Origin of the sequence: Nocardia sp. NPDC050697, assembly GCF_040654395.1 — a bacterium.
In the GTDB taxonomy this organism is placed as follows: Bacteria; Actinomycetota; Actinomycetes; order Mycobacteriales; family Mycobacteriaceae; genus Nocardia.
Window position 1 is genome coordinate 112645 of record NZ_JBFAHY010000011.1, and the last position, 55031, is coordinate 167675.

The 55031-nt window shown below is 72.3% G+C and carries 59 protein-coding genes and 2 tRNA genes (2 of these 61 only partly in view); 38 read left to right on the plus strand and 23 right to left on the minus strand.

The window, feature by feature from the left end:
* The 5 genes from AB0H71_RS30385 to AB0H71_RS30405 all read left to right on the plus strand — a co-directional run.
* On the plus strand, positions 1–390 hold the 3' end of the coding sequence (locus AB0H71_RS30385) for a biotin--[acetyl-CoA-carboxylase] ligase (RefSeq protein WP_357027713.1). Its footprint begins 396 nt before the window's first position; only the last 390 of its 786 coding nucleotides appear in the window; its start codon lies beyond the left edge, outside the window; its stop codon occupies positions 388–390.
* A 126-nt stretch (positions 391–516) separates the two neighbouring features.
* Positions 517–2070 carry an alkyl sulfatase C-terminal domain-containing protein gene (locus tag AB0H71_RS30390; protein WP_357027716.1) on the plus strand — a complete coding sequence of 518 codons (1554 nt, stop codon included), beginning with the start codon at positions 517–519 and terminating at the stop codon, positions 2068–2070.
* A gap of 53 nt (positions 2071–2123) precedes the next feature.
* Entirely contained in the window at positions 2124–2645 is a 522-nt protein-coding gene (locus tag AB0H71_RS30395; protein WP_357027718.1) for a PH domain-containing protein, read from the plus strand.
* A 20-nt stretch (positions 2646–2665) separates the two neighbouring features.
* Entirely contained in the window at positions 2666–3343 is a 678-nt protein-coding gene (locus AB0H71_RS30400; protein WP_357027721.1) for a response regulator transcription factor, read from the plus strand.
* A 1-nt stretch (position 3344) separates the two neighbouring features.
* The gene (locus AB0H71_RS30405; protein WP_357027724.1) at positions 3345–4655 is read left to right on the plus strand and encodes a HAMP domain-containing sensor histidine kinase; all 1311 of its coding nucleotides are present in this window, start codon (positions 3345–3347) and stop codon (positions 4653–4655) included.
* A 3-nt stretch (positions 4656–4658) separates the two neighbouring features.
* Here AB0H71_RS30405 and AB0H71_RS30410 read toward each other — a convergent pair whose 3' ends face one another.
* Positions 4659–5219, minus strand: coding sequence for a GtrA family protein (locus AB0H71_RS30410; RefSeq protein ID WP_357027911.1), 561 nt, complete (start codon positions 5217–5219; stop codon positions 4659–4661).
* 46 nt (positions 5220–5265) lie between these two features.
* Here AB0H71_RS30410 and AB0H71_RS30415 point away from each other — a divergent pair, with 46 nt between their 5' ends.
* Positions 5266–6486, plus strand: coding sequence for a 5-(carboxyamino)imidazole ribonucleotide synthase (locus AB0H71_RS30415; RefSeq protein WP_357027727.1), 1221 nt, complete (start codon positions 5266–5268; stop codon positions 6484–6486).
* Complete coding sequence (purE, locus tag AB0H71_RS30420; protein ID WP_357027730.1) at positions 6479–6979, plus strand: 5-(carboxyamino)imidazole ribonucleotide mutase; 501 nt, start codon at positions 6479–6481, stop codon at positions 6977–6979. Before AB0H71_RS30415 ends, purE begins: the two co-directional genes overlap by 8 nt.
* Positions 6980–6983: 4 nt before the next feature.
* Here purE and AB0H71_RS30425 read toward each other — a convergent pair whose 3' ends face one another.
* Together AB0H71_RS30425 and AB0H71_RS30430 are read right to left on the minus strand one after the other, a co-directional pair.
* Positions 6984–7547, minus strand: a complete 564-nt coding sequence (locus AB0H71_RS30425; protein ID WP_357027733.1) for a PIN domain-containing protein — start codon at positions 7545–7547, stop codon at positions 6984–6986.
* 2 nt (positions 7548–7549) lie between these two features.
* Complete coding sequence (locus AB0H71_RS30430; protein WP_357027735.1) at positions 7550–8005, minus strand: excisionase family DNA-binding protein; 456 nt, start codon at positions 8003–8005, stop codon at positions 7550–7552.
* Between the two features lie 89 nt (positions 8006–8094).
* On the opposite strand from AB0H71_RS30430, the gene AB0H71_RS30435 reads away from it, so the two are divergent.
* The 3 genes from AB0H71_RS30435 (at position 8095) to AB0H71_RS30445 (ending at position 10488) form a co-directional block, all read left to right on the plus strand.
* Positions 8095–8769, plus strand: a complete 675-nt coding sequence (locus AB0H71_RS30435) for a TetR family transcriptional regulator (RefSeq protein WP_357027738.1) — start codon at positions 8095–8097, stop codon at positions 8767–8769.
* Positions 8770–8903: 134 nt separating this feature from the next.
* Positions 8904–10061, plus strand: coding sequence for an acyl-CoA dehydrogenase (locus AB0H71_RS30440; RefSeq protein WP_357027741.1), 1158 nt, complete (start codon positions 8904–8906; stop codon positions 10059–10061).
* 184 nt (positions 10062–10245) lie between these two features.
* Positions 10246–10488, plus strand: coding sequence for a hypothetical protein (locus AB0H71_RS30445; protein ID WP_357027744.1), 243 nt, complete (start codon positions 10246–10248; stop codon positions 10486–10488).
* A gap of 1 nt (position 10489) precedes the next feature.
* Here AB0H71_RS30445 and AB0H71_RS30450 read toward each other — a convergent pair whose 3' ends face one another.
* Positions 10490–10771 carry a GNAT family N-acetyltransferase gene (locus tag AB0H71_RS30450; protein WP_357027914.1) on the minus strand — a complete coding sequence of 94 codons (282 nt, stop codon included), beginning with the start codon at positions 10769–10771 and terminating at the stop codon, positions 10490–10492.
* Positions 10772–10811: 40 nt separating this feature from the next.
* Positions 10812–12212, minus strand: a complete 1401-nt coding sequence (locus AB0H71_RS30455; protein ID WP_357027747.1) for an FAD-linked oxidase C-terminal domain-containing protein — start codon at positions 12210–12212, stop codon at positions 10812–10814.
* Positions 12213–12320: 108 nt separating this feature from the next.
* On the opposite strand from AB0H71_RS30455, the gene AB0H71_RS30460 reads away from it, so the two are divergent.
* Both AB0H71_RS30460 and AB0H71_RS30465 read left to right on the plus strand, forming a co-directional pair.
* Complete coding sequence (locus tag AB0H71_RS30460) at positions 12321–12623, plus strand: hypothetical protein (RefSeq protein WP_357027750.1); 303 nt, start codon at positions 12321–12323, stop codon at positions 12621–12623.
* A 98-nt stretch (positions 12624–12721) separates the two neighbouring features.
* Complete coding sequence (locus AB0H71_RS30465) at positions 12722–13186, plus strand: GtrA family protein (protein WP_357027918.1); 465 nt, start codon at positions 12722–12724, stop codon at positions 13184–13186.
* A gap of 22 nt (positions 13187–13208) precedes the next feature.
* Here the strand turns inward: AB0H71_RS30465 and AB0H71_RS30470 are convergent, their stop codons facing one another.
* The 3 genes from AB0H71_RS30470 to AB0H71_RS30480 are packed head-to-tail and all read right to left on the minus strand — an operon-like array spanning position 13209 to position 15153.
* Entirely contained in the window at positions 13209–13847 is a 639-nt protein-coding gene (locus AB0H71_RS30470) for a Type 1 glutamine amidotransferase-like domain-containing protein (RefSeq protein WP_357027752.1), read from the minus strand.
* Positions 13847–14680: a maleylpyruvate isomerase N-terminal domain-containing protein gene (locus AB0H71_RS30475; RefSeq protein ID WP_357027755.1), complete on the minus strand. Its 834-nt coding sequence runs from the start codon at positions 14678–14680 to the stop codon at positions 13847–13849. Before AB0H71_RS30475 ends, AB0H71_RS30470 begins: the two co-directional genes overlap by 1 nt.
* Before the next feature lie 29 nt (positions 14681–14709).
* A complete protein-coding gene (locus AB0H71_RS30480; RefSeq protein WP_357027758.1) occupies positions 14710–15153 on the minus strand; it encodes an HIT family protein in 444 nt (147 codons plus the stop codon).
* A 375-nt stretch (positions 15154–15528) separates the two neighbouring features.
* Between AB0H71_RS30480 and AB0H71_RS30485 the strand changes: the two genes are divergently transcribed.
* The 3 genes from AB0H71_RS30485 to AB0H71_RS30495 are packed head-to-tail and all read left to right on the plus strand — an operon-like array spanning position 15529 to position 18382.
* Positions 15529–16644, plus strand: coding sequence for a Re/Si-specific NAD(P)(+) transhydrogenase subunit alpha (locus AB0H71_RS30485; protein ID WP_357027761.1), 1116 nt, complete (start codon positions 15529–15531; stop codon positions 16642–16644).
* On the plus strand, positions 16644–16955 hold the full coding sequence (locus tag AB0H71_RS30490; RefSeq protein ID WP_357027764.1) for an NAD(P) transhydrogenase subunit alpha: 312 nt from the start codon (positions 16644–16646) through the stop codon (positions 16953–16955). The genes AB0H71_RS30485 and AB0H71_RS30490 overlap by 1 nt, the downstream gene beginning before the upstream one ends.
* A gap of 5 nt (positions 16956–16960) precedes the next feature.
* A complete protein-coding gene (locus AB0H71_RS30495; protein WP_357027921.1) occupies positions 16961–18382 on the plus strand; it encodes an NAD(P)(+) transhydrogenase (Re/Si-specific) subunit beta in 1422 nt (473 codons plus the stop codon).
* A gap of 24 nt (positions 18383–18406) precedes the next feature.
* Here AB0H71_RS30495 and AB0H71_RS30500 read toward each other — a convergent pair whose 3' ends face one another.
* The gene (locus AB0H71_RS30500; RefSeq protein ID WP_357027766.1) at positions 18407–19594 is read right to left on the minus strand and encodes an MFS transporter; all 1188 of its coding nucleotides are present in this window, start codon (positions 19592–19594) and stop codon (positions 18407–18409) included.
* Positions 19595–19705: 111 nt separating this feature from the next.
* Here AB0H71_RS30500 and AB0H71_RS30505 point away from each other — a divergent pair, with 111 nt between their 5' ends.
* Together AB0H71_RS30505 and AB0H71_RS30510 are read left to right on the plus strand one after the other, a co-directional pair.
* A complete protein-coding gene (locus AB0H71_RS30505; RefSeq protein WP_357027769.1) occupies positions 19706–20659 on the plus strand; it encodes an AraC family transcriptional regulator in 954 nt (317 codons plus the stop codon).
* Between the two features lie 26 nt (positions 20660–20685).
* Positions 20686–21090, plus strand: coding sequence for a thioesterase family protein (locus tag AB0H71_RS30510; RefSeq protein ID WP_357027924.1), 405 nt, complete (start codon positions 20686–20688; stop codon positions 21088–21090).
* Here AB0H71_RS30510 and AB0H71_RS30515 read toward each other — a convergent pair.
* Positions 21079–21879, minus strand: a complete 801-nt coding sequence (locus tag AB0H71_RS30515) for an SDR family oxidoreductase (RefSeq protein ID WP_357027772.1) — start codon at positions 21877–21879, stop codon at positions 21079–21081. The genes AB0H71_RS30510 and AB0H71_RS30515 overlap by 12 nt on opposite strands.
* 10 nt (positions 21880–21889) lie before the next feature.
* Complete coding sequence (locus tag AB0H71_RS30520; RefSeq protein WP_357027775.1) at positions 21890–22378, minus strand: Lrp/AsnC family transcriptional regulator; 489 nt, start codon at positions 22376–22378, stop codon at positions 21890–21892.
* 136 nt (positions 22379–22514) lie between these two features.
* Here AB0H71_RS30520 and pdhA point away from each other — a divergent pair, with 136 nt between their 5' ends.
* The 3 genes from pdhA to AB0H71_RS30535 are packed head-to-tail and all read left to right on the plus strand — an operon-like array spanning position 22515 to position 26286.
* The gene (gene pdhA, locus AB0H71_RS30525; protein ID WP_357027778.1) at positions 22515–23627 is read left to right on the plus strand and encodes a pyruvate dehydrogenase (acetyl-transferring) E1 component subunit alpha; all 1113 of its coding nucleotides are present in this window, start codon (positions 22515–22517) and stop codon (positions 23625–23627) included.
* A complete protein-coding gene (locus AB0H71_RS30530; protein WP_357027781.1) occupies positions 23624–24598 on the plus strand; it encodes an alpha-ketoacid dehydrogenase subunit beta in 975 nt (324 codons plus the stop codon). Before pdhA ends, AB0H71_RS30530 begins: the two co-directional genes overlap by 4 nt.
* Positions 24599–24621: 23 nt before the next feature.
* Entirely contained in the window at positions 24622–26286 is a 1665-nt protein-coding gene (locus AB0H71_RS30535) for a dihydrolipoamide acetyltransferase family protein (RefSeq protein WP_357027784.1), read from the plus strand.
* Here AB0H71_RS30535 and AB0H71_RS30540 read toward each other — a convergent pair.
* Complete coding sequence (locus tag AB0H71_RS30540) at positions 26264–27463, minus strand: benzoate/H(+) symporter BenE family transporter (RefSeq protein ID WP_357027787.1); 1200 nt, start codon at positions 27461–27463, stop codon at positions 26264–26266. The genes AB0H71_RS30535 and AB0H71_RS30540 overlap by 23 nt on opposite strands.
* A gap of 150 nt (positions 27464–27613) precedes the next feature.
* On the opposite strand from AB0H71_RS30540, the gene AB0H71_RS30545 reads away from it, so the two are divergent.
* On the plus strand, positions 27614–28417 hold the full coding sequence (locus tag AB0H71_RS30545; protein ID WP_357027927.1) for a sulfurtransferase: 804 nt from the start codon (positions 27614–27616) through the stop codon (positions 28415–28417).
* Between the two features lie 3 nt (positions 28418–28420).
* Here AB0H71_RS30545 and AB0H71_RS30550 read toward each other — a convergent pair whose 3' ends face one another.
* A complete protein-coding gene (locus AB0H71_RS30550; protein ID WP_357027790.1) occupies positions 28421–29125 on the minus strand; it encodes an HNH endonuclease family protein in 705 nt (234 codons plus the stop codon).
* A 195-nt stretch (positions 29126–29320) separates the two neighbouring features.
* Here AB0H71_RS30550 and AB0H71_RS30555 point away from each other — a divergent pair, with 195 nt between their 5' ends.
* Both AB0H71_RS30555 and AB0H71_RS30560 read left to right on the plus strand, forming a co-directional pair.
* The gene (locus AB0H71_RS30555; protein WP_357027793.1) at positions 29321–32083 is read left to right on the plus strand and encodes a DEAD/DEAH box helicase; all 2763 of its coding nucleotides are present in this window, start codon (positions 29321–29323) and stop codon (positions 32081–32083) included.
* Complete coding sequence (locus AB0H71_RS30560) at positions 32080–32796, plus strand: SWIM zinc finger family protein (RefSeq protein ID WP_357027796.1); 717 nt, start codon at positions 32080–32082, stop codon at positions 32794–32796. Before AB0H71_RS30555 ends, AB0H71_RS30560 begins: the two co-directional genes overlap by 4 nt.
* Positions 32797–32964: 168 nt before the next feature.
* On the opposite strand, the gene AB0H71_RS30565 is transcribed toward AB0H71_RS30560, so the two are convergent.
* Together AB0H71_RS30565 and AB0H71_RS30570 are read right to left on the minus strand one after the other, a co-directional pair.
* Positions 32965–34452, minus strand: a complete 1488-nt coding sequence (locus tag AB0H71_RS30565; protein WP_357027799.1) for an NAD(P)/FAD-dependent oxidoreductase — start codon at positions 34450–34452, stop codon at positions 32965–32967.
* Entirely contained in the window at positions 34449–35285 is an 837-nt protein-coding gene (locus AB0H71_RS30570; protein ID WP_357027802.1) for an SDR family NAD(P)-dependent oxidoreductase, read from the minus strand. Before AB0H71_RS30570 ends, AB0H71_RS30565 begins: the two co-directional genes overlap by 4 nt.
* Positions 35286–35387: 102 nt before the next feature.
* On the opposite strand from AB0H71_RS30570, the gene AB0H71_RS30575 reads away from it, so the two are divergent.
* Positions 35388–36020 (plus strand): TetR/AcrR family transcriptional regulator, encoded by a 633-nt coding sequence (locus AB0H71_RS30575; protein WP_357027804.1) that lies wholly within the window; start codon positions 35388–35390, stop codon positions 36018–36020.
* A gap of 3 nt (positions 36021–36023) precedes the next feature.
* On the opposite strand, the gene AB0H71_RS30580 is transcribed toward AB0H71_RS30575, so the two are convergent.
* Both AB0H71_RS30580 and AB0H71_RS30585 read right to left on the minus strand, forming a co-directional pair.
* Positions 36024–37112 carry an amidohydrolase family protein gene (locus AB0H71_RS30580; protein WP_357027807.1) on the minus strand — a complete coding sequence of 363 codons (1089 nt, stop codon included), beginning with the start codon at positions 37110–37112 and terminating at the stop codon, positions 36024–36026.
* Positions 37113–37146: 34 nt separating this feature from the next.
* Positions 37147–37797 (minus strand): TetR/AcrR family transcriptional regulator, encoded by a 651-nt coding sequence (locus AB0H71_RS30585; protein WP_357027810.1) that lies wholly within the window; start codon positions 37795–37797, stop codon positions 37147–37149.
* 87 nt (positions 37798–37884) lie between these two features.
* Here AB0H71_RS30585 and AB0H71_RS30590 point away from each other — a divergent pair, with 87 nt between their 5' ends.
* From AB0H71_RS30590 to AB0H71_RS30625, 8 genes are all read left to right on the plus strand, one after another.
* Complete coding sequence (locus AB0H71_RS30590; protein WP_357027813.1) at positions 37885–38283, plus strand: Dabb family protein; 399 nt, start codon at positions 37885–37887, stop codon at positions 38281–38283.
* Positions 38284–38395: 112 nt separating this feature from the next.
* The gene (locus AB0H71_RS30595; RefSeq protein ID WP_357027816.1) at positions 38396–38572 is read left to right on the plus strand and encodes a hypothetical protein; all 177 of its coding nucleotides are present in this window, start codon (positions 38396–38398) and stop codon (positions 38570–38572) included.
* 126 nt (positions 38573–38698) lie between these two features.
* Complete coding sequence (locus AB0H71_RS30600; protein ID WP_357027819.1) at positions 38699–39541, plus strand: alpha/beta hydrolase; 843 nt, start codon at positions 38699–38701, stop codon at positions 39539–39541.
* Positions 39542–39647: 106 nt separating this feature from the next.
* On the plus strand, positions 39648–41147 hold the full coding sequence (locus tag AB0H71_RS30605; RefSeq protein WP_357027822.1) for a CoA-acylating methylmalonate-semialdehyde dehydrogenase: 1500 nt from the start codon (positions 39648–39650) through the stop codon (positions 41145–41147).
* 2 nt (positions 41148–41149) lie between these two features.
* Complete coding sequence (locus AB0H71_RS30610; RefSeq protein ID WP_357027930.1) at positions 41150–42289, plus strand: acyl-CoA dehydrogenase family protein; 1140 nt, start codon at positions 41150–41152, stop codon at positions 42287–42289.
* Positions 42286–43362, plus strand: coding sequence for an enoyl-CoA hydratase/isomerase family protein (locus tag AB0H71_RS30615; RefSeq protein WP_357027825.1), 1077 nt, complete (start codon positions 42286–42288; stop codon positions 43360–43362). Before AB0H71_RS30610 ends, AB0H71_RS30615 begins: the two co-directional genes overlap by 4 nt.
* Positions 43359–44252, plus strand: a complete 894-nt coding sequence (mmsB, locus tag AB0H71_RS30620; RefSeq protein ID WP_357027828.1) for a 3-hydroxyisobutyrate dehydrogenase — start codon at positions 43359–43361, stop codon at positions 44250–44252. The genes AB0H71_RS30615 and mmsB overlap by 4 nt, the downstream gene beginning before the upstream one ends.
* Positions 44249–45040: an enoyl-CoA hydratase gene (locus AB0H71_RS30625; protein ID WP_357027831.1), complete on the plus strand. Its 792-nt coding sequence runs from the start codon at positions 44249–44251 to the stop codon at positions 45038–45040. The genes mmsB and AB0H71_RS30625 overlap by 4 nt, the downstream gene beginning before the upstream one ends.
* 153 nt (positions 45041–45193) lie before the next feature.
* Here AB0H71_RS30625 and AB0H71_RS30630 read toward each other — a convergent pair whose 3' ends face one another.
* Both AB0H71_RS30630 and AB0H71_RS30635 read right to left on the minus strand, forming a co-directional pair.
* A complete protein-coding gene (locus tag AB0H71_RS30630; RefSeq protein ID WP_357027834.1) occupies positions 45194–46294 on the minus strand; it encodes a hypothetical protein in 1101 nt (366 codons plus the stop codon).
* Between the two features lie 60 nt (positions 46295–46354).
* Positions 46355–46921, minus strand: coding sequence for a MarR family transcriptional regulator (locus AB0H71_RS30635; protein WP_357027836.1), 567 nt, complete (start codon positions 46919–46921; stop codon positions 46355–46357).
* Between the two features lie 90 nt (positions 46922–47011).
* Between AB0H71_RS30635 and AB0H71_RS30640 the strand changes: the two genes are divergently transcribed.
* Positions 47012–47083, plus strand: a tRNA-Cys gene (locus AB0H71_RS30640).
* Between the two features lie 34 nt (positions 47084–47117).
* On the opposite strand, the gene AB0H71_RS30645 is transcribed toward AB0H71_RS30640, so the two are convergent.
* Positions 47118–47924: a hypothetical protein gene (locus tag AB0H71_RS30645; RefSeq protein ID WP_357027839.1), complete on the minus strand. Its 807-nt coding sequence runs from the start codon at positions 47922–47924 to the stop codon at positions 47118–47120.
* 197 nt (positions 47925–48121) lie between these two features.
* On the opposite strand from AB0H71_RS30645, the gene AB0H71_RS30650 reads away from it, so the two are divergent.
* A complete protein-coding gene (locus AB0H71_RS30650; RefSeq protein ID WP_357027842.1) occupies positions 48122–48346 on the plus strand; it encodes a hypothetical protein in 225 nt (74 codons plus the stop codon).
* Positions 48343–48735, plus strand: a complete 393-nt coding sequence (locus AB0H71_RS30655) for a type II toxin-antitoxin system VapC family toxin (RefSeq protein WP_357027845.1) — start codon at positions 48343–48345, stop codon at positions 48733–48735. Before AB0H71_RS30650 ends, AB0H71_RS30655 begins: the two co-directional genes overlap by 4 nt.
* Before the next feature lie 96 nt (positions 48736–48831).
* Here AB0H71_RS30655 and AB0H71_RS30660 read toward each other — a convergent pair.
* From AB0H71_RS30660 to AB0H71_RS30670, 3 genes are all read right to left on the minus strand, one after another.
* Positions 48832–48904 (minus strand) — tRNA-Arg (locus tag AB0H71_RS30660).
* 49 nt (positions 48905–48953) lie between these two features.
* Positions 48954–49649 carry a DUF305 domain-containing protein gene (locus AB0H71_RS30665; protein ID WP_357027933.1) on the minus strand — a complete coding sequence of 232 codons (696 nt, stop codon included), beginning with the start codon at positions 49647–49649 and terminating at the stop codon, positions 48954–48956.
* A gap of 2 nt (positions 49650–49651) precedes the next feature.
* Positions 49652–50551 carry a DUF3105 domain-containing protein gene (locus tag AB0H71_RS30670; RefSeq protein ID WP_357027848.1) on the minus strand — a complete coding sequence of 300 codons (900 nt, stop codon included), beginning with the start codon at positions 50549–50551 and terminating at the stop codon, positions 49652–49654.
* A 94-nt stretch (positions 50552–50645) separates the two neighbouring features.
* Between AB0H71_RS30670 and argS the strand changes: the two genes are divergently transcribed.
* From argS to AB0H71_RS30685, 3 genes are all read left to right on the plus strand, one after another.
* Positions 50646–52304, plus strand: coding sequence for an arginine--tRNA ligase (gene argS / locus AB0H71_RS30675; protein ID WP_357027851.1), 1659 nt, complete (start codon positions 50646–50648; stop codon positions 52302–52304).
* Between the two features lie 46 nt (positions 52305–52350).
* Positions 52351–53769, plus strand: a complete 1419-nt coding sequence (gene lysA / locus AB0H71_RS30680; RefSeq protein ID WP_357027854.1) for a diaminopimelate decarboxylase — start codon at positions 52351–52353, stop codon at positions 53767–53769.
* Between the two features lie 64 nt (positions 53770–53833).
* On the plus strand, positions 53834–55031 hold the 5' portion of the coding sequence (locus AB0H71_RS30685; RefSeq protein WP_357027856.1) for a homoserine dehydrogenase. Its footprint extends 152 nt past the window's final position; only the first 1198 of its 1350 coding nucleotides appear in the window; the start codon lies at positions 53834–53836; the stop codon falls past the right edge of the window.

Below are 55031 nucleotides of genomic sequence, written 5' to 3' on the forward strand. Positions count from 1 at the left end.
GCTGAGGTGGCGCTCGCGGGGCCGGACCCGGCGGTGGTGGTCGGCGTCGGGCTGAACGCCGAGCTCACCGCGGACGAGCTGCCGGTGCCGCACGCGACCTCGCTGGTGCTGGAGGGCGCCACCGTGGACCGCACCACCATGGCCGCCGCCCTGCTCACCGCCTTCGCCGGCCGCTTCACCGCCTGGCGGGACGCGGGCTGGGATACCGCCGGGCTCGCCGCCGCCTACCGCGAGCGCTGCGGCACCCTCGGCGCCCGGGTGCGCGCCGAGCTGCCCGGCGGCCGCGCGCTGGTCGGGATCGCCACCGACATCGATGCCGCGGGCCGGCTGCTCGTCGGCTCCGAGGCGGTCTCCGCGGGCGACGTCACCCACCTGCGCCCCGACGCCTGATCTCATCCGCATCGGGTGACCCGGGCCGCCGCCGCGCCGCCCAGGATCGAACCGGACCACCGGACCGCGCCCGGCCGCCCGCGCCCCGCGCCGCCCCTTCCGGTCGGCCGGACGAGAGGGCGCCCGATGGCGACAACGGAACAGGTCGAGACCGACTTCGCCGATGCCGATCGCGGCTTCGTCGGCACCGACGACGCGCCGATCACCGGCGCCGACGGCCGGGTGGTCTTCCACCCGGGGGCCTACGACTTCCTGGCCGCCGAGCCGCCCGCGCAGGTGCACCCCGGGCTCTGGCGGCAGAGCCGGCTCAATGCCGAGCACGGGCTGTACGAGGTGACCGCGGGCATCTACCAGGTGCGCGGCTTCGACATCTCCACTATGACGCTGATCGAGGGCGCCACCGGGGTGATCGTGGTCGACCCGCTCACCGCCGCCGAGACCGCCGCCGCCGCGCTCGCGCTGTACCGGCGGCACCGCGGCGACCGCCCGGTGACCGCGGTGATCTACACGCACCCGCACGCCGACCACTTCGGCGGCGTGCTCGGCGTGGTGCAGCCGGGCACCAGGGTGCCGATCGTGGCGCCGGAGCACTTCCTGGAGCACGCCGTCTCGGAGAACGTCTACGCCGGGGTCGCCACGCTGCGCCGCGGCTACTACTACGGCGGCGACCCGCTGCCGCTCGCGGCCGACGGCAAGGTCGGCATCGGCCTCGGGGTCTGCCCTGCCCACGGCAGCATCGGGCTGCTCGCCCCGACCGTCGAGATCAGCGCCACCGGCGAGGCGGCCACCTACGACGGCGTCGAATTCGTCTTCCAGATGACGCCGGGCACCGAGGCGCCCGCCGAGATGAACTTCCACCTGCCCGGCCACCGGGCGCTCTGCATGGCCGAGAACACCGCGCACAACCTGCTGACGCTGCGCGGCGCCCAGGTGCGCGACCCGCGGATCCGGTCCCGCTACATCGCCGAGGCGACCGAGCTCTTCGGCGGCGAGAGCGATGTGCTCTTCGCCTCGCACCACTGGCCCACCTGGGGCCGCGCGCGGATCGCCGAGTACCTGCGCGCGCAGCGCGATCTCTACGCCTACCTGCACGACCAGTCGGTGCGGCTGATGAATCAGGGGTGCACCGGGGCCGAGATCGCCGAGCGGATCACGCTGCCGGAATCGCTGGCGGCGAACCAGCACGTGCGCGGGTACTACGGCTCGGTGAGCCACAATGTGAAGGCCGTCTTCCAGCGCTATCTGGGCTGGTACGACGGGAATCCGGCGCAGCTCCGGCAGCATCCGCCGGTCGAGCGGGCGCGCAACGGCGTCACCGCGCCCGCGCTCTCGTCCGCCGGGATGGCGGGCGCGCTCACCGTGACCCAGCTCTTCGACACCGTCGCCATCCGGCTGGTGCCGGAGCGCGCGGGCGATCAGCGGCTGAGCATCCACTGGGTCCTCACCGACCTGGCCGAGCACTACCGGATGGAGCTCGGCAACGCGGTGCTCGTGCACTTCCCGACCCGCCGCGACGACGCAGCCGACCTCACCGTCGAGCTCACCCACCCGCAGCTGCTCGCCGCGCTGACCACCGGTGATCTCGGCGCGGTGCGCTGCACCGGCGACCCGGGGGTGCTGCGCCGCATCCTCGCCATGACCGACGCCCCCGACCCGAGGTTCGCCGTCGTCACGCCCTGATCGGCGAATCGCGCTGCGGCCGTGCCGTCTCCGCCGCGCGGTAGGGTGCGGCCATGGGTTATCCGGAGGACGTGCTGGCCCCCGACGAGCACCTGCTGCTGCATCGCCACCCGCACTGGAAGATGTTGTTCTGGCCGATCGTCATCCTGGTGGCCGCCACCGCGCTGGCCGGGTTCGGCGGCGGCGTGATCTCCCGGAACGTCACCGACGAGACGGTGCGGCTCGGGCTGCTCGTCGTGGTACTCGTGGTGTGGGTGGCGCTGCTCGCCTGGCGCGTGATCGGGCCGGTGATCAGCTGGAAGTCCACGCACTTCATCGTCACCGACCGGCGGGTTCTGGTGCGGCAGGGCGTGCTCACGCACTCCGGCATCGATATCCCCATGAGCCGGATCTCCAGCGTGCAGTTCCGGCACGGGCTCTTCGACCGGCTGCTCGGCACCGGCACCCTGATCATCGGCTCCTCCTCCGACGAGCCGCTGGAGTACGACGACATCCCCGCGGTGCAGCAGGTGCACTCGCTCCTCTACCACCAGGTCTTCGAGGTCGAGCACCGGCACGAGCGCTGGGACAACTGATCCGCCCGTAATCTGGGCCCATGACGGCGGTATTGCTCGGCGAGGACGACGAGGCGATCGCGGCACCGCTCTCGCGCGCACTCGGCCGCGAGGGCTACACGGTGACCGTGGAGAGCTTCGGCCCCGCGGTGCTGCGCCGCGCGCTGGAGGGCGGTCACGACCTGCTCATCCTCGACCTCGGGTTGCCCGGTATGGACGGGCTCGAGGTGTGCAGGCAGGTGCGGGCCAGCGGGGCCGAGCTGGCCGTGCTCATGCTCACCGCGCGCACCGACGAGGTGGACTTCGTGGTCGGGCTGGACGCGGGCGCCGACGACTACGTCGGCAAGCCGTTCCGGCTGGCCGAGCTGCTGGCCCGGGTGCGCGCGCTGCTGCGCCGCAGCGGCCTCGGCGACGACACCGTCGAGGTCGGCGGCATCCGGCTGGAGCCGGCCGCGCGCCGGGTGCTGGTGAACGGCGTCGAGGTCGGGCTGGCGAACAAGGAGTACGAGCTGCTCAAGGTGCTGATCGACCGGGCCGGGCAGGTGGTGCCGCGGGAGACCATCCTGCGCGAGGTCTGGGGCGATGCCGAGCTGCGCGGCTCCAAGACGCTCGACATGCACATGTCCTGGCTGCGCCGCAAGATCGGCGACGAGGGGCCGATGGCCGAGCGCCGGATCGTCACCGTGCGCGGTGTCGGGTTCCGGCTGAACACCGACTGACGTGCGCCGCCGCATCCTGCGCTCGATGCTCACCGTGCTGACGCTCACCACGGTGGTGCTCGGGCTGCCACTGGTCTACACCGCCTGGCTCTGGGTGGAGGACATCACCCGCAACGACCTGCGCGACCGGCTGGACCGGATGGCGAGCGAGATCATCGCGCAGGAGCAGGAGACCGGGATCGTCCCCGGCGAGCTGGACACCAGGGCGGTGGCCACGCTGGTGCCGGACGGCGGCAAGCTCACCATCGTCTACCCGGCCCCGCTGGACAGCGCCGTCCGGATGGACATCGGGGTGGACCGGGTGAGTGATCCGCTGGTCGAATCGCTCTCCATGGGCGAGCGCGGTTCGCTGCGGCTGGAGATGCCGTCCGGGCCCATGCACGCCATGCAGCGGCAGGCGGTGGGCGCGGTGGCGCTGGCGGTGCTGGCCTCGCTGACCGCGGCGGTGACGGTCGCGGTGGTCACCGCGCGCCGGGTCGCCGACCCGCTCAGCGATGTCGCCGCGCGCGCCGCCCGGCTCGCCGAGGGCGATTTCCGGCCGGACAACCGGCGGCACGGCATCGCCGAGCTGGACCGGGTCTCGGACGTGCTCGACGCCGCCACCGTGGAGATCGCCGGGCGGCTGCAGCGCGAGCACGCCCTGGTCGCCGATGTCTCGCACCAGCTGCGCAGCCGGCTCACCGCGGTCCGGCTGCGGCTGGACGAGCTCTCCGTGCACGCCGACCCGGACGTGGTGCAGGAGGCCGAGGCGGCGATGGCCCAGGTGGACCGGCTCACCGGCGCCATCGACGACCTGGTCCGCGCCTCCAGGGACGACGACGCCGCGGACCGCGACCCGGTGCCGGTGATGGACGAGCTGCGCGGCGTGATCGCGGAGTGGACGCATCCGTTCCGGGACGCCGGGCGGGTGCTCACCCTGCTCGGCGACGAGTCGCTGCGCGCCCCGATCATGGGCTCCCGGCTGCGCGAGGCGCTCGCCGTGCTGCTGGACAACGCGCTCAACCACGGCGACGGCACCTGCACCGTCTCGGTGCGGCTGGTGCACGGCGGCAGGGCGCGGGTGCCGCTGGTCTGCGTGGAGGTGGCCGATCAGGGCGACGGGGTCAGCGACGAGCTGGCGCCGCACATCTTCGACCGCGGCTTCTCCGGGGCCGGCTCGACCGGGGTCGGGCTGGCGCTGGCGCGGGCGCTGGTGGAGGCCGACGGCGGCCGGCTGGAATTGCAGCGCAGGCGCCCCGCGCTGTTCGCGCTCTTTCTCGGCGCGCCGACGCCGAATCGGGTTTCCGCCGGGGTGGGCGCGGAGCCGCGCTGAAAGTCAGGGACGCACCGTCGGCGGCTCGGTGCCGAGATTCTCGACCTCGATGAGCTCCTCGAGCTCTTCGATGATGACGTCCATTTCGTCCGGAAAAACCCAGCGCCGCATCGCCCAGAAACGGAACGCCATCTGCAGCAGATTGCCGATCAGGAACGCGCTCACGAAGTCGGCGATGTTCTCGGTGGCGAAGCTCACGTCCGGCTGGCGCAGATCGAAGACGTAGCTGGAAATCCACAGCGGAATATTGCTCAGCGCCACGCCGATGCCGCTGACCACGAAGAACAGCAGCGCCTCGTGGTGCTTCTCCCGGCCGCCGCGGTTCTTGAACGACCACTCCCGATTGAGAATGTAGGAGGCGATCACCGCGATCACCCCGGAAATGATCTTGGCCGTCACCGGCTTGTCCGCCAGCACCGTCCACTTCAGCAGGTAGAAAATGCCGCTGTCGATCACGAAGGTGGTGGCGCCGACGATCGCGAACTTGATCAGCTCACGATTACGGAGCGCCAGCTCCCGTGCTGCGGGCGGGAGTGCGCGGACCACGTCGTCGACGATTGACACAAGGCCCGAGTGTAGCGCCGGGTCGCGCGCGCCGATTTTGCGCTCCATGACAACATTGACCGACGTGAGCGCACGTTCCTTCGATCCAGCGGCGATGCCGACCGTCACCATGGTCGGTGGCGGGCAACTCGCGCGGATGACGCACCAGGCCGCGATCGCCCTCGGGCAGCGGCTGCGGGTACTGGCCGAGCGGCCGGACGACCCCGCCGCACAGGTCAGCCCGGACGTGGTCTTCGGCAGCCATGCCGACCCGGTGGCGCTGCGGAAAGCCGCGGTCGGGTCGCACGCGCTGACCTTCGACCACGAGCACGTGCCGACCGAGCACCTGGAGGCGCTGGTCGCCGAGGGCGTCAATGTGCAGCCGCCGCCGGGCGCGCTGCGGTACGCCCAGGACAAGCTGGCCATGCGGACCCGGCTCGCCGAGCTCGGGCTGCCGGTGCCCGCCTTCACCGCCGTCGAGACGGCGGCCGACGCCGAGCGGTTCGGGGACGAGCACGGCTGGCCGGTGGTGCTCAAGGCGATCCGCGGCGGGTACGACGGCCGCGGGGTCTGGATGCCCGCCGACGCCGCCGCGGCGCGCGCCGTCGTCGACGAGCAGCGCGCCCGCGGGGTGCCGCTGCTGGCCGAGGCCAGGGTGGCGTGGGTGCGCGAGCTCTCCGCCATGGTGGCGCGCTCGCCGTTCGGGCAGGCCGCCACCTGGCCGGTGGTGGAGACGGTGCAGCGCAACGGCCAGTGCGCGGTGGTGCTCGCGCCCGCGCCCGGGCTCTCCGAGGAGCTCGCCGCCGAGGCTGAGACGCTGGCGCTGCACCTGGCCGCCGAGCTCGGCGTCGTCGGCGTGATGGCGGTCGAGCTCTTCGAGACCGCGGCGGGCGAACTGCTCGTGAACGAGCTCGCCATGCGCCCGCACAACAGCGGCCACTGGGGCATGGACGGCGCCCGCACCGGCCAGTTCGAGCAGCACCTGCGCGCCGTGCTGGACTACCCGCTCGGCGACACCACCCCGCTGGCGCCGGTCACCGTGATGGCGAACATCCTCGGCGCGCCGGAGGCGCCCGCCATGGCGATGGACGAGCGGCTGCACCACCTCTTCGCCCGGCTGCCGGAGGCCAAGGTGCACCTCTACGGCAAGGGCGAGCGGCCCGATCGCAAGATCGGCCACGTGAACATCCTCGGCGACGACGTCGCCGCGGTGCGGGAGAAGGCGGAGCGGGCGGCGCACTGGATGTCGCACGCGGTATGGACCGACGGATGGGATCCGCATGAGTGAACCGCAGGTCGGCCTGATCATGGGCAGCGACTCGGACTGGCCGACGATGGAGGCCGCGGCCGAGGCGCTCGCCGAGTTCGGCATCCGCTTCGAGGTGGGCGTGGTCTCCGCGCACCGCACCCCGCAGCGCATGCTCGACTACGCGAAGGCCGCTGCCGAGCGCGGCATCAAGGTGATCATCGCCGGTGCCGGCGGCGCCGCCCACCTGCCCGGCATGGTCGCCTCCGCCACCCCGCTCCCGGTGATCGGCGTCCCGGTGCCGCTGAAGTACCTGGACGGCATGGACTCGCTGCTCTCCATCGTGCAGATGCCGGCCGGCGTCCCGGTCGCCACCGTCTCCATCGGCGGCGCCCGCAATGCCGGGCTGCTCGCCGCCCGCATCCTCGGCACCGCCGACCCGGCCCTGCGCACCCGCATGGAGACCTTCCAGTCGAATCTCGAGCAACTCGTCCTCGGCAAGGACGAAGCGCTGCGCGCGAAGCTGCTCGGCTGAGCTCTCAGCGTCGGCGGCCCGCTCGGAGCGCCGCGACCGATTCGAGCAGGCCTGCCCGCTCCAGCGCGGCGAGCACGTCGTCGACGGTCTCCGGCGGGTTGCGCCTGGCGTCCGCGATCTGCTGGACGCAGGCCCAGACGACGCGATCGTCCACGGCGATCTGATCGAGCACGAACTCGTCGGGACCGATCGCGCGGACGTGCCACCGGGCCAGTTGCTCGTCGGGAAAATCGACCAGATTCGCGGTCACGATCTGCTGGGCGCCCGCCATGATCGCCGCGGCGACGACATGCCGGTCGTCGGGGTCCGGCAACTTCACCGCCTCGATGAGCGGCTCATGGTTGCGCACCAGGCAGTCCGGCACCGCCGCGACGATCAGTGCCCGCAGCCGAGTCAATTTTTCCGGTGCGATATCCGGTCGTCTGGCGGCGATACTGCGCATCGTCTCGTCCAGGATCTGTTCGGACCACCGCGCACGGACCATGCCGGTCCGCGCCAGCCGGATCATCGGATCGCGGAGAGTATTGCCGTACAGGACGTTGGCGTCGTAGACGACGACGAAAGGCATCGTCAGATGTCCAGTTCCTGGCCGAGGTCGGACAGCTCGTCGGCGGCGGCCCGGCCGATCGCCTCGCTGCGGCGGCGGTACTCGGTGAGGTCCTCGAACCGGACCCGGCGGTGCGACCCGACCAGGCGGAACGGAATCTCGCCATTCTCCAGCAGCCCGATCAGGTGGGGCCGGGAGACGTTCAGGATGTCGGCCGCCTGCTGGGTGGTCAGCTCGGCGTGCGAGGGCACGATCGAGACGCCGCGACCCTCCGCCGCCTGGGCGAGGACGAATCCCACGAGGTCGACCACCGCCCGCGGCAGCACCAGCGCTCCTGCACTCCCGATCTCGGCGGTGACCGCGATATCGGTGCTCTCCGGATGCCGGAGCAGATAGTCCCGGACGCGCCGCAGCGCCCGGGCGGCTACCTCGGCATCCACCTCACCCGGCTCGATGCGCTTCGCTGCGTGGGTCGACATGAGGCGATTATAGAGAGTAGTCGAAATATCCGAAACAAACGAAACAGCTGCAAACCGGCCGCGGCGGCGCACTCGATACGCTCGAGCTCGTGACCATCGACGAATCCGCGCGGATCCGCGCAGGCGCCGACACGGCGCGGTTCCGGCTCGCCGTGGTGGAGCAGGCGCTGCTGCTGTTCGCCGAGAAGGGGTACGAGGCCACGACCGTGGACGAGATCGCCGAGGCGGCGGGGATCTCGCGGCGGACCTTCTTCCGGCAGTTCCGGTCGAAGGAGGACGTGATCTTCGCCGATCACGAATCGCAGCTGGCGCAGGCCGCCGCCTTCCTCGACGGCTCGGACGGCGACCCGTGGGAGCTGGTCTGCACCGCGGTGGTGCAGGTGTTCGAGCGGTTCACCCAGTGGCGGGAGATCGCGGCGCGCCGGTACCGGGTGGTGCGGCAGGTGCCCGCGCTGCGCGAGCGCGAGATCGTCACGGTGTTCCGGTACGAGCGGCTCTTCACCGACTTCCTGCGCGAGCGGCTGCCCGAGGTGCCTGACCTGAGCCGGGTGCAGTTCACCGCGGCCGTCACCGCGACGCACAACTACCTGCTGCGCCGGATGGTGCGCGGCGAGTCCGACGCCGGCGCCGCCGACCTGCGTCAGGAGCTGGCCGCGATCCCGCGCGGGGCGCCCGGCGAGGAGCTGGTGGTCGCGGTCTTCCCGCGCGGCATGGCGCCGCGCCGGGTGGCCGACCTGGTGACCCGGCAACTCGGTAGTCTGTGACTCTGGTCACCATCACCGACTGTGCTGGCACTGAGTGCCACTCGCGAAGGCTCACTGGCTGAGCAACGCTCTATACTGAGAGAAAGTGTGGCACGCAGTGCCGGTGAGCACCGACAACCAGAAGTGGAGCCGTCATGGCGGGTAACCCCGATTTCGACCTGTTCAAGCTGGAGGACTTCCACGACGAGCTGCGCGCGGCCATTCGCGCGCTGTCGGAGAAGGAGATCACCCCGCACGCCAAGGACGTGGACGAGAAGGCCCGCTTTCCCGAGGAGGCGCTGACCGCGCTGAACGCCTCCGGCTTCAACGCGGTGCACGTGCCGGAGCAGTTCGGCGGCCAGGGCGCCGACTCGGTCGCCACCTGCATCGTGATCGAGGAGGTCGCCCGGGTCTGCGGCTCCTCCTCGCTCATCCCGGCGGTGAACAAGCTCGGCACCATGGGGCTCATCCTGAACGGCTCGGACGAGCTCAAGCAGCAGGTGCTGCCGGACATCGTGAACGGGGAGATGGCCTCCTACGCGCTCTCCGAGCGCGAGGCCGGCTCGGACGCCGCCTCCATGCGCACCCGCGCGAAGCGGGACGGCGACGACTGGGTGCTGAACGGCTCCAAGTGCTGGATCACCAATGGCGGCAAGTCCTCCTGGTACACCGTCATGGCGGTGACCGACGCCGAGAAGGGCGCCAACGGGATCTCCGCGTTCCTGGTGCACAAGGACGACGAGGGCTTCGTGGTCGGGCCGCTGGAGCACAAGCTCGGCATCAAGGGCTCGCCCACCGCCGAGCTGTACTTCGAGAACTGCCGCATCCCCGGCGACCGGATCGTCGGCGAGCCGGGCACCGGCTTCAAGACCGCGCTGCAGACCCTCGACCACACCCGCCCGACCATCGGCGCGCAGGCCGTCGGGCTGGCCCAGGGCGCGCTGGACGCCGCGATCGCCTACACCAAGGACCGCAAGCAGTTCGGCACCAGGATCGCCGACTTCCAGAACACCCAGTTCATGCTGGCCGACATGGCGATGAAGATCGAGGCCGCGCGGCTCATGGTCTACACCTCCGCGGCCCGCGCCGAGCGCGGCGAGCCCAACCTGGGCTTCATCTCCGCCGCCGCCAAGTGCTTCGCCTCGGACGTCGCCATGGAGGTCACCACCAACGCCGTCCAGCTCTTCGGCGGCGCCGGCTACACCACCGACTTCCCGGTGGAGCGGATGATGCGCGATGCCAAGATCACGCAGATCTACGAGGGCACCAACCAGATCCAGCGCGTCGTCATGTCGCGCGCCCTGCTGCGCTGATCCACCTCCCTCCGCGCTGATCCCCGGTACCGTTCGGGTATCGGGGTTCACGCGTGCGCGCGGCCGGATCCGAACTCAGGGGTGTCGGGCGACCGCGCACAGGAGGACGATTTCAGGCATGAGTGGGGTGGAAATAACGGACAGATATGTCCGGCGCACTCTTCCCGGCGGGCGGGTCGAGGAGGTGAGCTGGGCAGATCTCGCGGAGGTGCGCATCATCACCAGCACCGACGGGCCCTTCGCGGACGATGTGTTCTTCGTGCTGATCGGGGCGAAGGGCAATGGCTGCGCGGTGTCGCAGTCGGCGGGCGGCAAGTCGCTGCTGCACCGGCTCCAGGCGCTGCCCGGCTTCGACAACGAGGCCGTGGTGGCGGCGATGGGGTGCACCACCGATCACCAGTTCCTCTGCTGGCGGCGGTCGAACTGAGTCAGGACGCGACGAGGTCGCGGTACTCGCCGTGCGCGGCGATGAACTCGTCGACGTACCAGCAGGTGGGCCGCACGGTGAAGCCGTGCGCGCGGGAATCGCGCAGCGCGTACTCGACCACCTCGGCGGCGACCCCGCGGCGGCGGAACTCGGGGAACGTCACGGTGTGGTTGAAATCGCGGACGGTGCCGCGCTCGGCGTAGTCGGCGTACCCGGCCAGCACCCCGTCCACGTAGATCTCGAACCTGGTGTCCTCGGCATTGTGTTTCAACCTGGTGCTCATGGCCGGTAAAACCCCGGCGCGCACCCCGATGTTCCTGGCCTCACAGGATGGCACCCGGGTTGAGAATGCCGCCGGGGTCGAGCGCGTCCTTGATCCGCCTGGTCAGCGCCATCACGTCGGGGCCTACCTGATCGGGCAGCCACGCCTTCTTCAGCCGGCCCACGCCGTGCTCGCCGGTGATGGTGCCGCCGAGCGCGATGGCCAGGTCCATGATCTCGCCGAAGGCGCGGTGCGCCCGCGCGGTCTGCTCGGCATCGGCCGGGTCGTGCACGATGAGCGGGTGCGTATTGCCGTCCCCGGCGTGCGCGATCACCGAGACGGTCACCGCGTTGCGCCCGGCGATCCCGGCGATGCCGGAGACCAGGTCGGCGAGGCGCGGCAGCGGCACCCCGACATCCTCCAGCAGCAGCGGCCCGAGCCGCTCCACCGCCGGGATGGCGAACCGGCGGGCCGCGGTGAAGGCCTCGCCCTCCTCGGCGTCGGCGGTGCTGAAAACTTCGGTGGCGCCCGCTTTCTCGCAGGCGGCGACCATGAGTTCGGCCTCGTGCGCGGCGAACTCGCCCGGCGCGTCGGAGCGGGCGACCAGCAGCGCGGCGGCCGAGCGGTCCAGCCCCATGCGCAGCTCGTCCTCGACGGCATTGACCGCCACCGAGTCCATGAACTCCAGCATGGCCGGGCGCAGCGCGGCGGTGATGGCGAGGATCGCCGCGGTGGCGGACTCCAGGTCGGCGAAGCTGGCGACCACGGTGCTGAGCGGCGGCTGCGCGGGCAGCAGCCGCAGCGTGAGCTCGGTGATCACGCCGAGCGTGCCCTCGCTGCCGACGAAGAGCTTGGTGAGCGAGAGCCCGGCCGAGTCCTTGAGCCGCGGGCCGCCGAGCCGCACCGGCGTGCCGTCGGCGAGCACCACCTCCATGCCGAGCACGTAGTCGCTGGTGACGCCGTACTTCACACAGCACAGCCCGCCCGCGTTGGTGGCCGCGTTGCCGCCGATCGAGCAGATCTCGAACGACGACGGGTCCGGCGGGTACCACAGCCCGTGCTCGGCGACGGCCCGCTTGACCTCGGCGTTCAGCAACCCGGGCTGCACCACCGCGGTGCGCGTCACCGGATCCACGGTGATGCCGCGCATCCGCTCGGTGCAGAGCACGATCCCGCCCGCCACCGCGGTCGCGCCGCCGGAGAGCCCGGAGCCGGCGCCGCGCGGCACCACCGGAACCCCGTGCGCGCTCGCCCAGCGCAGCGTGGCCGCGACATCCGCGGTGGCGGTGGCCCGGACGACGGCGAGCGGGGTGCCCGCGCCGGGATCCTTCGCCCAGTCGTGGCGGTACCCGGCCAGCACGTCCGGGTCGGTGACGACGGCGCCCGCGGGGAGCGCGGCGATCAAGTCCTGTAGCTGCACACTCGCCACGCTAGCCAACCGAATCGGCGATTTCACCGGCATCGGGTTGGTGGTACGCCCGGTGCGGGGCCACAATCATCCGACAGGGGTCGCGGAGTTCGGAATCCGCGAGGGTCGTGGTGGTATTCAGCGCGCAGGAGGGATCTCAGCATGACCGCAACACCGGACTACCGCGAGCTCGTGACCGCGGTGATCGGCCCCGAGGTGGCCGAGGCGGGGCTGGACGACGAGACCGTGCGCCGCATCGAGGCGGGCGAGATCGACGACTGGCTGGCCGCGCTGGCGAGCTCCGGGCTCTTCGACAAGCCGGCGCTGGCCACCATCGGGGCGCAGTGGCGGCGAGACCCACGGCTGCTGGTGGAGCTGCTGCTGGCGGACGCCGACGATCTCACCCGGCGCAGGCTGGCCGCGCTGCGCCCGGCGGGCGGCGCCCGCAGCAGCCGGATCGGCTGACGCCGGGTTCGCCCGCCGCTCACCTGGGCGACACCTGCCGGTGGCATCCTGCGGGCGTGGGCGAACCGGCGGACCTCCGCGACGAACCAGGCACGGCGATCGATTCGGCCGTCGACGGCATCGCGGAGCGCTTCGGCCGCTGGTGCGAGCGGGTGGTCGCGCTGCTCCCGCTCGGCCTCGACCGGCTGATCCCGCCCACCTTCCTCGGCTTCGCGCTGATCAACAGCGGCACCTTCGGGGTGGATCTGCTGCTGCTGACGATCCTGTACGGCGGGCTCGGGCTGCCGATCTGGTTCGCGGTGAGCGTCGCCTACGCCTGCGCCTTCGGGCTGGCCTTCGTGCTGAACCGCACCTTGAACTTCCACTCGCACGCGCCGGTGGCCGGGCAGGCGGCGGTGTACACGGTGGTGGTGGTGATCAACTACGTGGCCTTCATCCTCGGCGTCGGCGGCGGGCTGGCCGCGCTCGGGCTCGACTACCACCTGGCCCGGATCCTGGCAGGCGGCTGCGAGGCGGTGTACATGTACAGCGCCATGCGCTGGGTGGTCTTCCGCAGGCGCTGAGCGCTGCGGGCCGGTCGAGGGCTCAGGTCAGCAGCTCGGGCGCGCCGCCGTCGACGACCACCGCGTCGTCGTCGGTGAGCGCCCAGTGCGGCCTGCCCTCGGCGCGGAAGCGCGCGGCGAGCCGGGTGCAGATGCCGTCCGGATCGGTCGGTGAGTCGACGTGCGGCACGATCGGGCGGTCGATCAGGCCGAGCCCGTCCCATTGCGGGTCGACGCCGGTGGCCGGGCGCACCTCGGCCGGGTCGTCGGCCTCCTCGATGCCGTGCAGGTCCGGGCTCAGCAGGCAGGCGCCCGCGCTGTACCCCGCGTAGACCAGGGCGTCGTCGGCGAGCAGCTCGGGCAGGACGGTATCGGCGCCGCTGCGGGCGAACTGGGCGCGCAGCACGAAGGTATTGCCGCCGCGCACCCAGAGCAGCGGGAACCCGGCCAGGGTGGCGCGCAGCCGCTCCGGCGCGCCCGCGTACTCGCGCAGATCCACCACCTCGGGGCGGAAGCCCAGCCGCCGCAGCGGCACCTCGTCGCTGGTCACCGCGGACTGCCAGGCGGCGGGCCAGGCATCGCAGGCATTCGGGATCAGCCCGACCCGCCCCGGCGTGCCGACCAGCTCCAGCAGCCGGTCGGCGTGCGCACCGCAGCGGTAGCTCGCCAGGAAGAGCCGCATCAGATGGTGAAGGCGAGCGCGCGCACCAGCCGCTCGCCGAGCTCGGTGTCGCCGCGCAGCGCGATCTCGCCGGTGTGCTCGGCGGCCGGGGTCCGGCCGCCGCCGAGCCGGGTGAAGAGCCCGGAGTCGAGCGCGATCGCGGCGTCCGGCGGGCCGTCCAGCGCGTCCACGTACCCGGCCCTGCCCCGCACCGCGACCCGCAGCGTGCGGGCCAGCGCGCCGCTCAGGTCGATCTCGATGCGCGCCCCCTCCGGCGCCTGCCCGCGCTTGACCAGGACCCGGGGAATCGAGCCGAGGAACTCCTGGAACGCTACCTCGCCGCGGCGGCCGCCCTCGGCCACGGTGACGCCGAGCGCGTCCGCGATATCGATCTCGTGCATCCAGCAGTCGAAGAGCCGCACCCGCATGAAGCGGCCGTAGCTCACCTCGCCGATCGGCGACGGGGTCTTGGCCGCCCAGGCCTCGTCGTCCAGCGCGCGCAGCGCGGCGGTGCGGCGCTCGGTGACCGAGGTGAAGAGTTCGCGCAGCCGGGCGGGGGGCAGCGGGCGCAGCCGGTCGACCCAGATCTCGTTGAGCACGCCGGTCTCGTTGCGCACGTGCGGCAGCTCGCGCACGTCGACCTTGGGGCGCAGCGGGTCGGCGGCGGGCGGGCGCTCGCCAAGTAGCCAGGACTCGGTGCCGATCACGTGCGCGAGCACGTCGAAGACGGTCCAGCCGGGCAGCGCCGTGGGGGTGCGCCAGCCCGGCTCGTCCAGGTCGGCGACGAGGCGGTCCAGCGCCTGCCACTGCTCGGTCAGCAGCTCGATCAGTTCGGCCCGTTCGGGTTCGCTCACCACTGTGCTCCCTCGTGGCTCGGTGCCGGTCATCGGTCCTCGCCCGCCGGATCGAGCGCGGCCAGCCCCGCGCGGATCGCGGCGGCGGTGGATTCGGTGTCGTGCGGGCGGCGCAGCAGGAAGCCGGCGGCGAACCGGGCCTTGTCGCCCGCGTGCCGCGGGATCACGTGCAGGTGCACGTGCCCGACGGTCTGGAAGGCGGCCTTCCCGTCGTTCAGCACCAGGTTCGCGCCGTCGGCCGCGAGCCCGCCGCGGCGGGCGGCGCGGGCCAGCCGGTGCCCGGCCCGGAAGACGGCGGCGCCGAGCTCCGGGTCCAGGTCGTCGAGCTCGGTGGCGTGGCGCTTGGGGATCACCAGGGTGTGCCCGCGGGCGATCGGGCGGATGTCGAGGAACGCCAGCACCTCCGCGTCCTCGTGGACGACGGTGGCGGGGGCGGTTCCGGCCACGATGGCGCAGAAGACGCAGTCGGTCACACCCAGCGACCTTACGGCGTACGAGCCGCGGGGGACACCCGGCCTATGACACGCGTCACTCGTGTCGGAACCCCGTGTCGTGGCGGTATTCGCCGACCGCGGGGGTACTGGCCGCCCGGCTGCCCTTTCCCGTCCGGTTTCACCTGCGGCGACGGTCGGCGGCGCGGATCGGCGAATCCCGCGAAGCCGCGGGCACCCGGAAGACGCTGCGGAAATGCAAATTTGTGAAACCGGCGAAACAACAGTTGCGAACTTCGCCACGTGATCGGCATCTCAGCTACGCTCACCGCGGTCCGGATACAGTTGCGAGGATTCGACCTAGCTTACTCGCCAGTAACTTAGGGATCGCTGCCAGCACGAGAAGGAAACTGACAAGTGGAGACAACGCAGAGCGCAGGCGACCCATCGCCGCGCGGCGCGCGTGTCGGGGTCGTACGTGAGACCGGCACGGGCGAGCGGCGGGTGGCCCTGGTGCCCAAGATCGTCCCGAGTCTGCTCGCGAAGGGCGTCGATGTCGTGGTGGAGGCGGGCGCCGGAGCGGGCGCGCTGATTCCCGACGCCGCCTACGTGGAGGCGGGCGCGACCGTCGGCGACCCCTGGTCCGCCGACGTGGTGGTGAAGGTGGCACCGCCCACCGACGCCGAGGTCGGCAAGCTGACCAGCGGGCAGACGCTGATCGGCTTCCTGGCCCCGCGCAATGCCGAGAACCAGATCGGCGCCCTGAAGACCGCGGGGGTGCAGGCCTTCGCGGTGGAGGCGATCCCGCGCATCTCGCGCGCGCAGGTCATGGATGCCCTGTCGTCGCAGGCCAATGTCGCCGGGTACAAGGCCGTGCTGCTGGCCGCCTCGGAGTCGACCCGCTTCTTCCCCATGCTGACCACCGCGGCGGGCACCGTGAAGCCCGCCACCGTGCTGGTGCTCGGGGTCGGCGTGGCCGGGCTGCAGGCGCTGGCCACGGCCAAGCGCCTCGGCGGCCGCACCACCGGCTACGACGTGCGGCCCGAGGTGGCCGACCAGGTCCGCTCGGTGGGCGCGCAGTGGCTCGACCTCGGCATCGACGCGGCCGGTGAGGGCGGGTACGCCCGCGAGCTCACCGACGAGGAGAAGGCGAAGCAGCAGCAGGCGCTGGAGGATGCCATCAAGGGCTTCGACGTGGTGATCACCACCGCGCTTGTCCCCGGCCGCCCGGCGCCGCGGCTGGTGACCGCCGCCGCGGTGGAGGGGATGAAGCCGGGCAGCGTGATCATCGACCTGGCCGGCGAGACCGGCGGCAACTGCGAGCTGACCGAGCCGGGCGAGATCGTCGTCAAGCACGACGTCACCATCGCCTCGCCGCTGAACCTGCCCGCCACCATGCCCGAGCACGCCAGCGAGCTGTACTCCAAGAACATCTTCGCGCTGCTCGACCTGATGCTGGTGGACGGGAAGCTCGCGCCCGACTTCGACGATCAGGTCCTTGCCGATTCCTGCGTCACCCGTGAGGCGGTCTGATGTACACCGAACTGCTCGCGAACATCGCGATCCTCGTACTCTCCGGGTTCGTCGGGTTCGCCGTCATCTCGAAGGTCCCGAACACCCTGCACACCCCGCTGATGTCGGGCACCAATGCCATCCACGGCATCGTGGTGCTCGGCGCGCTGGTGACGCTGGGCAAGATGGAGGACCCCTCGATCGGCATCCAGATCATCCTGTTCGTCGCCCTGGTCTTCGGCACGCTGAACGTCATCGGCGGGTTCGTGGTGACCGACCGCATGCTCGGCATGTTCAAGGGCAAGAAGGCCGCCCCGAAGGCTGGTGAGTGAGTCCGATGGACAATCTGGTCAATATCCTCTACATCATCTCGTTCGCGCTCTTCATCTACGGCCTGATGGGGCTGACCGGCCCGAAGACGGCGGTGCGCGGCAACTGGATCGCCGCGTTCGGCATGGGGCTCGCGGTGGTCGCGACGCTCATCGCGGTGCGTGACACCAGCAACTGGATCCTGATCGTCGGCGGCCTCGTGGTCGGCGTCGTGCTCGGCGTCCCGCCGGCGAAGTACACCAAGATGACGGCGATGCCGCAGCTGGTGGCGGCGTTCAACGGCGTCGGCGGCGGCACGGTCGCGCTCATCGCGTGGGCCGAGTTCCTGGACACCTCCGGCTTCTCGAACTTCAAGCACGGTGAGTCCCCGACCGTCCACATCATCGTGGGCTCGCTCTTCGCGGCGATCATCGGCTCGATCTCGTTCTGGGGCTCGCTCATCGCCTTCGGCAAGCTGCAGGAGATCCTGCCCGGCAAGCCGATCGGCCTCGGGAAGCTGCAGCAGCCGCTGAATCTGATCCTGCTCATCGTCGCGGTCGCGGCCGCGGTGGTGATCGGTCTCGGCGCGAGCGACGGCGGCGCCGAGTGGTGGTGGATGGTGCTGCTGCTGGTCGCGGCGGGCATCCTCGGCCTCATGGTGGTGCTGCCGATCGGCGGCGCGGACATGCCGGTCGTGATCTCGCTGCTCAACGCGCTCACCGGGCTCTCCGCCGCGGCGGCCGGGCTCGCGCTGAACAACACCGCCATGATCGTGGCGGGCATGATCGTCGGCGCCTCCGGCACCATCCTGACCAACCTCATGGCCAAGGCCATGAACCGCTCCATCCCGGCGATCGTCGCGGGTGGCTTCGGCGGCGGCGGGGCGGCGCCCGGCGCGAGCGGCGACGGCGAGCAGAAGTCGGCCAAGGCCACCAGCGCCGCGGATGCCGCGATCCAGATGGCCTACGCCAACCAGGTCATCGTGGTCCCCGGCTACGGCATGGCGGTGGCGCAGGCGCAGCACGCGGTCAAGGAGATGGCGGCGCTGCTCGAGGCCAAGGGCGTCGAGGTCAAGTACGCCATCCACCCGGTCGCGGGCCGCATGCCCGGGCACATGAACGTGCTGCTGGCCGAGGCCGAGGTCTCCTACGACGCCATGAAGGAGATGGACGACGTCAACGGTGAGTTCAACCGCACCGACGTCGCCCTGGTGATCGGCGCGAACGACGTCACCAACCCGGCCGCCCGCGAGGACACCGCCAGCCCGATCTACGGCATGCCGGTGCTCAATGTCGACCAGGCCAAGAGCGTCATCGTGCTCAAGCGCTCGATGAACTCCGGCTTCGCCGGCATCGACAACCCGCTGTTCTACGCCGACCACACCTCCATGCTGTTCGGCGATGCCAAGAAGTCCGTCGGTGCGGTCACCGAGGAGCTCAAGGCGCTGTAATCGCTCCGCCCGGAACGCCCCCGCTCACTCGCGAGCGGGGGCGTTCCGCGTGCCGGGGGCGACCACCCCCGCGAACCGGGAGCACACCAGCACCAGCACCAGCGGCACCGCGAGCGCGGTGGTGAGCGGAACCAGCGCGGTGAGCCAGCCGATGATGGCCGGTCCGGCCAGCAGGCCGACGTAGCCGATGGCGAAGACCCGGGACATGTCGGTGCCCGCCGAGCCACCCGAGCCCAGGTTGCCCGCGGCGGTGAAGATCTGCGGCACCCCGCCGGAGAGCCCGATCCCGCAGAGCGCCCAGCCCAGCAGGGTGGCGGGCAGCCAGCCGGAGAACACCACGAGCGCCAGCCCGAGCCCCGCCGTCACGCAGCCCCAGCGCACCACGAAGACCGGGCCGAAGCGGCCGCTCACCCGATCGGCCACCAGCCTGCCCGCGGTCATGGTGAAGGAGAAGGCGGCGAAGGCGAAGGCCGCGGTGGACTCGGTGGTGCCGAGGTGGTCGCGGACCTGCAGCGCGCTCCAGTCGGCCGCAGCGCCCTCGGTGAGCAGCAGGACGAAGGCGATGGCCGCCAGCGCGAAGACCTGAATCCGGCGGGCGCCGCGGTTCTCCGGCGCCGCGGCCGTCGGCTCGGGCTCGGGCAGCTCGCGCAGCAGCCGCGGGGCCAGCGCGGCGGTGAGCAGCAGGCCGGTGGCGGCGGCGAGGACGACGGTGAGCCGCAGGTCGAGGCCCGCGCGCTGGGTGGCGGCGCCGACCAGCGAGCCGAGGAAGCCGCCGGCGGAGAAGAGCGCGTGGAAGGCGGACATGATCGGCCTGCCGTAGGCCCGCTCGACATGCACCGCCTGGGTGTTCATCGAGACGTCGAGCGCGCCGTTGCCGAAGCCGAAGAAGGCCAGCGCGAGCGCCAGGGTGACCGGGCCGGTGGCGAAGCCGGGGCCGAGCACGCCGAGCGAGATGAGCACCGCCGCGGCCGCGACCAGCGCCCGGCTGCCGAACCGGTCGGCCAGCGGCCCGGCGATCCGCATACCGGCGATGCCCGCCCCGGCCAGCAGGAAGATGAAGGTGCCGAGCTGGGCGGGGGCGACCCCGGTGCGATCGGTGATCGCCGGGATGTGCACCACCCAGAGCGCGAGCAGGAAGCCGTTGAGCGCGAAGACCGTGAACACCGCGGCCCGCGCGGCGCGCACCGGGGGCGCCGGTGTCGTCGAGAGCACCGTTCCGACGGTACCGAAGCCCGGCCCGGCCGGAAAACCCTTTCCCGCAGCGCTGTTTCCGTGCCGCAATCGTGCTCGACCACGCGGTCCGGCGCCGTCTACCCTCGTACGGTGGACGCACTCGCCAGCCTGCTCGAGGGTCCCCGCGCCCGCGGCGCCTTCCTGATGTGCTCGCTGCTCGACCCGCCGTGGTCGCTGCGGATCCAGGACGAGGCGCCGCTCACCGTGGTCGCGATGGTGCGCGGGCACGCCTGGTTCCTGACCGACGACGGCGAGCGGCGGCGGCTCGGCGCCGGTGCCGTCGCGATCGTGCGCGGACCCGAGCCGTACACCGTCGCCGACGACCCGGAGACCCCGCCGCAGATCGTCATCCACCCCGGTCAGGTCACCAAGACGCCGGCGGGCGAGATCCTCTGCGAGACGCTGAGTCTCGGGGTCAGGCAGTGGGGCACCGATCCGCACGGCGCCACCGCCATGGTCACCGGCACCTACGAGTCGGTCGGCGCGGCCAGCCGCAGGCTGCTGCGCGCGCTCCCGCCCGCCCTCGTGCTCGGCCCCGGCGAGGTGGACACCAGGCTGCTCGCGCTGCTCGTCGACGAGGTCGCCGAGGACCGCCCGGCCCAGGGTGCGGTGCTCGACCGCGTGCTCGACCTGGTCCTCATCGCCGGGCTGCGCGCCTGGTTCGCCAGGGCCGAGGCCCCCGCCTGGTACCACGCCTACAGCGACCCCCTGGTCGGCAGGGCGCTGCGGCTACTCCAGCACAACCCCGCGCACGGCTGGACGGTCGCGGGGCTGGCCGAGGCGGTCGGCGTCTCGCGGGCGGCGCTGGCTCGCCGCTTCACCGAGCTGGTCGGCGAGCCGCCGATGGCCTTCCTCACCGAGTGGCGGCTGGCACTCGCCGCCGACCTGCTGCAGGAGAGCGACGCCACCATCGAGGCCATCGCCAGGCAGGTCGGGTACGGCAGCGCCTTCGCGCTGAGCACCGCGTTCAAGCGGCACTTCGGCGTCAGCCCGCGCGACCACCGGCAGGGCGCGGCGCCCGCTGAGCTATCGTCGGCCGGGTGACGCAGCAGTATCCCGTGCTCTGGCCGATGCCGACCCGGTGGGCGGACAACGACCACTACGGCCACGTGAACAACGTGACGTACTACTCGTACTTCGACACCGCCGTGAACGCCTGGCTCATGGCGGCGACCGGCACCGACATCCGAGCGCTGCCCGCGCTCGGCGTGGTCGCGCAGACCTCCTGCCGCTTCCACGGCTCGGTGAGCTTCCCGGACATGCTGCACGTCGGAATCCGGGTCTCCCGGCTCGGCAACTCCAGCATCACCTACGACCTCGCCCTCTTCCGGGAGACCGAGGCGGAGCCCGAGCTCGCCGCCACCGGCAGCTTCACGCACGTCTACGTGGACGGCGAGACGCGCAGGCCGGTGCCGATCCCGGAGGTCATCCGGGCCGCGGCGGCGACCATCGTGGCCGAGGAGCTACCCGCGTAGCGCGGCCTGGTAGCGGCGCATGCCGCCGATCCAGCGGTCGTAGTCGGCGCCCTTGTGCCGGTACATCTCCAGGACCTCGGGGTGCGGCAGGATCAGGAACCGCTCGGCCGCGACACCGGCCAGGATGTCGTCGGCGACCTGTTCCGGGGAGAGCACCGCGCCCGCCGTCGTCACCGCCTTGATCGCGAGCTGCCCGTCCGCCTCGGCGCCCTCCGGCACCATGCCGGTGTGCAGCAGCTGGGTGTCGACGCCCATCGGGCAGACGCAGCTCACCCGCACACCCTGGTCGCCGTAGGTCACCGAGAGCCACTCCGCGAAGCCGACCGCCGCGTGCTTGGTGACGGCGTACGGCGCCGAGCCCAGCTGGGTCAGCAGCCCGGCCGCCGAGGCGGTGGTCACGAAGTAGCCGCTACCGCGCGCCACCCAGCCGGGGACCAGCAGTTTGGCCGCGCGCACGTGCGCCAGCACATTGACGTCCAGCGCCGCCGCCCACTGCCGCTCGGTGGCGTCCAGCCCGCCACCGCCGCCGATCCCGGCATTGGCGAAGTACAGCTCGACCGGGCCGAACTCACGCTCGGCGGTCTCGATCGCGGCCCGGATCACGGCCTCGTCCGCCACATCGCCCGGCACCGCGACCGCACCCGCCCGCTCGGCCACCGCGCGCACCGCCGCCTCGTCCAGATCGACCGCGACCACCCGCGCACCGCCCGCCACCAGCCGGTGCGTGAGCGCCGCGCCGATGCCCGCACCCGCTCCGGTGACGACCGCGACCCTGCCCGAAATCTCCATGCCCCGCACCCTAGCCGGGCGGGCGCCCGGTCCGGGCCAGGCGGCGCAGCAGGGGGGTGCTGCGGGGGCCGACCAGTTCGCGCATGACCAGGGCCATGTTGGTGCGCTCGACGCCGGGGATCTTCAGGATCTGACCGGCGATCCGGTAGAGGTCGTCGGCGTCGGTGGCGACCACCCGGACGGTCAGGTCGGTCTCCCCGGTCATGCCGCAGACCTCGGTGACCTCGGGGACCTCGGCCAGCTCGGCCACCACCGGGTCGAGCCGGTGCTGATCCACCACCACCGCGACGAAGGCGGCGAGCGGGTAGCCGAGGGCGCGCGGCTCGACCCGGCGCTCCACGCTGGCGAGCACGCCGCTCGCCTCCCAGCGGTTCAGCCGGGCCTGCACGGTATTGCGGGAGAGGCCGAGCCGGGTGGCGAGCTCGACCCCGGTGGCGCGCGGGTTGGCCACGAGCTCGAGCAGCAGCCGGGCGTCGGTGGCATCGAGGGAACTGGACATGCGACGCAGTATGACACCGCGGCAACCCTTCAGATTGCGCATTCTGCGCAGTCGTGTCGCGGGCAGTTGCGCGGATCGCGTGATGGTGGATGCTGTGTGATACGGCTCACAAGGCCCGCACGACAGGAGGCGGTACATGTCCGAGACACCGCGCGAACGCGCGTACCCCGTGCAACTGGTCCAGCCCGACGGCAGGCGCGTGCTCGACCCCGAGTACGCCGCGCTGGTCGCCGATATCGGCACCGCGGAGCTGCGCGAGCTCTACACCGACCTGGTGATCGCCCGCCGGATCGATACCGAGGGCACCGCGCTGCAGCGGCAGGGGCAGCTCGGGCTGTGGGCGCCGCTGCTGGGGCAGGAGGCCGCGCAGATCGGGTCGGCGCGGGCGCTGCGCCGCGACGACTACGTGTTCTGCAGCTACCGCGAGGCCGGGGTGGCCTGGTGCCGCGGCGTCGATCCGGCCGAGATGACCCGGCTCTGGCGCGGGGTCGCGCACCACTGCTGGGATCCGGACGCCGTCGGCATGACCAACCCGGCCATCGTGGTCGGCGCGCAGGGGCTGCACGCCACCGGCTACGCCTACGCCGCGCACCTGGACGGCGCCGAACTCGCCACCGTCGCCTACTTCGGCGACGGCGCGACCAGTCAGGGCGATATCGCCGAGGCGCTCGGCTTCGCCGCGAGCTGGGCCGCGCCGGTGGTCTTCTTCTGCCAGAACAACCACTGGGCGATCAGCGCGCCGGTCCGGGTGCAGAGCGCGGTGCCGCTGGTGCGCCGCGCCTACGGCTACGGCATGCCCGGCATCCGGGTGGACGGCAACGACGTGCTCGCCGTGCTCGCGGTGACCAGGCAGGCGCTGGCCAGGGCGCGCTCCGGCGGCGGCCCCTCCTTCATCGAGGCGCTCACCTACCGCATGGGCCCGCACACCACCGCCGACGACCCCACCCGCTACCGCGCGGCCGCCGAGGCCGACGAGTGGCGCGGGCGCGACCCCCTCGACCGGGTGCGGCGGCTGCTGGAGCGGGAGTCCGGCTGGGATGCCGAGTTCGAGCGAGCGGTCGCCGCGCGGGCCGACGCGGTGGCACACCGACTGCGCAGTGCCACGCTGGCGATGCCGGACCCGGCGCCGGAAACACTGTTCGACCATGTCTACGCCACTCCGCACGCCGAGCTGGAGCGGCAGCGGCGGGAGTTCGCGGAGTACCTCGCCGACGAACCCGGCCCGGCGCAGCAGGGAGCACTCGCATGATCACCACCTTCGCCGCCGCGCTGAACGCCGGGCTGCGGGCCGCGCTCGACGACGACCCGAAGGTCGTGGTCATGGGCGAGGACGTCGGCAGGCTCGGCGGCGTCTTCCGGGTCACCGACACGCTGCAGAAGGACTTCGGCGAGCACCGGGTGATCGACACCCCGCTCGCCGAATCCGGCATTGTCGGAACGGCTTTCGGCATGGCGCTGCGCGGCTACCGGCCGGTCTGCGAGATCCAGTTCGACGGCTTCGTCTACCCGGCCTTCGACCAGATCGTCTCGCAGGTCGCCAAGATCCACTACCGCACGCAGGGCAAGGTGCGCGCCCCGCTCACCATCCGGATCCCGTTCGGCGGCGGCATCGGCTCGGTGGAGCACCACTCCGAATCGCCGGAGGCGTACTTCGCGCACACCGCCGGGCTGCGGGTGGTCGCGCCGAGCACGCCGGAGGACGCCTTCCACATGATCCGCCAGGCCGTCGCGCTGGACGACCCGGTGCTCTTCTTCGAGCCCAAGCGCCGGTACTGGGACCGCGCGGAGGTGGATTTCGACGCCGCGCCCGCGCTCCCGCTCGACCGCGCCCGGGTCTGCCTGGCGGGCGACGACATCACGATCGCCGGGTACGGCGGCACCGTCGCCACCGCGCTGAAGGCGGCGGAAATCGCGGCGGCCGAGGGACATTCGGTGGAGGTGCTCGACCTGCGCAGCCTGAGCCCGCTGGATCTGGACACCGTCGCGGCGTCGGTCGTGAAGACCGGGCGGCTGGTGGTGGTGCACGAGGCGCAGGTCTCCGGCGGGCTCGGCGCCGAACTCGCCGCGCGGATCTCCGAGCGCTGCTTCTACCACCTGGAATCCCCGGTGCTGAGAGTCGGCGGATTCGACATCCCCTACCCCCCGGCTAAGCTCGAGAAACACCACCTGCCCGACGCCGACCGCATTCTGGCCGCGGTCGACCGCTCCCTCGCTGCCTGAATCGCTCCGTGAGAGGTGTCCCCGTGAACGATGCCGCCGTTCGAGACCCCGCCACCCCCGGTCCGGTGCTGGAATTCCGGCTACCCGACCTGGGCGAGGGGCTCGCCGACGCCGAGCTCGTCTCCTGGGCCGTCGCGGTCGGCGACGAGGTGGAGCTGAACCAGGTGATCGCCGAGGTGGAGACGGCCAAGGCGGTGGTGGCGCTGCCCTCCCCGTTCGCCGGGGTGGTCGCGGAGCTGCTCGCGCAGCCCGGCGAGACGGTGCCGGTCGGGTCGCCGCTCATCCGGGTGCGGGGCAGGGGCGAGGTCGTTGCGCCGGTGAAATACTCGGCGCCGGAGCCGGATTCGGCGCCGCAGGGTGGCGTGCTGGTCGGGTACGGGCCGTCCGGGGATGCCGAGACGCGGCGCAGGCCGCGCAGCGCCGCCGAGGCGGCGGGGGCCGCCGCTCGCGCGGTTGCGCGCGAGCACGCCGCGACGTCGCCGGGCCGGGACGCGGCGGGCCGATCGCCCGCTCCGGGCGGCACCGGCTCCGCGCCGGACGCCACCGGCGGTGCGGCGCTCGGCGGCATCAAGGGTCTCGGCGCCATCAAGGGCACAACGCCAGGCGGCAATGGGGGCTCGCCGCCGGGCGGCAATGGGGGCGCGGCGCTCGGCGGCGCCGGGGGCGGCTCGGCGCCGGGCGGGCGGCCGTCGGCCGTGGCCGGTGATATCGCCAATTCCGCTGCCGCGCAGCGGAGCCGCTCGCCGCTGGGCGGTGATCCCAAGGCCCGCCGCGCGGCGGCGACCCCGGCAGCCCGCAAACTCGCCAAGGAACTCGGCATCGACCTGTGGTTCCTGGCCGGTTCCGGCCCGGAGGGCGCGGTCACCGTCGAGGACGTGCGCGCCGCCGTCCCGATCTCGCAACCGCGCCGCGCGCCCGGCGCCGAACCCGCCGCGGCCGAACCGCACGTCGCCTCGGACGCGCGCACCGGCGTCATCCGCCCGGTCTCCCGAGAGACCCGGACGCCGATCGCCGGCGTGCGCAGACGCACCGCAGCCGCCATGGTGGTGAGCGCGCGGACCATCCCGCAGGCGGGCGCCTCGGTCACCGTCGACTTCACCGCCGCCATGGAACTCCTGGACCACCTGCGCAATACCGCCTCGTTCGAGGGGCTGCCACTCACCCCGCTCACCCTGGTGGCCAAGGCGACGCTGGTCGCGCTCGGCGACTTCCCGGACATGAACGCCTTCTGGGACGACGCCAACCAGCAGATCGTCACCAAGCACTACGTGAACCTCGGCATCGCGGTGGCCACCGAGCGCGGCCTGCTAGTCCCGAATCTCAAGGAGGCGCAGACCCTTTCGCTGCGCGAGCTGTGCCGGGAGCTGAGCTGGCTGGTGGAGACCGCGCGGGCGGGCAATGCCGGGACCGCCGATCTGCGCGGCGGCACCTTCACCATCACCAATGTCGGGGTGTTCGGGGTGGACAGCGGGGTGCCGCTGGTGAATCCCGGCGAGGGCGGGATCCTCTGCCTCGGCGCGGTGCGCAAGCGGCCCTGGGTGGTCCGCGACGAACTGGCGGTGCGCTGGGTGACCACGCTCGGCGTCGCCTTCGACCACCGCATGATCGACGGCGACACCGGCGCCCGCTTCCTCGCCGATATCGCGCACCTGCTGGAGGATCCGCTCACCCTGCTGAGCCGGGGCTGACGTCTTTCCTCGTGAGCACCGCGCGGGTCAGCAGCCCGGCCAGCAGGGCCCAGAACGCGGCGCCCACCCCGAGGAAGCCGACGCCGGAGGCGGCGATCAGGAAGGTCACCACACCGGCCGTGCGGTGCTCCCCATCGGCGAGCGCGCCGGTGAGGGAGGCCGCGAGGGTGGCGAGCAGTGCCAGCCCGGCGACCGTCTCCAGCACCCCGGCGGGCGCCGCCGCGACCAGCGTCACCAGCGCGGCCGAGCCCGGGGCGAGCACCAGGTAGCAGGCACCGGTGGTGCAGGCCGCGATCCAGCGCCGCGCCGGGTCCGGGTGCGCGGCGGGCCCGGCGGCCAGCGCCGCGCTGATGGCGGCCAGGTTGATGGCGTGCCCGCCCGCCGGGGCGCCGAGTACGGTCCCGATGCCGGTGACGGTCATGGCGGCGCGCCACGGCGCCCGGTACCCGAACGAGCCGAGCACCGCCGTCCCCGGAATGTTCTGCGAGGCCATGGTGACGATGTAGAGCGGCACCGCGAGCCCGATCACCGCCTGCCAGCTCCAGTGCGGCCGGGTCAGCTCCAGGGCCGGGATCATCGCACCGGCCTCCAGCGGGGTGTGCCGCACCGCGATGGCGATGGCGGCGCCGACCGCCGCCGTGCCGAAGGCCGCGAGCACCGCCCAGCGCGGCGCGAACCGGGTGAGCACCAGCCACACCGCGATCACCGGGAGGACCACCGCGGGCGAACTCCGCACCGCCTCGACCGGCGCCAGGCACAGCGGGACCAGCACCCCGGCCAGCATGGCCTGCGCGATCGGCACCGGGATCGCGGCCACCAGCGCGCCGAGCCGCCCCCACAGCCCGGTCAGCACGATCAGCGCCCCCGTCAGCACGAAGGCCCCGACCGCCGCGGGCCAGCCGCCCGCCACCGCGCCGGTGCTCGCCAGCAGCGCCGCGCCCGGCGTCGACCAGGCCAGCGTGATCGGCATCCGGAACCAGCGGCTCAGCAGCAGCATGCCCACCGCCTGGGTGACGCAGAGCGCGGCCAGCCCGGAGGCCGCCTGCGCCGGGGTCGCGCCGACCGCGGTGATCCCGGCGAGCACCACCGCGAACGAGCTGGTGAAGCCGACCAGCGCGGTCACCACGCCCGCGCCGATGGGTTGCGCCGGATTCACCGGCTCTTCGGGACGGTCCACCTCCGGCATCCTGCACCCCGGCGCCGCGCGTGTCCGTAGCCGGTCCCGCGGAACTGGCCCGTTTCCGTACACCTTCGCGCGCTATGGTGTGCGGATTCCCACGCAGTGACGCGTGACCGGCGACCGTGAGGAGCTGTGGTGAGCGGGGTATTGATCTCGCCGTCCGACCTGTGCGCGAAGGTGGCGGAAGGGCAGGTCCGGCTATTGGATGTGCGTTGGGCGCTCGGGGATCCCGAAGGCGCGCAACAGTATTCGGCGGGCCACATTCCGGGCGCGGTCTTCGTCGACCTGGATATCGAGCTCGCCGCCCCGCCGTCGCCCGCCCGCGGCAGGCACCCGCTGCCCGACCTCGGCTACCTGCAGCAGTGCGCGCGGGGCTGGGGGATCCACCGGGGCGATGCCGTGGTGGTCTACGACGCCACCGGCGGCCTGGCCGCGGCCCGCGCCTGGTGGTTGTTGCGCTGGGGCGGGATCGCCGAGGTGCGGATCCTGGACGGCGGGCTGCCCGCCTGGATCGCCGCCGGGCAGCCGGTCGCGACCGGCGCCGAGGCCGAGACCCCGCGCGGCGACGTCGTGCTGACCGCGGGCAACCTCCCGGTCATCGATGCCGACGCCGCCGCCGACTGGCCCGGCGCGCTGCTCGACGCCCGCGCCGCCGAGCGGTTCCGCGGCGAGACCGAGCCGATCGACCCGCGCGCCGGGCACATCCCCGGCGCGGTGAGCGTCCCCACCGCAGAGAACCTGGACAGCGACGGCCGCTTCCGCCCGCTCGACGACCTGCGCGAGCGCTTCGCCGGGCTGGACGGGCCGGTCGCGGTGTACTGCGGGTCCGGGGTGACGGCGACGCACCAGATCGCGGCGCTCGCCGTGGTCGGGATCGAGGCGGCGCTCTACCCGGGCTCCTGGTCGCAGTGGGCGCACGACCTCGAGCGGCCGGTGGCGACCGGGGGCTGAGCGCTACGGGCAGCGCTCGGCGATCCTGTGCAGCGCGGCGCTGTCGGCGGCGGTGAGCGGGAGGTCGTAGTCGGTCGCGACGGTCAGGTACTTGCCCGCGTAGAAGCAGTGGCTTGAGGTGGCCGGGGGGAGCCACTCGCCCGGCGTGCCGTCGCTCTTGGCCTGGTTGGTGGCGCCCGCGGTGGCGACCAGGTTGACGGTGACGTCGTTGGCGAAGCGCACCCGCAGCGGCTGCGGCCAGCCAACGGCGCCGAGATCCCAGGCGGCGGCCAGCGGGAAGACGTGGTCGATCTGCACCGCCCGCGCGTCCGCCTTGTCGAAGGTGATGTGGGTGCCGGTGTACGGGTCGTCCAGTGCGCCCGCGATGACCACGCAGTCCCGCGTGCCCGGGCGGAATCGCACGGCGGTGAGCTGGGCGGCGAGCACGTTGTTGCGGGTGTCGCAGCCGTCGCGGCCGCCCGGCGCGTCGCTGGCGTCGGTCCAGGATTCGCCGAAGACGCAGCCCTGCCCGTCCTTGCAGCCGCGCTCGTAGCCGCCGGGGTGCGGGCGTTCCGGCACCACCCGCACCCGGTCCAGCAGCTGCTCCAGCTCGACGCGGGTCGGGCTGCCCGGAGCGGGCGCGTCGGGCGGGCCGAAGACGGCACAGCCGGTCAGCACGGTGCAGGCGGCGGTGAGGGTGACGAGCAGGCGGAGCAGCGGCGCTGGCATGAGCCCACCTGTACCGCGCGGCACCGACACGCTCCGGCCCGCACGTGCGGCGGCTGTGGATGATCTGGACGCGCCTCGGCCGGTTCGGCCGGCACCGCGGCTGGACGCGGGTCCGCGGCTGCCATCGGGGCGCCGCCCCCTCCCTCCGCGCAGGCAGCGGAAGGGCCTGTCGGAGCCTGGTGCTTGGATGGGCTGATGCTGCACGCTCTGTGGTCGCCCGGCGCGGGCCTGCTGCTGTGGCGTGACGAGCGACCGGGGGCGGTGCCGCCGGAGCCGCTCGGCGGGCTCCTCGCCCGCGCCCGGTTCCGGCACCGCGCCGAGGCGCTGCAACCGGGCGGCGCCGTCGCCGAGGTCCCCGCGCACGCCCTCGCCCCCGCGGCCGCCGCGGAGGTGCTGCGGCAGCGGCTCCCGCCGGAGACCGCCGCGGGCGACCTGCGCTTCCTGGCGCACGTGGCGCACGGCATCGAGCGCTGGGTGCGCGCGGGCCGGGTGGTGCCGCAGCTGCGCCGCGCCGACGGGCAGTGGTGGGCCCGCTGGGAACTCGTCGGCGGCGCCCGCCAGCGCGCCTGGAGCGCCGAGCTCGCCGCGCTCATGCCCGCCGCCCTGCGCCTGCCGGGCCGGCCGGCGGCGGTCCTGGAGGACCTGCTCGCCGAGCTCACCGACCCCATCGCCCGCTCCCTGCTCGGCGGCGCCCCGCGCTCGCAGCACCCGCTCATCGCCGGGCTGCGCGACGACGAACCGGTTGAGCCCGGCGGCTACCGCCCGGCGGAGGTGCTGGAGCGCTGGCGCGCCGGGCTGGAGACCGAGGAGTACGAGCTGGTCCTCCGCCTCGGCGAGCCCGACGGCGACGGCGGCGAATTCACCCTCTGGCGCCTGGAGGTCTGCATCCGCGCCGCCGACGAATCACCGGAACCCGTCGCGCTGCACGGCGACCCGGTCCGCCTGCGCACCGGCATGGCGAAGCTGGAGCAGGCGAGGGCCGCCTACCCGCGGCTGCGCGACCTGCCCGGCGACGACAGCACCCTCGACCTGCTGCTCCCCACCGAGGTGGTGGCCGACCTGGTCGAGCACGGCGCCGCCGCGCTGCACGCGGCCGGCATCCGGCTGCTGCTGCCCCGCTCGTGGACCGTCACCGCCCCCACCCTGAAATTGCGCGTGACCAGCCCGCCCGCCGCGGAGAGCGCCGTCGGGCTGCCCGGCATCCTCTCCTACCGCTGGGAGCTCGCGCTCGGCGACACCGAGCTCACCGAGGCCGAGATGCGCAGGCTGATCACGGCGGAATCGGATCTGGTGCGGCTGCGCGGCGAGTGGGTGCAGGCCGACCGCACGGCGCTGAGCGCGGCCGCGCGGTACGTGGCCGCGCACCGCGGCGACGAGGCGACGCTGGCCGCGCTCTTCGCCGAACTCGCCCGCGAGCGGGTCGACGGCGTGCCGATCACCGAGGTCACCGCCACCGGCTGGGCCGCCGAGCTCTTCGACCGGCACACCGAGACCGCCGAGGTGCCCGACCCGCCCGGCTTCGGCGCCACCCTGCGCCCGTACCAGCGCCGCGGCCTGGCCTGGCTGGCCACCATGAGCAGGCTCGGGCTCGGTGCGATCCTCGCCGACGACATGGGGCTCGGCAAGACGATCCAGGTGCTGGCGCTGCTGCTGCACGAGCGCGCCGCCGCGCCGACGCTGCTGGTCTGCCCCATGTCGGTGGTCGGCAACTGGCAGCGCGAGACCGAGCGGTTCGCGCCGGGGCTGCGGGTGCTGGTGCACCACGGCCCCGGGCGGCTCGCCGGCGCCGCGCTCGCGGCCGCCGCGGCCGAGGCGGATCTGGTGATCACCACCTACGCGCTGCTCGCCCGCGACGTCGCCGACCTCGCCGAATGCCGCTGGGAGCGGCTGGTTCTGGACGAGGCGCAGCACGTGAAGAACGCCGCGACCCGGCAGGCGCGGGCAGCCCGCGCGGTGCCGGCCCGGCATCGGCTCGCGCTCACCGGCACCCCCATGGAGAACCGGCTGGAGGAGCTGCGCGCGCTGCTCGACGTCGTAGTCCCCGGGCTGCTCGGCAGTGCGCAGGCGTTCCGGGCCCGGTTCGCGGTGCCGATCGAGCGGGAGGCCGATCAGAACGCCGTCACCCGGCTGCGCGCCATCACCGGGCCGTTCGTGCTGCGCCGGGTGAAGACCGACCCCGCCGTCATCGACGACCTCCCGGAGAAGCTGGAGATGACGGTGCGCGCGAACCTCACCGCCGAGCAGGCCGCGCTCTACCAGGCGGTGCTCGACGACATGGTGGAGAAGCTGCGCTCCGCCGAGGGCATGGCGCGGCGCGGCGCGGTGCTGGCCGCGCTCACCCGGCTGGCCCAGGTCTGCAACCACCCCGCGCACTTCCTCGGCGACGGCTCGCCGGTGCTGCGCCGGGGGCGGCACCGCTCCGGGAAGCTGGCGCTGCTGGAGGACATCGTCGACGGTGTGCTCGGGGACGGCGAGAAGGCGCTGCTCTTCACAAGGTTCCGCGAGTTCGGCGAGCTGGTGGTGCCGTTCCTCACCGAACGGTTCGGCACCGCGGTTCCCTTCCTGCACGGCGGGGTGGCGCGCGGGGCGCGCGATGCCATGGTCGAGCGGTTCCAGAGCGCGGACGGGCCGCCGCTCATGGTGCTCTCGCTGGCCGCGGGCGGCACCGGGCTCACCCTCACCGCCGCCAACCACGTGGTGCATATGGACCGCTGGTGGAATCCGGCGGTGGAGAACCAGGCCACCGACCGGGCCTACCGGATCGGGCAGCGCCGCGCGGTCCAGGTGCGCAAGCTGGTCTGCGTCGACACGCTGGAGGAGCGGATCGACGAGATGATCGCGCACAAGCGGAGACTCGCGGATCTCACGGTCGGGGTCGGCGAGAACTGGGTCACCGAGCTCGGCACCGACGAGCTCCGCGATCTCTTCGCGCTCGGCGCCGAGGCGGTGGGGGAGTGAGCCCCGTCCGGCGCGGCGCCGGCGCGGCACGGTCTGCGCCGCGGTGGGGGCGGGCTCTGCTGGCCGGGATCGACCGGGTGGGGGAGCACGGCAGGCTGGCGCGGGGGCGCGCGGTGGTGCGGGCGGGACAGGTGCTGAGCTGGCGGGCCGAGCCTGGGGTGGTGGTCGGCGAGGTGCAGGGCAGCCAGCCGCGGCCGTTCACCGCGGCGCTCGTGGTGCGGCGCCTCCGCGAAGAGGAGCTGGAACTGCTGGTCGAGGCGATCCGCGCGTCCCCGGGCACGCTGGTCGAGGTGATCGCCGGACTCCCGCCGGAGAGCCTGGAGCCACTCCTGCTCCCGGACACCGCCGCCGACCTCGACTTCGACTGCACCTGCCCGGATTCCGCGCGCCCGTGCCGGCACGTCGCCGCCGTCTGCCACGTCTTCGCCGACCGCATCGACGAGCACCCGCGCGACCTGCTCACCGTGCGCGGCGTCGACCCGGAGGCCCTGATCGGCGCGGTCGAGCGGGAACGCGACACCGCCGACCCGGCCGACCCGTACGGCGAGGCACTGGAGCTTCCCGCCCTCCCGCGCCCGGCCCCGCGCCCGGCACTGGACGACCTGGACCCGGTCCTGCTCCGCCAGGCCCTGCGCAGCACCGCCGCGGACGAAGCGACAGCCACCGCGGGCTGGAAGGATCTGGCCGCGCTGTACCGCGCGCTGGAGGAGTGAGGAACACCCGGCGCCGGGGCCGAAGACACACCGGGGCTCGTGGGCGGGGCCATCGGGTGTCGAGTGGGGGCCGGAACGTCCCGGCGTCGGGTGCCGTTCTCCAGTGTGATCCGGCTAACCCGCAGCCGGAAGGTAGCGGCGCTGCCCGCCCACTGCCCTACACCCGCCTCAGGCGGCGGCCTCGAACCGATAGTCGCCCAGATCGAAGTGCCCGGCCCGCCACGCCGCCTCCAGCGTGGTGGAGGGCCGCAGCGGCACGTCGCCGTGCTTGTCGAAGTAGTAGCTGTTCGCGGTCGCGCAGCTGTCCTGCCAGAACACCTGCCCGTCCCGGCGCGAGAGCATCTCCCGGAAGTACCGGTCGTTGGCCGCCTCGGTGATCTCCACCCGGGTCGCGCCGCGCTTCCGCGCGTGTTCGAGACAGCGCAGGATGTGCTTCGTCTGGTTCTCGATCAGGGTGAAGTACGAGGCGCCGTTGTAGCCGTACGGCCCGATCACGCAGAAGAAATTCGGGAAGCCGGGAATACTGACCCCCTCGTACGCCTGCAGCCGGTTCTCGTCCCACCACTGCTCCAGGTCGCGCCCGCCGACCCCGCGCAGGTCGAAGGTCGGCATGCTGCCGGACTCCATCACCCGGAACCCGGTGGCCAGGATGAGCACGTCCACCTCGTGCTCCACCCCGGCGGCCGTGCGCACCCCGGTCGGTGTGACCGCGGCGATCGGATCGGTCTCCAGCGCGACGTTCGCGCGGTTGAAGGTGCTCAGGTAGTCGTTGGAGAAGCTGGGCCGCTTGCAGCCGAGCGCGTACCGCGGGGTGAGCTTCGCGCGCAACGCCGGATCGCGCACCGAGCGCCGCAGGTGCGCGTGGCCGATCCGCTCCGCGGCCGCCGCGGTGGGCAGTGTGGCGTAGTAGTGCGCGGCCACCGGGAAGGTGAGCTCCACGTAGGTCTGGCTGGCCAGCCGGGTGAGCAGCTTGCCGCCGGGCAGTTTCAGAGCGAGCCGCAGCGGGCCGGGCAGCGGGGCGTCGGGCCGGGGCAGGCACCAGATGGGGGTGCGCTGAAAGACCGTGAGCTGCTCCACCTCGGGCGCGATGGCCGGGATGATCTGCACCGCGGAGGCCCCGGTGCCGATGATCGCGACCCGCTTGCCGCGCAGCTCCTGGTCGTGGTCCCAGCGCGCGGTGTGCATGGTGATCCCGGCGAACTCCGCGATGCCGGGGATCTCCGGCGGCTTCGGCCTGGTCAGCGCGCCGGTAGCGCCGACGAGGAAGCGCGCGGTGAGCTCGGCGCCGTCGCCGGTGCGCAGCCGCCAGCGGTGCGCGGCCTCGTCGAACTCGGCCCGCTCGATGGTGGTGCCGAAGCGCAGGTGGCGGCGCAGCTCGTACTTGTCCACGCAGGACTCGGCGTACGCCTTGAGCTCCCGGCCCGGCGCGTACACCCGGGACCAGCCGTCCCGCTGCTCGAAGGAGAACTGGTAGCTGAAGGACGGAATGTCCACCGCGACACCGGGGTAGGTGTTCCAGTGCCAGGTGCCGCCGACGCCGTCCGCCTCGTCGACGATCAGGAAGTCGTCGAATCCGGCCCGGCGCAGCTGGATTCCGGCGCCGATTCCGGAGAAGCCGGCGCCGACCACGATGATCTCGTAGTCGGCGGCGCTCACCGGACCAGCCGTTCCATCAGCCCGGCGGCGCGGGTGTAGGCGGTGGGGATGAGCCGCTTCGTCGACCAGGCCAGCTTGGCCTCGACCTGCGGCACCACGTACAGCTCGCCGCCGTCGACGGCGTCGAGCGTGGTCTTCGCGATGGACTCCGGCGGCCGCCCGGTCCAGCGCAGCAGCGGGCCGCCGACCTTCTCGGCGAAGCCGTCCAGCGGCGCCTCGGGGGTGAGGATATTGGTCTTCACCGCCGTCGGGCAGAGCACCGTGACGCTCACGCCGGTGCCGGAGAGCTCCGCCGCCAGCGTCTCGGAGAGCGCCAGCACCCCCGCCTTGCTGACGTTGTACGCCGACATCCGGGGCGCCGTGCCGAAGGCCGCCGCCGAGGCGACATTGACGATCGCGCCGCGCCCGGCCGCGCGCAGCCGCGGCGCGAAGACGTGGCAGCCGTAGATGACGCCCCAGAGGTTCACGTCCAGGGTGCGCTTCCAGTCCTCCAGGCTCACCTCGCCGACCAGCGGGCCGCCCTGGCCGATCCCGGCATTGTTGATCACCAGCGTCGGGGGGCCGCCGAAGAACTCGTCGGCGACCCCGGCCAGCAGCGCCACCTCGTCGGCGGAGCGCACATCGCAGCGGGTCTCCAGCGCCTTGCCGCCCGCCTGCGCGACCAGCTCGACCGTCTCGGCCGCGCTGTCGGTGTCGATATCGGCGACGAGCACCCGCCCGCCGCGCCTGCCGAGCTCGACGGCGAAGGCCCGGCCGATGCCGCTGCCGGCACCGGTCACCACCGCGTCGGCATTCGCGGTCCGCCGGGGGCCGCCGAAGGGATTGAGCCGCATGCACACTCCTCGGGAGTCGTGGGAGGGGCCCAACTGGTGTCGGGTGACCCCATTGTCCGCACCTGCCACCAATAACACGCGGCCGGTGATACTTTGTCAACCGTGGCCGTACCTGTTCCCGCGCGCACCTGGGGTGGCCGCACGGCGGCCGAGCGCAGCGCCGAGCGGCGCGGCCGGCTGATCGACGTGGCGCTCGCGCTGTGGGCGGAGAGCGGCTGGGCGGCGGTGACCATGCGTCAGGTCTGTACCCGCACCGGGCTGAACGATCGCTATTTCTACGAGCACTTCGCCGACCGCGACGAGCTGCTCGGCGCGGCCTGGGACGAGGTCTGCGCCGAGGTCTTCGCGGACCTGGCCGGCGCGGTCACCGCGGAGCAGCCGCCGCTGGAGATCCTGCGCGAGGCGGTGCGGCGCGCCGTTCGCTTCCAGGCCGACGACCACAGCCGGGCCCGCATCCTGCTCGCCGACCACGCCGGCAGCGCGGTGCTCGAACAGCGCCGCAAGCGCATGATCGGCGACGCCACCGACCTCATGATCGAGCTCTCCCGCCCCTACCTGCGTCCCGGCGTGGACGAGACCGACTTCCGGATCAGCACGCTGATCGGCATCGGCGGCTTCGTCGAGCTGCTCACCGCCTGGCGCACCGGCACCATCGAGATCGACGCCGACCGGATCGCCGAGCACATCCACCGGGTCGGCGCGGTGCTCGGCGCCCGCTTCCTGCCCGCGCCCTGAGCCTCAGCCCTCGATCCGGTACACCCGGCGCGCGTTCCCGCCGAAGATCGCGCGCAGCTGCTCGGCGTCGCAGCCGGATTCGGCCAGCACCAGCGCGACCGCCTCGGCACTGCCGGGGATGGTGGTGATGGGCTTGTCCACCGGAAAGTTGGAGCCCCAGATCAGCCGCTCGGCGCCGAAGACGCTGTGCGCCTGCGTGAGCAGCGGCCCGAACCGGTCGACCAGTGCGTCCACCGGCGTGGTGCTGCCGCGCTTCGGCACCGGGTGGCCGAGCACCGGCATGGCGAGGCCGCTCACCTTGGCCAGCACGGCGGGGTGCGCGGCGAGCGCCGCGAGGTCGTCGCGCCAGCGCAGCAGCAGGTCGCGGCGGGCATTGGCGTCGGCGCCGGTGCGGCTGCCGAGCCTGCCGAAGAGCCCGGCCGGGGTGCCGAGGTGGTTCAGCACGATCGGCACCTCCGGGTACCGCGCGGCGAGCGCGGTGACCTGCGGGATCTGGTGCGAGTAGACCCACGCCTCGAAGCCGAGCCCGCGTTCGGCGAGTTCGGCGAAGCCGTCCAGGAAGGCCGGGTTCTGCAGCGCGTCCGGGGCGGGGGTGAAGGAGCGGACGTCCGGGTCCGGGTGGTTGGCGACCATGGTGCGGATGCCGCGCAGCACCGGCGAGGCGGAGGCGTGCGCGTCCAGCAGCGCGGCGAAGCCGTCGGCGGCGGGGTCGGCCGAGGCGATCAGCGCGCTCAGCGCCGGGGTGTCGACGCCGAACGGCAGGCTCTGCACCCAGCGGGTCTCGTCCGCCTTGCCGAGCGGCGCGCTGGCGTGCCAGTCCACCTCGATGTGCACGATGCCCGCCACCGGGAGCTCGCCCGCGTCGGCGCGGTAGTCGGCGGGCAGGTACGGCTTGGTGTAGGCGGTCGGGTCGCCGACGAACTCGCGATCCCGCTTCTTCGCCACCCGGACCGCGAGGTCGATCGGCACCGGCAGGTACTTGAAGAGCTTGGCCAGCGAGCTGAAGTCGCGCGGGGTGCCGAGCGGGTCCCACTGGTGGATGTGCGCGTCGAGGACGCGGAAATCGCCGAGCTCGGTACCGGCCAGCCGCATCCTGGTCTCCTGTCGTCGCGGTGCGCAGCGATTGTCACACGGGCCCGGCGGCGGGTTCCGGTGTTTCGCCGGGTGTGCCGTACGCGGACAGGAACGTGCGCACGGCGGCCGTCGCGATGGTGTCGAGTTCGGCCGCGGGCAGCTCTCGGCTGCCCAGCCGGGAGCGGGACTCCAGTACCCCGGTGAGCAGCGCGAGGAGCTGGTCGGCGGCGATATCCGGATCCGGCGTGCGCAGTTGTCCGGCGAGGGTGAGCCGGGCCAGCCGGTCGGCGAGGGCGGAGCGCAGCCGCACCGAGGTGGCGTCCTGGATCTCGTCGAGGAGTTCGGGGAAGGCGGTGCTCCCGGACAGGGCCAGCCTGCGCAGCGCCCGGGGGCGCTCGTCGGAGCAGGCGGCGAGCAGCAGCTGTGCCGTCTCGGTGAGCGCCCGCGGCACGTCAGCGGCGTCGCGCAGCGGCTCCACCGCCGCCGCGCACACCGCGCCGACCTCGTCGGCCGCGGCGCGCAGTGCGCTGCGGAAGAGCGTCGCCTTGTCCGAGAGGTGGTTGTAGACGGTCGGTTTCGCGACCCCGGCGGCGCTCGCGATCTCCCGCACGCACGCCTGGTCGTAGCCCCGCTCGGCGAAAACCGTGAAGGCGGCGTCGAGGATCGCCTGCCGCTTGTCGATTCGCCCCCTGGTCGCCGTCACCCGGTGATGGTACTGCCGAGCCCGGTCTTGTGGACTTACCAGATAGTTCCCTAAATTGAACCCGTTGGTTCAAAAAGGAGGACTCGGATGATCGTGCATACCTTGCGCTTCAGCTTCCGGCCGGAGACCACGGCCGAGCAGCGGGAGCGGGTGCTCGCGCTGCTGCGCCGCACCGCGTCGGTGGAGTCGGTGTCGTTCGGCACCGTCGGGCGCAGTTTCGGCGATGCCGACGGCTATACGCACGGCTACGTCGTCGGGATCGCCGACCTGGCGGCGCTGGAGCGGTACCTGCACGATCCCGTGCACCTGGCCGGGGATCCGGAGATCGTGCCGCACTTCGCCCGGCTCGGGGTCGGCCCCGAGGTCAGCGACGACCCCGACCCCGAGCTGCCCGCGAAGATCGAGGCGCTGAACGCGGCCAAGATCGCGCGGTACCCGGAGTGGGCCGCGCTGCTGGCGACCATCCCGGAGGTGCGGATCTACTGACCCGCGTCCAGCCCGGTTTCGGCTCGGCTCGAGCACAACCCGCGACTTCCGCGCCCGGACTCGCTGCAATGGCACGACGACCGCGATCCCCGGACCCCGCGAGGTGTGCACCGTGCCGACCCGAACCCGCACCGGCGAACTTCCCGCCCTCGGCAGCGCCGATTCGGCCGGGCTCATCGACCCGCGCGGCACCCGCTTCGCCGTCCGCCCCGAGCCGGAGCCGCGGCCGCAGTTCGCGGGCGCACCGCTGTTCGGGTTGGCGTGGCTGGCACTCGGCGGGCTGGGCTGAGCCGATCTGCCGTCGGGCAAGTCGCGCCGGATCCGCAGGCGGGCCGGACCGGCACCTGCGGGTGGGGCCGGCTGAACCCCCGCTGAACCCCGTGCGTCGCCGTAGCCCGTCCCGGAGAATCCGGGGATGTCCTGGCAGATGCACGTCCTCGCCGGTTTCGTCCGGCTCACCCGGCACCGCCGCTACGCCACCGCGCGCAATGCCCGCGCCTACCTGGCCGAACCCAAGCGCCCGGCACCGCCGCCCGCCCGGATCCGGGAGCGGCTGAGCACCCGCGAGGTCGAGGGCTTCCCGGTGCACACCGTCGAACCGGAGACGCCCCGCGGTGACGGCAGCACCGTTTACCTGCACGGCGGCGGCTACGTCGGCCCCATCGCCACCCAGCACTGGGCCCTGGTCGCCGATATCGCCGAGGCCACCGGCCGCCCGGTGCACGTCCCCCGCTACGGGCTGGCCCCGCAGCACACCGCCCGCGACGCGCACGCCCTGCTCACCACCCTGCTCGCCGAACTCGACGGCCCGGTCCACCTGGCCGGTGACTCGGCGGGCGCCGGCCTCGCCCTCGCCGCCGCGCTGAACGCGAAACCGACCGGCCTCACCCTCATCGCCCCCTGGCTCGACATCGCGCTCACCAACCCGGAGATCCCGGCCCTGGAGCGCCGCGACCCCTGGCTCTCCGCCGCCGGGCTGAAGCTCTGCGGCGAGGTCTGGCGCGGCGACCTCGTCCCGGACGACCCGCTGGTCAGCCCGCTCTTCGGCGATCTCACCGCGCTCCCGCCGACCGACCTCTACGTCGGCTCCCGCGACATCGCCCTGGCCGACTGCCGCCTGCTGCGCGACCGCGCCCCCGCCGTCACCCTGCACGAGGAGCCAGGCGCCATCCACGACTACCCGCTGCTCCCGTTCGCGCCGGAGTGCCTGGCCGCCCGCCGCGCCCTGCTGACCCGTATCGCCACCGCGCTCGGCTGAGCGCGAGGATAATAGTGCGGTGGGTCACATTCGATGACCTACTCGTAATTACTTGGACGTCCAACTATAGGATGCCCGTAGAACTCCCCGAGAGAACAGGACGAACATGGTTCGCGAACTCACCCACTTCGTCGGAGGCCAGCACGTCGCGGGCACCTCCGGCAACTTCGCCGACGTCTTCGATCCGAACCTGGGGCAGGTGCAGGCCAGGGTTCCGCTGGCCAGCAAGTCCGAGGTCGAGGCGGTCATCGCCAACGCGGAGGCGGCGCAGGCGGCCTGGGCGGCCACCAACCCGCAGCGCCGCGCGCGGGTGCTGATGAAGTTCCTCACCCTGGTGCAGGACGAGATGGACAGCCTGGCCGCGCTGCTCAGCTCCGAGCACGGCAAGACCATCCCGGACGCCAAGGGCGACATCCAGCGCGGGCTCGAGGTGATCGAGTTCGCCGTCGGCATCCCGCACCTGCTCAAGGGCGAGTACACCGACAGCGCGGGCACCGGCATCGACGTCTACTCCATGCGCCAGCCGCTCGGCGTGGTCGCGGGCATTACGCCGTTCAACTTCCCGGCCATGATCCCGCTGTGGAAGGCGGGCCCGGCCATCGCCTGCGGCAACGCCTTCGTGCTCAAGCCCTCCGAGCGCGACCCCTCGGTGCCGCTGCGCCTGGCCGAGCTGTTCCTGGAGGCCGGGCTGCCGCCGGGCATCTTCAACGTGGTCAACGGCGACAAGACCGCCGTCGACACGCTGCTGCACGACCCGCGGATCAAGGCGGTCGGCTTCGTCGGCTCCACCCCGATCGCGCAGTACATCTACGAGACCGCGACCGCCAACGGCAAGCGCGCGCAGTGCTTCGGCGGCGCCAAGAACCACGCCATCATCCTCCCCGACGCCGACCTCGACGACGTCGCCGACCAGCTGATCGGCGCGGGTTACGGCTCCGCGGGCGAGCGCTGCATGGCCATCTCGGTGGCGGTTCCGGTCGGCGAGGAGACCGCGGACCGGCTGCTGGAGAAGCTCACCGAGCGGGTGCACAAGCTCAATGTCGGCAAGTCCGACGACCCGGGCGCCGATTACGGGCCGCTGGTCGGCAAGGACGGCGTCGACCGGGTGAAGAAGTACATCGACATCGGCGTCGAGGAGGGCGCCGAGCTGGTGGTCGACGGCCGCGGGCTGGTGGTCGACGGCGCCGAGGACGGCTACTTCGTCGGCGCGACGCTCTTCGACAAGGTCACCTCCGAGATGCGCATCTACAAGGAGGAGATCTTCGGCCCCGTGCTCGCCGTGGTCCGCGCCAAGGACTACGAGGAGGGGCTGCGCCTCGCCAACGAGCACGAGTACGGCAACGGCGTCGCCATCTTCACCCGCGACGGCGACACCGCCCGCGACTTCGCCTCCCGGGTGCAGGTCGGCATGGTCGGCATCAATGTGCCGATCCCGGTGCCGATCGCCTACTACACCTTCGGCGGCTGGAAGCGCTCCGGCTTCGGCGACCTGAACCAGCACGGCCCGGACTCGATCCGCTTCTACACCAAGACCAAGACCGTCACCCAGCGCTGGCCCTCCGGCCTCAAGGAGAGCAACGCGTTCGTGATTCCCACGATGGAATGACCATGTTCGACCTGGACGAGGACGAGCGCGCGATCCGGGACACGGCTCGCGAGTTCGCCGACGAATTCCTCGCGCCGAACGCACTCGATTGGGACGAGCGCAAGCACTTCCCGATCGACGTGCTGCGCAAGGCGGGCCCGCTCGGGCTCGGCGGCATCTACGTGGGCGAGGAGCACGGCGGCTCCGGGCTGCGCAGGCTGGACGCGGTGCGCATCTTCGAGCAGCTGGCCACCGGCTGCCCGGCCATCGCCGCCTACATCTCCATCCACAATATGGCGACCTGGATGGTGGACCGCTACGGCGACGACGAGCAGCGCAAACGCTGGCTGCCCGGGCTGACCTCGATGCAGCTGCTCGCCAGCTACGCCCTGACCGAGCCCGGCGTCGGCTCGGACGCGGCGGCGCTGAGCACCAAGGCCGTGCGCGACGGCGACGACTACATTTTCAACGGCGCCAAGCAGTTCATCTCCGGGGCGGGCTCGACCGACGTCTACGTGGTCATGGCCCGCACCGGCGCGCCCGGCGCGGGCGGCATCTCGGCCTTCATCGTCCCGGCCGACACGCCGGGGCTCTCCTTCGGCGCCAACGAGAAGAAGATGGGCTGGAACGCCCAGCCCACCAGGCAGGTCATCTTCGAGAACGCGCGCGTGCCCGCCGCCAACCTGCTCGGCAACGAGGGCGACGGCTTCCGGATCGCCATGAACGGGCTGAACGGCGGGCGGATCAACATCGCCGCCTGCTCGGTCGGCGGGGCCCAGGCCGCGCTCGACAAGACCGTTCCCTACCTGGCCGAGCGCCAGGCCTTCGGCAAGCCGCTGCTGAAGAACCAGGCGCTGCAGTTCGACCTCGCCGACATGCGCACCGACCTGGAGGCCGCCCGCACCCTGCTCTGGCGGGCCGCGGCCGCGCTGGACGCGGACGCCCCCGACAAGGTGGAGTTGTGCGCGATGGCCAAGCGGTTCGCCACCGATGCCGGGTTCGAGGTTGCGAACAAGGCGCTGCAGCTGCACGGTGGCTACGGCTACCTGGCCGAGTACGGAGTCGAGAAGATCGTGCGCGACCTGCGCGTGCACCAGATTCTCGAGGGCACCAACGAGATCATGCGGGTGGTCGTCGCCCGCGCGGTGGTAGGAGCGGCATGAGCGATGTTCTGATCGAGGTCAGGGACGGGGCCGGGTTCATCACCCTGAACCGGCCGAAGGCCATCAACGCGCTGAATCACGAGATGGCGCTCGCCATCACCGAGGCGCTGCGCGCGTGGGCCGATGACGACGCGGTGCGCACCGTCGTCGTCACCGGCGCGGGGGAGCGCGGGCTCTGCGCGGGCGGCGACATCGTCGCCATCCACTCCGACGCCAAGGAGCTGGGCGGCGCGACCGGCGCGGCGGCGGCCGACTCCGCTACCGGGACGTTCTGGCGCGACGAGTACATCCTGAACGCGCTGATCGGCAGCTATGCGAAGCCGTACGTGGTGGTCATGGACGGCATCGTGATGGGCGGCGGCGTCGGGCTCTCCGGGCACGGCAGCCACCGCATCGTCACCGAGCGCTCCAAGATCGGCATGCCGGAGGTCGGGATCGGCTTCATCCCCGACGTCGGCGGCACCTACCTGCTCTCCCGGGCGCCGGGCGAGATCGGCGCGCACGTCGCGCTCACCACCGCCCGGATGACCGCGGGCGATGCCATCGCGGCGGGCTTCGCCGACTACTACGTGCCCTCGGAGCAGATCCCGGCCCTGCTGGACACCCTGCGCACCGAGAGCGCCGACGACGCCATCGCGAAGTTCGCCACCGCCGCGCCGGAGTCGGTGCTGGCCGGGCAGCGCTCCTGGATCGACGCCGCCTACAGCGCGGACACGGTCGAGGAGATCGTGGCCCGGCTGCAGGCCGACGAGGCACCGGAGGCCAAGGCCGCCGCCGCGGACATCCTGGGCAAGTCGCCGGTGGCGCTCAAGGTCACGCTGCGCTCGCTGCGCCGCGCCCGCGAGCTCGGTTCGCTGGAGGCGGTGCTGAACGAGGAGTACCGCGTCTCCATCGCCTCGCTCGCCTCGCACGACCTCGTCGAGGGCATTCGGGCGCAGGTCGTCGACAAGGACCGCAACCCGCAATGGCAGCCCGCCACCCTGGCCGAGGTCACCGACGGGCTGGTGGCGGAGTACTTCGCCGAGCTCGGCGATCGGGAGCTCGGGCTCACCACATCGGAGGACGAACAGTGAAGATCGGATTCCTCGGTCTCGGCCACATGGGTGCGCCGATGGCCGCCAATCTCGTGAAGGCCGGGCACGACGTGCTCGCCTTCGACCCGGTGCCCGCCGCACAGGAGCAGGCCCGCCGGGACGGCGCCACCGTCGTGCCGACCGCCGTCGAGGCGGTGGCCGGGCGCGAGGTGGTCATCACCATGCTGCCCAACGGCAAGCTGGTGCTCGACGTCTACGGCGACATCCTGCCCGCCGCCGAGCCGGACACCCTCTTCATCGACTGCTCCACCATCGACGTCGCAGACGCCAAGACCGCGGCCGAGCGCGCGGTCGCGGCCGGGCACCGGGCCCTGGACGCCCCGGTCTCCGGCGGCGTCGCCGGCGCCGCCGCCGGCACGCTGACCTTCATGGTCGGCGGCGCGGAGGCGGACTTCGCGGCCGGGCTCCCGGTCCTCGAGGTCATGGGCGGCAAGGTGGTGCACTGCGGCGGCGCCGGTGTCGGCCAGGCCGCCAAGATCTGCAACAACATGCTGCTCGGGGTCTCCATGGTGGCGCTCTCCGAGGCGCTGGTGCTCGGCGAGAAGCTGGGGCTGAGCCACCAGTCCTTCTACGACGTGGTCTCCACCGCCTCCGGCCAGAGCTGGTCGCTCACCACCTACTGTCCGGTGCCCGGCCCGGTGCCCACCAGCCCCGCGAACAACGACTACCAGCCCGGCTTCGCCACCGCGCTCATGACCAAGGACCTCGGCCTCGCCGCGAACGCGCTGCGGGACAACGTGGTCGACGGGCAGCTCGGCGCGCTCGCCGCGGAGATCTACACCCGCTTCAACCAGACCGATGCGGCGCGGGACTTCTCGGCTATCGTCACCGATATCCGTGACCGCTCGAACCAGGAGGCCTCCGAGTGACCGATTTCGAGACGATCCTGCTGGAGCGCAAGGGCACCGCGGAGACCGGTGTCGTCGGCTGGATCACGCTGAATCGGCCCAAGGCGCTGAACGCGCTGAACGCGCAGGTGCTGGACGACGTCCTCGCCGCGCTGGACGAGCTGGAGCGCGACGACGAGGTCGGCGCCATCGTGATCACCGGGTCGGAGAAGGCCTTCGCGGCCGGCGCCGACATCAAGGAGATGCAGCCCAAGTCGTACATGGACATGTTCCTGGACGACTACTTCGCCAAGTGGGAGCGGCTCGCGCAGTTCCGCAAGCCGACCATCGCCGCGGTCGCCGGGTACGCGCTCGGCGGTGGCTGCGAGCTGGCCATGATCTGCGACATCCTGCTCGCCGCCGACACCGCCAAGTTCGGGCAGCCGGAGATCAAGCTCGGGGTCATTCCCGGTATCGGCGGGTCGCAGCGGCTGACCAGGGCGATCGGTAAGGCCAAGGCGATGGATCTGGTGCTCACCGGGCGGAATATGGGGGCCGAGGAGGCCGAGCGGGCCGGGCTGGTGGCCCGGGTCGTTCCGGCCGCCGAGTTGCTCGATACCGCGCTGGAGGCGGCGCAGGCGATCGCCTCCATGTCGCTGCCGGTGGCGATGATCGCCAAGGAGTCGGTGAACCGGTCCTTCGAGACGACGCTGGCCGAGGGGCTGCGGTTCGAACGGCGGGTGTTCCACTCGCTGTTCGCGCTGGAGGATCAGAAGGAGGGCATGAGTGCCTTCGCCGAGAAGCGGAAGCCGAAGTTCGTGAACCGCTGAGCTTTTCGCTCTCGCGTGCCCCGGTCCGGGTTCGGGCCGGGGCGCGTCGTGTTTCGGCCCCGGGCACGCGGCGTTTCCGTTCGGTGCCGCGTCCGGGGCGGACGCCCTCGAACCTCGCCGGGGCCGGGGGCCGAGCCGGGCGCGCGTGGCGTTTCAGCCCGGGGCTGTGGTCGGAGTGTCGGCCATTTCGATGGTGGCGGCGGGCGGTGCGGCGGGCGCGGGCGCGTCCCGGTCGAAGATCAGCAGCCCCGCCACGGTGGCGCCGAGTACGACGGTGACACCGGCCGCGGCCAGCACCGCGCGCCGGTTACCGCGGTGCCCCGGCCCCGCCTGCCTGGCCTGCCTGGCGGCCGCCGCCTTGGCCGGCAGTGCGGCCAGCGCCGCCCCGACCCGGCGCCGCCGCATCCGCACCTCCCCACCCCGGTGCCCGGCCGCGACCAGCACCGCCCCGCGCGCCGAGACGTACTCCGGCTCCGGGTCGTAGATCACCGGCAGGTCTACCAACCCCGCCAGCTCCGCCCGCAACTCCGGATTGCGCGCGCACCCGCCGAGCAGCACCAGCGCGTGCGGCGGCTCCTCGGCATCGTCCACCAGCCGCTGCACCAGCGTCGCCGAGCGCCGCACGCTCTGCGAGCACAGCTCGGCCAGGTCACTGCGGGTGATGACGGCCCGCCCGCCGGTATCCGGGTCGCTGGCGGTGACCACCTTGGCCCGGCTCAGCGCCTCGCGGTGCCCCCGGATCGCCTCCTCCGCGGGCTGCACACCGTCCTGCGCGAGCCGCTGCCGGAGCAGCGTGTCGTAGCGGTCGCCGCTCACCGCGGCGCTGTGCAGGCTCTCCAGCACCGTCTCGGTGGCGGTGTCGGCGTGCGTCAGGGTGAGCCCCGAGCTGCCGAGGTCGTAGAGCAGCACCGGCGCGCCGTCGCTCACCTGCCCGGAGAAGCGCAGGTAGCGCAGCTGGGCCAGTGGCTCGTCCACGATGGTGACCCGCTCGGTGCCCGCTGCGGCCCGCACGGTGTCGGCGTGCGGCGCGCAGCGGCAGGTGACCGCCGTCCCGGTGATCAGCTCGTCGCGCGCGCTCGCCGCCGCGCGCATCAACCGCACCGCCTCGAAAACGGCCGCCTCGACATTGTCCGGGGTGCCCGGCACGTGGCAGCGATCGATGGGCGGCAGGTGCGGCTGATCCGAATGCGTCAGTACCGCGCGGGCGCCGCCGGCACCCGCCGATACCCCCAGCACCAGCACCATGCCGTTCATGGTGGACCCTTTCCGGCACCGTGCCAAGCTCGGGCCGGTATCGGTTCGCTCGGGCCGCCGTCAGTCCGGGCTGCGCACCCGGTCGCGGGCCGGCGCCCAGTGCGCCGGGTCCTCGCCCGCGTCGAAGTCACCCGCCGCCCGGCGGAACTCCGCGAGCAGTTCGAGCAGCGCCTGCAGCCGGTCCGGCGCCAGCCCGGGCAGCGCGAAGACGGTGCTGTTCAGCGCCTCGGTAGCCGCCGCGACCAGCGCCCGCCCCGCCTCGGTGATCTCGATCAGAATGGCCCGGCGATCGCTCGGGTGCGGCACCCGCAGCACCAGCCCCGCCGCCTCCAGCCGGTCGACGGTATTGGTGACGCTGGTCGGATGCACCTGCAACCGCTCACTCGCCTTCGCCATCGGCACGGCCCCCGTGCGGCTGAAGCTCAGCAACTGGAGCAGCTCGTACCGGGAGAAGGTGAGACCACTCGGTTTGAGCGCCTCGTCCACCCGCGCCATCACGATCTGCTGCGCCCTGACCAGCGACGTCACCGCCGCCATCCCGTCCGCCACCGCGCCCCAGCCGTGCGCCGTCCACTGGCGGTGCGCCTCCGCGATGGGATCCTGCGGCAGCGGTCGTGGGCGGGACATGGGAGTGATCATATCGGCGCCCCCTTCGAATCACCCTGAGTGCAACCGTGTTCCCCGATCGGGTGATCCAGCAGGATCTACTCCAGTCGCGCGGGCGTGGCTGAGTGGTTGAGGCGACGGTCTGCAAAGCCGTCTACGCGGGTTCGATTCCCGCCGCTCGCTCTTTCCGGCAGGGTGCCGTTCGCACCCTGCCCCATCAGGCCTGATCCTCCGCGGAGCAGACCTTCCACGTGCCGTCTTCCTTCTTCACGTGCTCCTCGGTGTCGGTATCGGTATCCGGGTCTTCGCCCGGCAGCGTCAACGTCATCCGCCCGGAGATGGTCGCCGTGGCCCGATCCCCGGTGATGACGATGTTCTTGATCTCGTTGATCACCACCGACACCTGCGTCTGGTCGAACTCCTTCTTCTGCTCCTCGCTCAACGCCTCGAATTCGGCCCGATCACCGCTGCACGCCGTCGCCGCGGCGGCCGCGAAGCCGTCCTCGCCGAGGGTCTCGTAGAAGTCGCGGATCGCCACCTCGATCTGTTTCTCGTCCGAGGCGAGGGGGGTTCTGCCCTGTGCGGTCAGCACGATGCCCGCGGTGATGCCGCCCAGGATGACCACAAGGAGGAGGGTGAGGGCGATGATCAGCCCGGTTCGCTTCTTCCGCGGTGGTGGATAACCGGGCTGCTGCCCATACCCCGGCTGCCCCCACTGCTGCCCGTAGCTGGGCGGCTGCCCGTAGCCCTGCTGCGGGTTCGCCCCATACCCGGGCTGAGCGTTTCCAGGATTCTGTCCATAGCCAGGTTGAGCGTATCCGGGACTCTCGCCATAGCCGGGCTGCTGATAGCCGGGATTCTGCCCGTATCCGGGCGGCACATTGCCCGGATTGGATCCGTAACCGGGCTGCTGTCCGTAGCCGGGCTGCCCCTGCTCGGGCCCATACCCACCCGGCGAATACCCGGACTGCGGCCCCCACCCCTGATTCGGATCCGGCTGCGACCCATACGGCGGATAGCTCATAGCGTCCTCCAACCCGGCTGTCCCCGCAGCCTACGGCAGCCCCACCCGCTCCGCCCGCTGCTCACGCCCCGGCTCTGTTCGAATCGGTGCGAAGATCTTCGAGGGCCCTGCTTGATAAGATGCATGAACTAGCGCATGCAGAAGGGTGGGCAATGGCGACTGTGCAAGTACGAGACGTGCCAGATGACGTGGCGGCAGTGATCGCCGAGAAGGCCCGCGCCGAGCACAAGTCGGTGTCGGCCTATCTCCGCGATCTGATGACGGCCGACGTCCAGCGCGAGCTGCAGCGCCGCGCGATCGCCACGTGGGATGACGAGCTGAAACAGACCCAGCAGCGGTTGGGGATCACCGGCCAGGGATCACCCTCTGGCGCCGAAGTGGTGCGCGAAGTCCGGGACGACTACGCCCGGGGGCAGGAGTGATCGTCGTCGACGCATCGGTCTGGGTGGACCTGCTGCGCGGAATTCTCCAGCCCGGCTATGCCGAGCGAATCCGGATCGCCGGATGCGTAGCACCTCCGCACGTCGATTTCGAGGTCGGCTCCGCTCTCGTCCGTTTGGCGCGGCGAGGTGCGCTGGAAGTCGAGCAGGCGCACGGCCTGATCGCCGCGTTCAGCACTCATCCGGTGGAACGGATCCGTGAGCCGAGGGATTCGATTGCCGCCCTGGAACTGATCGACAATGCCACCTACGCGGATGCCTGGTACATCGCACTGGCCCAGCGCCTCGCCTACCCGCTCATGACCCTGGACGACGGGATGCAGAAGGCGGCACGAATCCACGGCGTCGAGGTCGTGGGTGGCCTCGGTTGAGGGCGGCTTCGCTCCCGCCGGTCGACCGGGCTGGAGCTGGGTGACCGCCGGAACGACGAAGGCCCCGATCACAAGCGATCGGGGCCTTCGGCCAAGTGCCCTCGGCAGGAATCGAACCTGCGGCCTTCTGCTCCGGAGGCAGACGCTCTATCCCCTGAGCTACGAGGGCGGGATAGCGGGATGAAGCGTAACGCATGGCGCACCACCCCACCAAAACGTCAGTTGAGGGGCAGTGGTTTCGCGCCGCGGGCGGCGAGCATGCCGCTCATGAGCTGGGATTCGCCCTCCTGCGTCTGCACCATGGTGCCGGCCAGGCTGCGGACGGGGGTGGTCTCGGCGTGGTCGGCGGCGTAGCGGATCATCTCCAGCCCGCCCTGGTGGTGCCGGAGCATGAGCTGGAGAAACAGCGTGTCGAGGCCGGGGCCCATGGCTTGGCGGAGGCTGGCGAGTTCTTCCTGGGACGCCATGCCGGGCATCACCGCCACGGGGGCGGCCGCGGTCGAGGAGACGCCGTGCGAATGGCCGCCTTCGGGGGAGGTCATCCAGGTCATGTGGCCGTCGGTGCTCTGCGCGGGCTCGCCCCACAGCTGCAGCCAGCCCTGCATGCGGCCGACCTGGTTCTGCTGGGTGGTGAGGATGTCGTAGGCGAGCCGTCGCACGTCGGTGTCGGTGCTGCGGACGAGCACGACGCCCGCCATCTCGACGGCCTGCGCGTGGTGCGCCGACATGTCCTGCAGGAAGCCGACGTCGACCGGGCCGGGGTCGGGCTGGCGGGCGCCGTCGATGGGGAGCCGGGCCAGCGCGCCCAGCGCGAAGCCGATGAGCATCGCGCCGAGCACGCCGAACACCAGCAGCGCGGTGCGCTGGCGGCGGAACTGGCCCGCCAGCGAATCCGGGGCTGTCTCGGTCTCCACGCTCACTGCGGCACGCCGGGCGTGCCCGGCACCGGGAACTCGTTCCCCGGCATCCCGGGCAGGCCGGGAATGCCGCCGGGCAGCCCGCCACCGAGCTCACCCTGGTCGGGGGTCAGCCCGGAGCCGTCCATGGGCACGGCGTCGGGCCCGGGCGGGGTGGCGTCGAAGGGCGGCGGGTTGTCGGTGTCGAACGCGATGGTGGAGCAGTCCGCGCCGACCTCGGGGTAGGTGTAGTTGTTCAGCCGCAGCGCGGTGATGAACTGGCCGATCCGCTTGTCGTCGGCGCTGTCCACCTTGAGCTGGTGCCCCCAGGATTGCAGCGAGACCGCGGAGTCGAGGCCCGGGAAGGGCGACATCAGCGTGTACGGCTTGCCCTCGACCTTGGCGGCCAGGGTCTCGATGCCGTCGCTGTCCACCTTGTCGGGGTTGTAGGCGATCCAGACCGCGCCGTGCTCCAGCGAGTGCACCGCGTTCTCGGTGCGCAGCGCCTTGTCGTAGACGACGCCGGTGCAGGTGGCCCAGGACGAGTCGTGCGGGCCGCCGAAGGCCGGCGTCTTGTCGTAGGCGACGCGCTGGGTGGGGCCGATGTGCAGCCCGGCCGGGTACTCCTGCTTGACCACGCCGTCGATCTGGTCCGACGGGTCCTGGCGCTCGGCGCTCGGGGTGAAGCGATCGAGCTCGGCCTGCTCCTGGTACTTGGGGACCAGGTTGTAGGCGAGCGCGCCGACGAGTGCGACAATGACCGCGGCCGCGCCGATCGTCAGCCAGGGGATCTGCCGCTTCTGCAGGCCGCCGCTCTTGCGGTCGCCACCTTTGCCGGACGGTGCGACCTTCCCGGCGGCGCGGACGGCTTTCGCCGACTTGGAACCACCGGACGACCTCGGGGCGTTACTACTCGGCATCGCTCGCTGTGCTTCTTTCGACGTGACGGATGGGGCGTGGCCGCGCGGTGCCCACCTGCGGTGCACACCCGCCGAGACCATAGGATAGAGACTCGTGACTCCAGCTGACCTTGCAGATCTCCTTCGCGGTACCGCGGCGAAGGTGCTCGTCGAACGCGGGCTCGATCCCGCTGTGCTGCCCGACGAGGTCACCGTGGAGCGTCCCCGTAATCCCGAACACGGCGACTATGCCACGAATCTGGCGATGCGCGTCGGGAAGCCCGCCGGGGTGGCCCCGCGCGACCTGGCATCGTGGCTGGCCGAGGCGCTTTCCGCGGCCGACGGGGTGGCATCGGCCGAGGTCGCGGGGCCGGGCTTCCTGAACATCCGGCTGGCCGCCTCGGCGCAGGGCGCGATCCTCGAGCAGGTGCTGGCGGCGGGCGCGGGCTACGGCACCGCGCGGGCGCTCGCGGGCACCAGGATCAACCTGGAGTTCGTCTCCGCGAATCCGACCGGCCCGGTCCATCTCGGCGGCACCCGCTGGGCCGCGGTCGGCGACGCGCTTGGCCGGATCCTGGCCGCGCAGGGCGCCGAGGTCACCCGCGAGTACTACTTCAACGACAACGGCGCGCAGATCGACCGCTTCGCGCAGTCCCTGGTCGCCGCCGCCACCGGCGCCCCGACCCCGGAGAACGGCTACGCCGGCGCCTACATCGGCGAGATCGCCGCGACGATCACCGCCGCGCACCCGGGCGCCGCCGAGCTGCCCGAGCGGGAGCGGCTCGAGCTGTTTCGGCGCGAGGGCGTCGAGCTGATGTTCGCGCAGATCAAGCAGGCCCTGCACGACTTCGGCACCGACTTCGACGTCTACTTCAACGAGTCCTCGCTCTTCGCCTCCGGCGCGGTCGAGCGCGCGGTGCAGACGCTGAAGAACTCCGGCGACCTGTACGAGAAGGACGGCGCCTGGTGGATCGCCAGCTCCGCGTACGGCGACGACCAGGACCGCGTGGTCATCAAGAGCGACGGCACCTCCGCCTACATCGCCGGTGACATCGCCTACTTCCAGGACAAGCGGGCCCGCGGCTTCGACCTGTGCATCTACATGCTGGGCGCGGACCACCACGGCTACATCGGCCGGCTCAAAGCGGCCGCGGCGGCGTTCGGCGACGACCCGGCCACCGTCGAGGTGCTGATCGGCCAGATGGTGAACCTGGTGCGCGACGGCCAGGCGGTGAAGATGAGCAAGCGGGCAGGCACCGTCGTCACCCTCGACGACCTGGTCGAGGCGATCGGCGTCGACGCCGCCAGGTACTCGCTGGTGCGCAGCTCGGTGAACTCCAGCATCGATATCGACCTGAACCTGTGGACCAGCCAGAGCACCGAGAACCCGGTGTACTACGTGCAGTACGCACACGCCCGCACCGCCTCGATCGGGCGCAATGCGGCGGAGTTCGGCTTCGACGCGGTCGCGCCCGACCTGGCGCTGCTCACCGCCGACGAGGAGGGCGAGCTGATCCGCACCCTCGGCGAGTTCCCCCGGGTGCTCGGCACCGCGGCCGAGCTGCGCGAGCCGCACCGGGTGGCCCGCTACCTGGAGGAGCTGGCCGGCGCCTACCACCGCTTCCAGACCAACAAGACCCTGCGGGTGCTCCCGCTCGGCGACGAGCCGGTCTCGCCGACCAACGCGGCGCGGCTCGTGCTGGTGAACGCGACCGGGCAGGTGCTCGCGAACGGCCTCGCGCTGCTCGGCGTCACCGCCCCGGAGCGGATGTGAGCACCCCCATCGCCGGCGCGCACCGCGCGGCCAGGAAGGACCTACGATGAGCGCCCACCCCGCCGGGCCGCGGCACGCCGCCGAGATCCCGAACTCGCCGAACCTGCCGGAGCGCCCGGCCGCGGCGAGCGTCATGATCGACCTGCCCGAGCACGTCTGGCCGCGCCATGCCGAGCGCGGCGCGGACGGCGTCGTCACCCTGGCCGGGGTCCGGGTGGACGAGCTGGCCCAGGAGTTCGGCACCCCGCTCTTCGTGGTGGACGAGGACGATTTCCGCTCCCGCTGCCGCGACATGGTGCGCGCCTTCGGCCCGGATGCCCGGGTGCACTACGCCTCCAAGGCGTTCCTCTGCGGTGAGATCGCGCGCTGGATCCGGGACGAGGGGCTCTCACTCGACGTCTGCTCCGGCGGCGAGCTGGCCATCGCGCTGCACGCGGGCTTCCCGGCGCACCGGATCGCGCTGCACGGCAACAACAAATCCGTCGCGGAGCTGGAGTCGGCGGTCGAAGCCGGGGTCGGGCACGTGGTGGTCGACTCGCTGATCGAGATCGAGCGGCTGGAGGCGGTCGCGGGCCGGGCCGGCACCGTGCAGGACGTGCTGGTCCGGGTCACCGTCGGCGTGGAGGCGCACACCCACGAGTACATCTCGACCGCGCACGAGGACCAGAAGTTCGGCTTCTCGATCGCCGGCGGCGACGCCATGGAGGCGCTGGCCCGGGTCTTCGAGGCGGACAACCTGCGGCTGGTCGGGCTGCACAGCCACATCGGCTCGCAGATCTTCGAGATCGACGGCTTCGAGATCGCCGCGCGCCGCATGCTCGGGCTGCTCCGGGACGCGGTGGACAAGTTCGGCGCCGAGCGCACCGCGCAGATCGCGACGCTGGATCTCGGTGGCGGCCTCGGCATCTCGTACCTGCCCTCGGACAACCCGCCGCCGCTGGACGAGTTCGCGGCCAAGCTGCGCGAGCTGGTCGTCGCCGAGGCGGCGCGCGCCGGGCTCGCGGTGCCGACCATCGCGGTCGAGCCGGGCCGGGCCATCGCCGGGCCGGGCACCGTCACGCTGTACGAGGTCGGCACCGTCAAGGACGTCTCGCTGGAGGGCGGGCAGCGCAGGCGCTACGTGAGCGTGGACGGCGGCATGAGCGACAATATCCGCCCCGCGCTCTACCAGGCCGACTACGACTGCCGGCTGGTCTCGCGCTCCTCCGAGGCGCCCGCCGTGGTCGCACGCGTGGTCGGAAAGCACTGCGAGAGCGGCGATATCGTCATCCGCGACACCTGGATGCCCGCCGACGCCGGCCCCGGCGACCTGGTGGCGGTCGCCGCCACCGGCGCCTACTGCTACTCGATGTCCAGCCGGTACAACCAGCTGACCCGGCCCGCCGTCGTCGCCGTGCGCGACGGCGAAGCGCGGCTGGTGCTGCGCCGCGAGACCATCGCGGACCTGCTCTCGCTGGAGGTCTGATGACGCGCGTCCGCGCGCCCCGCGCCACGCGGGGTGCCCGGCGCATCGATACGGAGGTGGAACCATGACCGGAGTCCCGCAGGCCGGGTGGGGGCCCGATCGGCCGATCGGGGTGGCCGTGCTCGGCATGGGCAATGTCGGCACCGAGGTGGTGCGCATCCTGCGCGACCACGCCGACGACCTGCGCGCCCGGGTCGGCGCGCCGGTGGTGCTGCGCGGCGTCGCGGTGCGCAGCCTCAAGGACCGCGGCATTCCCGCCGAGCTGCTCACCACCGACCCGGACGAGCTGGTCGCGCGGGACGACGTCGACGTGGTGGTCGAGGTGATCGGCGGCATCGACCCGCCGCGCCGGCTCATCCTGGCCGCGCTGAACGCGGGCAAATCGGTGGTCACCGCGAACAAGGCGCTGCTCGCCGACTACACCGGCGAGCTCGCCGCGGCGGCCGAGCGCAGCCGCGCCGACCTCTACTTCGAGGCCGCGGTGGCGGGCGCCATCCCGGTGGTGCGCCCGCTCATCCAGTCGCTCGCGGGCGATCGGGTGAACCGCGTGGTCGGCATCGTGAACGGCACCACCAACTTCATCCTCTCCGCCATGGACGAGACCGGCGCCGACTACTCGGCGACGCTCGCCGAGGCCACCCGGCTCGGCTACGCCGAGGCCGACCCCACCGCGGACGTCGAGGGGTACGACGCCGCCGCCAAGGCCGCCATCCTGGCCACGCTCGCCTTCCACACCCGGGTCACCGCCGCCGACGTGTACCGCGAGGGCATCTCCCGGATCTCCGCGGAGGACCTGGAGACGGCCTCCGCGGTCAACTGCACCGTCAAACTGCTCGCCATCTGCGAGCGGGTGCCGGAGGCGCCGGGCGAGCCCGCGCCCGCGGACGGCGGCAAGGAGCGGGTCTCGGTGCGGGTCTACCCGGCGCTCATCCCGCGCAAGCACCCGCTGGCCAGCGTGAGCGGCGCCTTCAACGCGGTGGTGGTCGAGGCCGAGGCCGCGGGGCGGCTGATGTTCTACGGCCAGGGCGCCGGCGGCGCGCCGACCGCGTCCGCCGTGCTCGGCGACCTCGTCATGGCGGCGCGGAACAAGTTCTACGGCGGTCGCGCGCCCGGCGAATCGGTTTATGCTGAGCTACCGATCGCGCCGATCGGCGACACGCCGACCCGATACCACGTGAACCTGCAGGTCGAAGACCGGCCGGGGGTCCTGGAGAAGGTCGCCGGCGAATTCGCCGCACACGGGGTGAGCATCTCGACGGTCC

Coding starts and splice junctions, on each gene's coding strand:
- AB0H71_RS30390 (WP_357027716.1), top strand. CDS start 517: ATGGCGACAACGGAACAGGTCGAGACCGACTTCGCCGATGCCGATCGC.
- AB0H71_RS30395 (WP_357027718.1), top strand. CDS start 2,124: ATGGGTTATCCGGAGGACGTGCTGGCCCCCGACGAGCACCTGCTGCTG.
- AB0H71_RS30400 (WP_357027721.1), top strand. CDS start 2,666: ATGACGGCGGTATTGCTCGGCGAGGACGACGAGGCGATCGCGGCACCG.
- AB0H71_RS30415 (WP_357027727.1), top strand. CDS start 5,266: ATGACAACATTGACCGACGTGAGCGCACGTTCCTTCGATCCAGCGGCG.
- purE (WP_357027730.1), top strand. CDS start 6,479: ATGAGTGAACCGCAGGTCGGCCTGATCATGGGCAGCGACTCGGACTGG.
- AB0H71_RS30425 (WP_357027733.1), bottom strand. CDS start 7,547: ATGCCTTTCGTCGTCGTCTACGACGCCAACGTCCTGTACGGCAATACT.
- AB0H71_RS30430 (WP_357027735.1), bottom strand. CDS start 8,005: ATGTCGACCCACGCAGCGAAGCGCATCGAGCCGGGTGAGGTGGATGCC.
- AB0H71_RS30440 (WP_357027741.1), top strand. CDS start 8,904: ATGGCGGGTAACCCCGATTTCGACCTGTTCAAGCTGGAGGACTTCCAC.
- AB0H71_RS30450 (WP_357027914.1), bottom strand. CDS start 10,771: ATGAGCACCAGGTTGAAACACAATGCCGAGGACACCAGGTTCGAGATC.
- AB0H71_RS30455 (WP_357027747.1), bottom strand. CDS start 12,212: ATGCCGGTGAAATCGCCGATTCGGTTGGCTAGCGTGGCGAGTGTGCAG.
- AB0H71_RS30460 (WP_357027750.1), top strand. CDS start 12,321: ATGACCGCAACACCGGACTACCGCGAGCTCGTGACCGCGGTGATCGGC.
- AB0H71_RS30470 (WP_357027752.1), bottom strand. CDS start 13,847: ATGCGGCTCTTCCTGGCGAGCTACCGCTGCGGTGCGCACGCCGACCGG.
- AB0H71_RS30490 (WP_357027764.1), top strand. CDS start 16,644: ATGTACACCGAACTGCTCGCGAACATCGCGATCCTCGTACTCTCCGGG.
- AB0H71_RS30495 (WP_357027921.1), top strand. CDS start 16,961: ATGGACAATCTGGTCAATATCCTCTACATCATCTCGTTCGCGCTCTTC.
- AB0H71_RS30510 (WP_357027924.1), top strand. CDS start 20,686: ATGCCGACCCGGTGGGCGGACAACGACCACTACGGCCACGTGAACAAC.
- AB0H71_RS30515 (WP_357027772.1), bottom strand. CDS start 21,879: ATGGAGATTTCGGGCAGGGTCGCGGTCGTCACCGGAGCGGGTGCGGGC.
- AB0H71_RS30520 (WP_357027775.1), bottom strand. CDS start 22,378: ATGTCCAGTTCCCTCGATGCCACCGACGCCCGGCTGCTGCTCGAGCTC.
- pdhA (WP_357027778.1), top strand. CDS start 22,515: ATGTCCGAGACACCGCGCGAACGCGCGTACCCCGTGCAACTGGTCCAG.
- AB0H71_RS30530 (WP_357027781.1), top strand. CDS start 23,624: ATGATCACCACCTTCGCCGCCGCGCTGAACGCCGGGCTGCGGGCCGCG.
- AB0H71_RS30550 (WP_357027790.1), bottom strand. CDS start 29,125: ATGCCAGCGCCGCTGCTCCGCCTGCTCGTCACCCTCACCGCCGCCTGC.
- AB0H71_RS30555 (WP_357027793.1), top strand. CDS start 29,321: ATGCTGCACGCTCTGTGGTCGCCCGGCGCGGGCCTGCTGCTGTGGCGT.
- AB0H71_RS30570 (WP_357027802.1), bottom strand. CDS start 35,285: ATGCGGCTCAATCCCTTCGGCGGCCCCCGGCGGACCGCGAATGCCGAC.
- AB0H71_RS30580 (WP_357027807.1), bottom strand. CDS start 37,112: ATGCGGCTGGCCGGTACCGAGCTCGGCGATTTCCGCGTCCTCGACGCG.
- AB0H71_RS30590 (WP_357027813.1), top strand. CDS start 37,885: ATGATCGTGCATACCTTGCGCTTCAGCTTCCGGCCGGAGACCACGGCC.
- AB0H71_RS30600 (WP_357027819.1), top strand. CDS start 38,699: ATGTCCTGGCAGATGCACGTCCTCGCCGGTTTCGTCCGGCTCACCCGG.
- AB0H71_RS30605 (WP_357027822.1), top strand. CDS start 39,648: ATGGTTCGCGAACTCACCCACTTCGTCGGAGGCCAGCACGTCGCGGGC.
- AB0H71_RS30610 (WP_357027930.1), top strand. CDS start 41,150: ATGTTCGACCTGGACGAGGACGAGCGCGCGATCCGGGACACGGCTCGC.
- AB0H71_RS30615 (WP_357027825.1), top strand. CDS start 42,286: ATGAGCGATGTTCTGATCGAGGTCAGGGACGGGGCCGGGTTCATCACC.
- AB0H71_RS30630 (WP_357027834.1), bottom strand. CDS start 46,294: ATGAACGGCATGGTGCTGGTGCTGGGGGTATCGGCGGGTGCCGGCGGC.
- AB0H71_RS30635 (WP_357027836.1), bottom strand. CDS start 46,921: ATGTCCCGCCCACGACCGCTGCCGCAGGATCCCATCGCGGAGGCGCAC.
- AB0H71_RS30645 (WP_357027839.1), bottom strand. CDS start 47,924: ATGAGCTATCCGCCGTATGGGTCGCAGCCGGATCCGAATCAGGGGTGG.
- AB0H71_RS30670 (WP_357027848.1), bottom strand. CDS start 50,551: ATGCCGAGTAGTAACGCCCCGAGGTCGTCCGGTGGTTCCAAGTCGGCG.
- lysA (WP_357027854.1), top strand. CDS start 52,351: ATGAGCGCCCACCCCGCCGGGCCGCGGCACGCCGCCGAGATCCCGAAC.